47 protein-coding genes (2 of these 47 cut by a window edge) are annotated in these 57,671 nt (G+C 63.5%); 34 read left to right on the forward strand and 13 right to left on the reverse strand.

The genetic code is table 11. From position 1 onward, the window contains the following. From J5M71_RS14045 to J5M71_RS14070, 6 genes are all read left to right on the forward strand, one after another. A protein-coding gene (locus tag J5M71_RS14045) for an Rnf-Nqr domain containing protein (RefSeq protein WP_207832919.1) crosses the window boundary here: on the forward strand, positions 1-167 show its final stretch. Its footprint begins 382 nt before the window's first position; only the last 167 of its 549 coding nucleotides appear in the window; its start codon lies off the left edge, out of view; the stop codon is at positions 165-167. After that, complete coding sequence (locus J5M71_RS14050; RefSeq protein WP_207832921.1) at positions 164-1,138, forward strand: RnfABCDGE type electron transport complex subunit D; 975 nt, start codon at positions 164-166, stop codon at positions 1,136-1,138. The genes J5M71_RS14045 and J5M71_RS14050 overlap by 4 nt, the downstream gene beginning before the upstream one ends. Next, a complete protein-coding gene (locus J5M71_RS14055; RefSeq protein ID WP_207832923.1) occupies positions 1,135-1,737 on the forward strand; it encodes an RnfABCDGE type electron transport complex subunit G in 603 nt (200 codons plus the stop codon). The genes J5M71_RS14050 and J5M71_RS14055 overlap by 4 nt, the downstream gene beginning before the upstream one ends. Beyond that, the gene (locus J5M71_RS14060) at positions 1,730-2,254 is read left to right on the forward strand and encodes an Rnf-Nqr domain containing protein (RefSeq protein ID WP_207832925.1); all 525 of its coding nucleotides are present in this window, start codon (positions 1,730-1,732) and stop codon (positions 2,252-2,254) included. The genes J5M71_RS14055 and J5M71_RS14060 overlap by 8 nt, the downstream gene beginning before the upstream one ends. 4 nt (positions 2,255-2,258) lie before the next feature. Beyond that, on the forward strand, positions 2,259-2,897 hold the full coding sequence (gene nth, locus J5M71_RS14065) for an endonuclease III (RefSeq protein ID WP_013973953.1): 639 nt from the start codon (positions 2,259-2,261) through the stop codon (positions 2,895-2,897). Positions 2,898-3,001: 104 nt separating this feature from the next. After that, positions 3,002-3,178: a hypothetical protein gene (locus J5M71_RS14070; protein WP_207832927.1), complete on the forward strand. Its 177-nt coding sequence runs from the start codon at positions 3,002-3,004 to the stop codon at positions 3,176-3,178. A gap of 57 nt (positions 3,179-3,235) precedes the next feature. Here J5M71_RS14070 and J5M71_RS14075 read toward each other — a convergent pair whose 3' ends face one another. Continuing rightward, the gene (locus tag J5M71_RS14075) at positions 3,236-3,859 is read right to left on the reverse strand and encodes a response regulator transcription factor (protein WP_207832929.1); all 624 of its coding nucleotides are present in this window, start codon (positions 3,857-3,859) and stop codon (positions 3,236-3,238) included. A gap of 366 nt (positions 3,860-4,225) precedes the next feature. Between J5M71_RS14075 and J5M71_RS14080 the strand changes: the two genes are divergently transcribed. Beyond that, positions 4,226-4,708, forward strand: coding sequence for a hypothetical protein (locus J5M71_RS14080; RefSeq protein ID WP_207832931.1), 483 nt, complete (start codon positions 4,226-4,228; stop codon positions 4,706-4,708). Between the two features lie 69 nt (positions 4,709-4,777). On the opposite strand, the gene J5M71_RS14085 is transcribed toward J5M71_RS14080, so the two are convergent. Together J5M71_RS14085 and J5M71_RS14090 are read right to left on the reverse strand one after the other, a co-directional pair. Further along, positions 4,778-5,995, reverse strand: coding sequence for an argininosuccinate synthase (locus J5M71_RS14085; RefSeq protein ID WP_013973956.1), 1,218 nt, complete (start codon positions 5,993-5,995; stop codon positions 4,778-4,780). 514 nt (positions 5,996-6,509) lie between these two features. Next, positions 6,510-7,484 carry an OmpA family protein gene (locus J5M71_RS14090; RefSeq protein ID WP_207832933.1) on the reverse strand — a complete coding sequence of 325 codons (975 nt, stop codon included), beginning with the start codon at positions 7,482-7,484 and terminating at the stop codon, positions 6,510-6,512. A gap of 130 nt (positions 7,485-7,614) precedes the next feature. Here J5M71_RS14090 and pyrC point away from each other — a divergent pair, with 130 nt between their 5' ends. Both pyrC and rnt read left to right on the forward strand, forming a co-directional pair. Next, the gene (pyrC, locus tag J5M71_RS14095; protein WP_207832935.1) at positions 7,615-8,661 is read left to right on the forward strand and encodes a dihydroorotase; all 1,047 of its coding nucleotides are present in this window, start codon (positions 7,615-7,617) and stop codon (positions 8,659-8,661) included. Continuing rightward, complete coding sequence (gene rnt / locus J5M71_RS14100) at positions 8,658-9,332, forward strand: ribonuclease T (protein WP_063913139.1); 675 nt, start codon at positions 8,658-8,660, stop codon at positions 9,330-9,332. Before pyrC ends, rnt begins: the two co-directional genes overlap by 4 nt. Before the next feature lie 160 nt (positions 9,333-9,492). Here the strand turns inward: rnt and J5M71_RS14105 are convergent, their stop codons facing one another. Beyond that, a complete protein-coding gene (locus J5M71_RS14105; RefSeq protein WP_003254945.1) occupies positions 9,493-10,095 on the reverse strand; it encodes a peroxiredoxin in 603 nt (200 codons plus the stop codon). A 224-nt stretch (positions 10,096-10,319) separates the two neighbouring features. Here J5M71_RS14105 and J5M71_RS14110 point away from each other — a divergent pair, with 224 nt between their 5' ends. Beyond that, positions 10,320-10,538, forward strand: coding sequence for a bacterioferritin-associated ferredoxin (locus tag J5M71_RS14110; protein WP_003254947.1), 219 nt, complete (start codon positions 10,320-10,322; stop codon positions 10,536-10,538). Positions 10,539-10,739: 201 nt separating this feature from the next. Continuing rightward, a complete protein-coding gene (bfr, locus tag J5M71_RS14115; protein WP_063913140.1) occupies positions 10,740-11,213 on the forward strand; it encodes a bacterioferritin in 474 nt (157 codons plus the stop codon). A 57-nt stretch (positions 11,214-11,270) separates the two neighbouring features. Here the strand turns inward: bfr and grxD are convergent, their stop codons facing one another. Together grxD and J5M71_RS14125 are read right to left on the reverse strand one after the other, a co-directional pair. After that, positions 11,271-11,606 carry a Grx4 family monothiol glutaredoxin gene (gene grxD, locus J5M71_RS14120; protein ID WP_003254949.1) on the reverse strand — a complete coding sequence of 112 codons (336 nt, stop codon included), beginning with the start codon at positions 11,604-11,606 and terminating at the stop codon, positions 11,271-11,273. Between the two features lie 91 nt (positions 11,607-11,697). After that, a complete protein-coding gene (locus J5M71_RS14125; RefSeq protein ID WP_207832937.1) occupies positions 11,698-13,806 on the reverse strand; it encodes a molybdopterin-dependent oxidoreductase in 2,109 nt (702 codons plus the stop codon). Between the two features lie 398 nt (positions 13,807-14,204). Here J5M71_RS14125 and argF point away from each other — a divergent pair, with 398 nt between their 5' ends. Both argF and J5M71_RS14135 read left to right on the forward strand, forming a co-directional pair. Continuing rightward, positions 14,205-15,125 carry an ornithine carbamoyltransferase gene (argF, locus tag J5M71_RS14130; RefSeq protein ID WP_207832939.1) on the forward strand — a complete coding sequence of 307 codons (921 nt, stop codon included), beginning with the start codon at positions 14,205-14,207 and terminating at the stop codon, positions 15,123-15,125. Further along, complete coding sequence (locus J5M71_RS14135; RefSeq protein WP_207832941.1) at positions 15,122-16,231, forward strand: ABC transporter ATP-binding protein; 1,110 nt, start codon at positions 15,122-15,124, stop codon at positions 16,229-16,231. Before argF ends, J5M71_RS14135 begins: the two co-directional genes overlap by 4 nt. Positions 16,232-16,372: 141 nt before the next feature. Here the strand turns inward: J5M71_RS14135 and ybaK are convergent, their stop codons facing one another. Continuing rightward, positions 16,373-16,843 (reverse strand): Cys-tRNA(Pro) deacylase, encoded by a 471-nt coding sequence (ybaK, locus tag J5M71_RS14140; protein WP_016488787.1) that lies wholly within the window; start codon positions 16,841-16,843, stop codon positions 16,373-16,375. Between the two features lie 303 nt (positions 16,844-17,146). On the opposite strand from ybaK, the gene J5M71_RS14145 reads away from it, so the two are divergent. The 4 genes from J5M71_RS14145 to glpD all read left to right on the forward strand — a co-directional run bounded on the left by J5M71_RS14145 (position 17,147) and on the right by glpD (position 22,330). After that, complete coding sequence (locus J5M71_RS14145; RefSeq protein WP_063913144.1) at positions 17,147-17,998, forward strand: MIP/aquaporin family protein; 852 nt, start codon at positions 17,147-17,149, stop codon at positions 17,996-17,998. A 51-nt stretch (positions 17,999-18,049) separates the two neighbouring features. Beyond that, a complete protein-coding gene (gene glpK / locus J5M71_RS14150) occupies positions 18,050-19,549 on the forward strand; it encodes a glycerol kinase GlpK (protein ID WP_207832943.1) in 1,500 nt (499 codons plus the stop codon). A 244-nt stretch (positions 19,550-19,793) separates the two neighbouring features. Beyond that, the gene (glpR, locus tag J5M71_RS14155; RefSeq protein WP_207832945.1) at positions 19,794-20,549 is read left to right on the forward strand and encodes a DNA-binding transcriptional repressor GlpR; all 756 of its coding nucleotides are present in this window, start codon (positions 19,794-19,796) and stop codon (positions 20,547-20,549) included. 242 nt (positions 20,550-20,791) lie between these two features. Further along, positions 20,792-22,330 carry a glycerol-3-phosphate dehydrogenase gene (glpD, locus tag J5M71_RS14160; protein WP_207833020.1) on the forward strand — a complete coding sequence of 513 codons (1,539 nt, stop codon included), beginning with the start codon at positions 20,792-20,794 and terminating at the stop codon, positions 22,328-22,330. Positions 22,331-22,373: 43 nt separating this feature from the next. On the opposite strand, the gene J5M71_RS14165 is transcribed toward glpD, so the two are convergent. Then, positions 22,374-26,399, reverse strand: coding sequence for an NEL-type E3 ubiquitin ligase domain-containing protein (locus J5M71_RS14165; protein ID WP_243434188.1), 4,026 nt, complete (start codon positions 26,397-26,399; stop codon positions 22,374-22,376). A gap of 451 nt (positions 26,400-26,850) precedes the next feature. Here J5M71_RS14165 and J5M71_RS14170 point away from each other — a divergent pair, with 451 nt between their 5' ends. The 7 genes from J5M71_RS14170 to J5M71_RS14200 all read left to right on the forward strand — a co-directional run bounded on the left by J5M71_RS14170 (position 26,851) and on the right by J5M71_RS14200 (position 33,725). Further along, complete coding sequence (locus J5M71_RS14170) at positions 26,851-27,768, forward strand: glutamate/aspartate ABC transporter substrate-binding protein (protein ID WP_025340398.1); 918 nt, start codon at positions 26,851-26,853, stop codon at positions 27,766-27,768. 142 nt (positions 27,769-27,910) lie between these two features. Next, positions 27,911-28,657: an amino acid ABC transporter permease gene (locus J5M71_RS14175; RefSeq protein ID WP_063913147.1), complete on the forward strand. Its 747-nt coding sequence runs from the start codon at positions 27,911-27,913 to the stop codon at positions 28,655-28,657. Beyond that, positions 28,658-29,329: an ABC transporter permease subunit gene (locus J5M71_RS14180; RefSeq protein WP_047595781.1), complete on the forward strand. Its 672-nt coding sequence runs from the start codon at positions 28,658-28,660 to the stop codon at positions 29,327-29,329. Beyond that, positions 29,326-30,060, forward strand: a complete 735-nt coding sequence (locus tag J5M71_RS14185; protein WP_003258023.1) for an amino acid ABC transporter ATP-binding protein — start codon at positions 29,326-29,328, stop codon at positions 30,058-30,060. Before J5M71_RS14180 ends, J5M71_RS14185 begins: the two co-directional genes overlap by 4 nt. 73 nt (positions 30,061-30,133) lie before the next feature. After that, a complete protein-coding gene (locus J5M71_RS14190) occupies positions 30,134-32,038 on the forward strand; it encodes an ATP-binding protein (RefSeq protein WP_207832950.1) in 1,905 nt (634 codons plus the stop codon). Continuing rightward, complete coding sequence (locus J5M71_RS14195; protein ID WP_013973972.1) at positions 32,035-33,363, forward strand: sigma-54 dependent transcriptional regulator; 1,329 nt, start codon at positions 32,035-32,037, stop codon at positions 33,361-33,363. Before J5M71_RS14190 ends, J5M71_RS14195 begins: the two co-directional genes overlap by 4 nt. 26 nt (positions 33,364-33,389) lie before the next feature. Then, on the forward strand, positions 33,390-33,725 hold the full coding sequence (locus J5M71_RS14200; RefSeq protein WP_025754578.1) for a GlpM family protein: 336 nt from the start codon (positions 33,390-33,392) through the stop codon (positions 33,723-33,725). Between the two features lie 99 nt (positions 33,726-33,824). On the opposite strand, the gene J5M71_RS14205 is transcribed toward J5M71_RS14200, so the two are convergent. Then, positions 33,825-34,820, reverse strand: coding sequence for an alpha/beta hydrolase (locus J5M71_RS14205; protein WP_063913150.1), 996 nt, complete (start codon positions 34,818-34,820; stop codon positions 33,825-33,827). Between the two features lie 196 nt (positions 34,821-35,016). Here J5M71_RS14205 and metR point away from each other — a divergent pair, with 196 nt between their 5' ends. Further along, a complete protein-coding gene (gene metR / locus J5M71_RS14210; protein ID WP_207832952.1) occupies positions 35,017-35,934 on the forward strand; it encodes a transcriptional regulator MetR in 918 nt (305 codons plus the stop codon). Here the strand turns inward: metR and J5M71_RS14215 are convergent. Continuing rightward, positions 35,918-36,331: an NUDIX domain-containing protein gene (locus tag J5M71_RS14215; protein WP_207832953.1), complete on the reverse strand. Its 414-nt coding sequence runs from the start codon at positions 36,329-36,331 to the stop codon at positions 35,918-35,920. The two genes, metR and J5M71_RS14215, sit on opposite strands and share 17 nt — an antisense overlap. A 228-nt stretch (positions 36,332-36,559) precedes the next feature. Here J5M71_RS14215 and J5M71_RS14220 point away from each other — a divergent pair, with 228 nt between their 5' ends. Both J5M71_RS14220 and J5M71_RS14225 read left to right on the forward strand, forming a co-directional pair. Continuing rightward, positions 36,560-40,828 (forward strand): DEAD/DEAH box helicase, encoded by a 4,269-nt coding sequence (locus tag J5M71_RS14220; protein WP_207832955.1) that lies wholly within the window; start codon positions 36,560-36,562, stop codon positions 40,826-40,828. Positions 40,829-41,010: 182 nt separating this feature from the next. Beyond that, entirely contained in the window at positions 41,011-42,630 is a 1,620-nt protein-coding gene (locus tag J5M71_RS14225) for an FMN-binding glutamate synthase family protein (RefSeq protein WP_207832957.1), read from the forward strand. Positions 42,631-42,753: 123 nt separating this feature from the next. Here the strand turns inward: J5M71_RS14225 and J5M71_RS14230 are convergent, their stop codons facing one another. Next, positions 42,754-44,172 (reverse strand): amino acid permease, encoded by a 1,419-nt coding sequence (locus J5M71_RS14230; protein WP_207832959.1) that lies wholly within the window; start codon positions 44,170-44,172, stop codon positions 42,754-42,756. 420 nt (positions 44,173-44,592) lie between these two features. On the opposite strand from J5M71_RS14230, the gene J5M71_RS14235 reads away from it, so the two are divergent. The 3 genes from J5M71_RS14235 (at position 44,593) to J5M71_RS14245 (ending at position 49,131) form a co-directional block, all read left to right on the forward strand. Beyond that, entirely contained in the window at positions 44,593-47,742 is a 3,150-nt protein-coding gene (locus tag J5M71_RS14235) for a transglycosylase domain-containing protein (RefSeq protein WP_207832962.1), read from the forward strand. Positions 47,743-47,831: 89 nt separating this feature from the next. Beyond that, positions 47,832-48,377, forward strand: coding sequence for a PadR family transcriptional regulator (locus J5M71_RS14240; protein WP_207832965.1), 546 nt, complete (start codon positions 47,832-47,834; stop codon positions 48,375-48,377). Then, positions 48,370-49,131, forward strand: a complete 762-nt coding sequence (locus J5M71_RS14245) for a siderophore-interacting protein (RefSeq protein WP_207832967.1) — start codon at positions 48,370-48,372, stop codon at positions 49,129-49,131. The genes J5M71_RS14240 and J5M71_RS14245 overlap by 8 nt, the downstream gene beginning before the upstream one ends. A gap of 46 nt (positions 49,132-49,177) precedes the next feature. On the opposite strand, the gene J5M71_RS14250 is transcribed toward J5M71_RS14245, so the two are convergent. Continuing rightward, positions 49,178-49,813 carry a Pr6Pr family membrane protein gene (locus J5M71_RS14250; protein WP_063913158.1) on the reverse strand — a complete coding sequence of 212 codons (636 nt, stop codon included), beginning with the start codon at positions 49,811-49,813 and terminating at the stop codon, positions 49,178-49,180. A gap of 1 nt (position 49,814) precedes the next feature. Beyond that, a complete protein-coding gene (locus J5M71_RS14255) occupies positions 49,815-50,036 on the reverse strand; it encodes a VF530 family protein (protein ID WP_003252112.1) in 222 nt (73 codons plus the stop codon). A 165-nt stretch (positions 50,037-50,201) separates the two neighbouring features. Here J5M71_RS14255 and J5M71_RS14260 point away from each other — a divergent pair, with 165 nt between their 5' ends. The 4 genes from J5M71_RS14260 to lon form a co-directional block, all read left to right on the forward strand. After that, entirely contained in the window at positions 50,202-52,247 is a 2,046-nt protein-coding gene (locus J5M71_RS14260) for a TonB-dependent receptor (RefSeq protein WP_207832970.1), read from the forward strand. A gap of 302 nt (positions 52,248-52,549) precedes the next feature. Further along, positions 52,550-53,884: a carbohydrate porin gene (locus J5M71_RS14265; RefSeq protein ID WP_207832973.1), complete on the forward strand. Its 1,335-nt coding sequence runs from the start codon at positions 52,550-52,552 to the stop codon at positions 53,882-53,884. Positions 53,885-53,916: 32 nt separating this feature from the next. Continuing rightward, positions 53,917-56,328, forward strand: a complete 2,412-nt coding sequence (locus tag J5M71_RS14270; RefSeq protein ID WP_063913161.1) for a glucose/quinate/shikimate family membrane-bound PQQ-dependent dehydrogenase — start codon at positions 53,917-53,919, stop codon at positions 56,326-56,328. Between the two features lie 217 nt (positions 56,329-56,545). Further along, positions 56,546-57,671, forward strand: partial view of an endopeptidase La gene (lon, locus tag J5M71_RS14275; protein ID WP_207832975.1) — the start only. It continues 1,295 nt past the right edge of the window; 1,126 of the gene's 2,421 nt are visible here — the first part of the coding sequence; its start codon is at positions 56,546-56,548; its stop codon lies off the right edge, out of view.

Here is a 57,671-nt window from a genome sequence, read left to right on the forward strand (position 1 = left end):
TGGCCGGCGGTGGCTTCTGGCTGGCGTTGGTCTTGTTCGCCGACCTGCGCCAACGCAGCGCCCATGTCGACGTCCCCGGGGCGCTGCGCGGCCTGCCCATCGAACTGCTCGGTGCCGGGGTGATGGCCATGGCGTTTTCCGGCTTCAACGGGCTGTTCGCCCAATGACCGCCAAACCCGACCCGCGGCTACGCACCAGCATGGGCCTGGTGTTGCTGGCCTGCCTGCCTGGCTTGCTGACGCTGTTCTGGCTGCATGGCTGGAGTTTGCTACTGAACCTGTTGCTGTGCGCGAGTGCCGCGCTGCTGTGCGAGGCGTTGCTGCTCACTTTGCGAGCACAACCGCTGCGCATGGCGCTGAACGACGGCAGCGCGCTGGTGACCGCCGTGCTGCTGACCGCCGCCCTGCCCACCCTGGCGCCGTGGTGGTTGCCGGTGGTGGCTGCCAGTGTTGCCATCGGCATCGGCAAACAGGCCTTTGGCGGGGTCGGGCGCAATCTGTTCAACCCGGCCATGGTCGGCTACGCCTTCGCGCTGCTGAGCTTCCCGCTGCAGATGAACCATTGGCCAGGGCCGGCGCCAGGCCTGCTCGACAGCCTGCAGCAGGTGTTCACCGGCAGCGCGCAGATCGATGCCTGGGCCCGGCCGACACTGCTCGACGGCCTGCGCCACAACCGCAGCCTGACCATCGAAGAGCTGTTCGCCAGCCACCCGGGCTTCGGCAGCATCGGTGGGCGGGGCAGCGAATGGGTCAACCTGGCGTTCCTGCTGGGCGGCCTGTTCCTGCTGCAACGCAAGGTGATCACCTGGCATGCACCGGTTGGTTTGCTGGCAGGGTTGCTCCTGTTCAGCCTGCTGGGCTGGAATGGCTCGGGTTCGGACTCAAACGGCTCACCCCTGCTGCACCTGTTCTCCGGCTCGACCATGATGGCGGCGTTCTTCATTGCCACCGAACCGGTGTCCGGCCCCCGGCAGGAGTGGGCGAAGCTAGGGTTCGGCCTGGGAGCGGGCCTGCTGATCTACCTGATCCGCACCTGGGGCAGCTACCCGGACGGTACCGCGTTTGCCATCCTGCTGATGAACCTCATGACGCCAAGCCTCGAACGCCTGGCCGTGCAGCGCCAGCAGGTTGCCCGATGAAGCGCCTGGTACGTGATGTGGGCCTGCTGCTGCTGACCGCGGCACTGGCGCTGTCGGCCACCCTGGCCTGGCGGCACTGGACCAGCACGGCCATCGCCGACGCCGAGAAACAACTGAATAGCCGCCAGCGGCTGGCGGTGCTGCCAGAAGGCAGTTACGACAACCAGCCACTCGACAATCCGCTGCCCAGGCCCGCCGCACAGCGGCCAAACAGCCGTATCCTGGCAGCTTACCGGGCCACCCTGGCGGGCAAACCGGCCGCCATCATCCTGGTCACCCAGGCCCAGGGCTATGCCGGGCCGATCGTGCTGAGCGTGGCCATTGCCGCGGACGGCCGACTGATCGGCAGCCAGCTGGTCGAGCAACAGGAAAGCCCCGGGCTGGGCGCACGCCTGGGTGATCCGCAGGTGAACTGGTTGGGGCAATTTGCCAACCGTCAGTTGGGCGATCACTGGGCGCTGAAGCGCGACCAGGGCGACTTTGACCAGTTGGCCGGGGCAACCGTTACCTCACGGGCAGTGATCGGCGCACTACAGGAAGCGCTGAGTTACTTCGATCAGCAGCGCAGCGTGCTGCTGGAGGGCCCCACGCATGAATAGGTTCTACCTGCTGGGCGCAAGCCTTGTGCCCCTGCTGGGCGCCACCCGGACACTGAGCGAAGGCGCCACCATCGGCGTGTGCGCGGTGCTGATGAGCAGCCTTCACCAACTGTTGCTGGCCCCCCTTCGCCAGCGGCTCACCACCTGGCCCCGTGTGCTGGCCAGCCTGCTGCTGCTGGCGGCCCTGGCCAGTTGCCTGCAACTGGCCCTGCGTGCCTGGCTGCTGCCAACGGCTCTCGCCCTCGGCCACTATCCCGCACTGCTATGCCTGCAATGCCTGGCCACTGACCACCTGCTGCCCGATCAAGGGCGCTGGCGCCTGCTCACCAGTCACCTGTGCACGCTGTTTGCCAGCTGCCTGCTGCTCGGTGCCAGCCGCCAATGGCTGACCGACGGTGCCAGCCTGCATCTGGCCAGCCTGGCCCCCGGCGCCTTGCTACTGCTCGGACTGCTGTTGGCCTTGTACAATCGCCTGCGTCCGGGCCCTGCCCAACCACGTCGTCAAGGAAAGCGCTGATTTCATGAATGCCGCCAAACGCCTGGAGATCTTTCGCAGGCTGCACGAAGACAATCCCGACCCGAAGACCGAACTGGCCTACACCACGCCGTTCGAACTGCTGGTTGCCGTGACACTGTCCGCGCAGTCCACCGATGTCGGCGTCAACAAGGCCACCGCCCGCCTGTTCCCGGTCGCCAACACCCCCGAGGCCATCTATGCCCTGGGCGTCGAAGGCCTGAGCGAGTACATCAAGACCATTGGTTTGTACAACAGCAAGGCCAAGAACGTCATCGAAGCCTGCCGGCTGCTGATCGAACGCCATGACAGCCAGGTACCGCAAACCCGCGAAGCCCTGGAGGCGCTGCCCGGCGTGGGCCGCAAGACCGCCAACGTAGTGCTCAACACAGCGTTCCGCCAGCCGACCATGGCGGTGGATACCCATATCTTCCGGGTCAGCAACCGCACAGGCATTGCGCCAGGCAAGACGGTGCTGGAAGTGGAGAAGAAGCTGATCAAGTTCGTACCAAAAGATTACCTGCTCGACGCCCACCACTGGCTGATCCTGCACGGGCGCTATGTGTGCCAGGCACGCAAGCCACGGTGCGGCAGTTGCCGGATCGAAGACCTGTGCGAGTACAAGCACAAGACCTCCGACGATTGAGTCGATAGCTGGAAACCACCTGTGACGATTGAAAAAATCTTTTTTACCAGCGTCTGCTTTCTGGTTATAAGGACGGCCAATGGCCCCTTGGCTTGGAGCGACTCATGAGTAGCGATAAAGACGACCTGTCGATCGAAGATGATTTTGTTGCCGCAGAGGATGATGTGGAACCCCAGGTGGAAACCGCAAAAACCAACCTGAGCAAACGCCGCACTATCGACAATATGCTGGAAGAAAGGCGCCTGCAGAAGCAGCTGGCCGACTTCGACTACGATCTGTAGCCCGGGACCAGCAGCCTTGGCAAAGCCTCCAGGCAGGAGGCTTTACGGCCTTGGCGGTCAGTTCAACCCTTGCCGTTGCGCCAGCTCGATCAGGTCGACCAGCGACCGCGCGTTGAGCTTGAGCAACAGACGCGACTTGTAGGTACTGACCGTCTTGTTGCTGAGGAACATGCTGTCGGCAATCTCCTTGTTCGAACGCCCTCGTGCCAGTTGCTGCAACACTGTCATCTCGCGCGCCGAGAGGCGGTTGACCATATCTGTCTCACTCCCGCCTCCCCTGCCACGTGACGGATGCAGAGCCTGGTTGGGGAAGTAGCTGTAGCCCGACAATACGGCCTTGATGGCGCTCAGCAGCTCGGTGAGTTCCTGTTGCTTGCACACATAGCCCGCCGCCCCCGCCTGCATGCAGCGCATCGAGAAGTTGCCTGGGGGCTGCGATGTCAGCACCAGCACCTTGCTGCCCGGGCTGAAGGTCGCCATACGGGCGATCACCTCCAGGCCATCCAGTTTGGGAATACCGATATCGAGCACCACGATATCCGGCAGGTGTTGCCGTGTCAGCTGCAATGCAGCCACCCCGTTGTCGGTCTCCGCCACGACGTCATACCCATGCCGCTCCATCAGCATGCGTACGGCCAAGCGTATGACCGGATGATCATCTACGATAAGCACTTTATTCATGCGATATCCATTCATTGTTTTTGCTTTGGTCCGCCAAGATAACCGACAGAACGCTTGCTGGCGCGGTGATTTACCGGCGAAATACATGAGCAGATAAAACCTACAGCACTTACAGAAATTTCCTACACACAACTACCGTAGTTGTAACAATCAAATTCCTTATTACCGAAATGAACGGTATCACCCACCTGCAAAAGTGCCCAGTTGAAAACTGGCCATTACCTGAGGAATTATCCAATGCGAACACGCTGAACAAACAAGGCTGTCAGGATTTCGGCCGATTATTCCTCACCCGGGAAACAATCCAGTCTTTAGTTGAGCGTTGCTGTAGGGTAATGATGGGCAAAATCGCTGGAGACGGCCCATATGCCCCAAGCACAACCTGTCGCCCCGCTGACGATCATTGCCATCTTCGCGGGGATTATCGAAGCCTCTGCCCTTGCCACACTGCCGTTTCTCAGCGAGTCCAGCCAAAATCTCTATACTTGGTTCCTGGTGGGCTTCCCGTTCTTTCTGACGGCCCTGTTCTTCCTCACGCTCAACTTCAATTACAAGTCCTTCTACAGCCCGTCACCAAACAGAACGGCAAACGACAACACGCCGACATTGAACGCCCAGGCCAAACCTGCAATGCCCAGTGATGCCAGCGAAGCGCTACAGGGCGAGCCCGTCACGTTCATGTTTTCCGGCCCCGATGCCAATCGCATGATGGAGCAACAAGTGCTGCTCACCCTTGCCCAACCGCCTCTGCCAGCGCGCACCTGGCGCTTTTGCAACCTGGATAAACGCCAATGCGCACAACTGTCGATCAGCGTGCTTGAGGGTCAGATGGCAAACGATGGCCATTGATGCCCAAGGCTTTCCACAGGCAAAAAAAACCCCGGCCTGGGCCGGGGTTTTTACTGCACATGCCAGCGATCAGAGCAGCGAGCGGCCCTTGTTGGCAGCAATGCGCATACGCAGGGCGTTGAGCTTGATGAAGCCGGCAGCGTCCGCCTGGTTGTAGGCGCCGCCATCTTCCTCGAAGGTGGCGATATTGGCATCGAACAGCGAATCGTCCGACTTGCGGCCAACCACGGTGACGTTGCCCTTGTACAGTTTCAGGCGTACCACGCCGTTCACGTTGACCTGCGAAGCGTCGATCATCTGCTGCAGCATCAGACGCTCCGGGCTCCACCAGTAGCCGGTGTAGATCAGGCTGGCATACTTCGGCATCAGCTCATCCTTCAGGTGAGCGACTTCGCGGTCCAGGGTGATCGACTCGATGGCACGGTGGGCCTTGAGCATGATGGTGCCACCAGGGGTCTCGTAGCAACCACGCGACTTCATGCCGACGTAACGGTTCTCGACGATATCCAGACGGCCGATGCCGTTGGCACCACCGATACGGTTCAGGTCGGCCAGGACGGTGGCCGGGGTCTTCTCGACGCCGTCGATGGCAACGATGTCACCGTTGCGGTAGGTCAGCTCGATGTAGGTAGCCTGGTCCGGGGCGTTCTCGGGCGAGACGCTCCAGCGCCACATGTCTTCTTCGTGCTCGGTCCAGGTATCTTCCAGGACACCGCCTTCGTAGGAGATGTGCAGCAGGTTGGCGTCCATCGAGTACGGCGACTTCTTCTTGCCGTGGCGCTCGATCGGGATGCCGTGCTTCTCGGCGTAGTCCATCAGCTTCTCGCGGGACAGCAGGTCCCACTCACGCCATGGGGCGATGACCTTGACGCCTGGTTTCAGGGCGTAAGCGCCCAGTTCGAAACGCACCTGGTCGTTGCCTTTGCCGGTGGCGCCATGGGAAATGGCGTCAGCGCCGGTTTCGTTGGCGATTTCGATCAGGCGCTTGGCGATCAGCGGACGGGCGATGGAGGTACCCAGCAGGTACTCGCCCTCGTAGACGGTGTTGGCGCGGAACATCGGGAACACGAAATCACGTACGAATTCTTCGCGCAGGTCGTCGATGTAGATCTCTTTAACGCCCATTGCCTGGGCCTTGGCACGGGCCGGCTCGACCTCTTCGCCCTGACCCAGGTCAGCGGTGAAGGTCACCACTTCGCAGTTGTAGGTATCCTGCAGCCACTTGAGAATCACCGAAGTATCAAGGCCGCCGGAATACGCCAGTACGACCTTTTTTACGTCCGCCATGCCATCACTCCACGGGGTTGTACGGAAAGGGATCGATTCTAACGACGTTGCAGATAAATTTACAGTGGGGCGACAGCTTCTGACGACAAAGCGACAGGAACTTTCGGAAGGGCGACGGGAGGCGGAGGGGGATTTGATCAGGGGTGCCAGATGCATGCCTCGCCATCTTCAGCGCCTGTGAGATCGAGCGCCGCCCGCGCGGCGCTTCGCGGGACAAGCCCGCTCCCACATCTGTTTCGGGCCAGTCACTCCTGCGAGGGCACCTCTGCCCGCCTTGTTTGTTCCCTTCGATATCGAAGGGGTCAAAGCTGCTCTTCATCCATTTCCAGCCATGCACCAAGACTGCCACCCATCTGGCACAGGAATAATTGGCCCGAAACAGATGTGGGAGCGGGCTTGTCCCGCGAAGCGCCGCGCGGGCGGCGCTCGATCTCACAGGCGCTGACAATGCTGTGGCGAACACCTGGTGGCCCCGATGCAATCCCCAGCCATGCCCACGATGGCCAACCCGACCTCAGGGCGCCTTCGCCCCCAGCGCGCCCGAGGCCGGAGCGGCAGCAGGCGGACTGGCTGGCGCTGCCGCCGGAGCAGCAGGCGCTGCCTGCTCAACCGGCTTCTCCACCGGTTTCTCAACCACCGCCACCCGATCCAGTTCGATATTCACCCGCCGGTTACGCGCCCGATTGGCCGCACTGTTGTTCTTCGCCAACGGGTAACGTTCACCATGGAAGCGCACGGTAATCTGCTCTTCCGGCACGCCATGAGCCTTGAGGTAGTCGGCCACGGCCAGTGCCCGGCGGCGAGACGTGTCGCGATTGGTCAGGCGGTTGCCGCTGTTGTCGGAGTGGCCGTTGAGCTCGACATGGTTCACCGTCGGGTCGGCTTTCATGTAGTCGAGGATCACATCCAGCCGCGCCTTGGCCGCGCCATCCAGCTCGATACCTCCGCCGGGGAAACCCACCTGGGTCTGGCGCACCTGGTCGTAGTTCATCGGCAGCAGCTTGCCGGCACAGGCTTGGTAGTCGCTGTAGGCCTTGGCGAAACTGACCGGCAGCACACGCACTTCCATCGGCCTGCCCGCCTCGCCGGCGTAATTGCGCACCACCGTGCTGCGCCCGTCGAGCAGGCCGTTGATCAGGCGGCTGGCCTGGCCCTGGGACGAACTGAACAACACCCCGGTGCGAGCCAGGCGCACGCTGCCCAGGCTGATGTCGCTGCGCCCGGGTTGCCACGGCGCAGCGGCTGCCAGCAAAGTGGCCGTGCCCGCACCCAGTACGTTGCTGTCCGAGCGCAGCTGGAACACCGGCTGTTCGCCCGCGCGGCGTACGAACTCACCACTGCCAAAACCGTCGATCGGCTGGATCAGCCGGCATTCGAACTGGTCCCCCTCGACCTTCCAGGCAATGTTCTCCATGCGCGTCTGGAAAGTCAGTGCGCCGGCCGGCAGGCTGGCGAACAGGGTCAACAGGGCTAGGTAACGCTGGCGCACGGGCGGCTCCACAAATTCTGACGGCTTACCTGCAGGCTATCGGGCGCCTGCCGGAAAACTTGATAGCCGTGCTCCACCCAGGGTTTTCCGGTAGCATTGGGGCTTGAGTTCGACCCGCCTGGAATCCCCAATGTCCGATCGCCTGACCCTCCTGCGTCCCGACGACTGGCACATCCATCTGCGCGATGGTGCCGTCCTGCCCCACACCGTTGGCGACGTGGCGCGTACTTTCGCCCGTGCCATCATCATGCCCAACCTGGTTCCGCCGGTGCGCAATGCCGCCGAGGCTGGCGCCTACCGTGAGCGCATCCTGGCCGCCCGTCCGGCCGGCAGCCGCTTCGAACCGCTGATGGTGCTTTACCTCACCGACCGCACCAGCCCCGAGGACATCCGCGCGGCCAAGGCCAGCGGCTTCGTGTACGCCGCCAAGCTGTACCCGGCCGGCGCCACCACCAACTCCGATTCGGGCGTGACCAGCATCGACAACATCTTCCCGGCCATCGAAGCGCTGGCGGAAGTTGGCATGCCACTACTGGTGCATGGCGAAGTGACCCGCAGCGAAATCGATGTGTTCGACCGCGAGAAGCGCTTCATCGACGAGCACATGCGCCGTGTGGTCGAGCGCTTCCCCACGCTGAAAGTGGTGTTCGAGCACATCACCACCAGCGACGCCGCGCAGTTCGTCACCGAGGCCCCGGCCAACGTTGGCGCGACCATCACTGCCCAGCACCTGCTGTACAACCGCAACCACATGCTGGTTGGCGGCATTCGCCCGCACTTCTACTGCCTGCCGATCCTCAAGCGCAATACCCACCAGGTGGCGCTGCTGGACGCTGCCACCAGCGGCAGCCCGAAGTTCTTCCTGGGTACCGACTCGGCTCCCCACGCCCGTCACGCCAAGGAAGCTGCCTGCGGTTGCGCCGGTTGCTACACCGCCTACGCGGCCATCGAGATGTACGCCGAAGCATTCGAACAGCGTAACGCGCTGGACAAGCTGGAAGGCTTCGCCAGCCTGCACGGCCCGGCCTTCTATGGCCTGCCGGCGAACACCGACACCATTACCCTGGTCCGCGAAGAATGGACCGCCCCGGACAGCCTGCCGTTTGGCGAGCAGACCGTGGTCCCGCTGCGTGCCGGCGAAAAACTGCGCTGGCGCCTGCTGGAGGAAAACGCGTGAGCGAAGACCTCTACGAAGATGACCTGGACACCCAGGGCAGCAGCGGCTCGCGCCACCCGATGGCCGAGCGCTTCCGCGGCTACCTGCCGGTGGTGGTGGATGTGGAGACCGGTGGTTTCAACAGCGCCACCGATGCCCTGCTGGAAATTGCCGCGGTCACCATCGGCATGGACGAAAAGGGCTTCCTGTTCCCCGAGCACACCTACTTCCACCGGGTGGAGCCGTTCGAAGGCGCCAACATCGAGCCGGCAGCGCTGGAGTTCACCGGGATCAAGCTGGACCACCCACTGCGCATGGCGGTAAGCGAGGAAAGCGCGCTGACCGACATCTTCCGGGGCGTACGCAAGGCGCTCAAGGCCAATGGCTGCAAGCGGGCGATCCTGGTCGGCCACAACAGCAGCTTCGACCTGGGTTTCCTCAATGCGGCGGTGACGCGCAATGACCTGAAGCGCAACCCGTTCCACCCGTTCTCCAGCTTCGACACCGCTACCCTGGCGGGCCTGGCCTATGGCCAGACCGTGCTGGCGCGGGCCTGCCAGAGCGCCGACATCGACTTCGACGGGCGTGAGGCGCACTCGGCGCGTTACGACACCGAGAAGACGGCCGAGCTGTTCTGCGGCATCGTCAACCGCTGGAAAGAGATGGGCGGCTGGCGCGACTTCAACGACTGAGTCGAAAAAGCATTCGCGGGCATGCCCGCTCCCACAGGGATCGCACCATGGCTGAGGCCTGTGGGGCACCTGTGGGAGCGGGTTTACCCGCGAAGAGGCCGGCACAGGACGGCACAAAAAAAACCGGCCACCAGGGCCGGTTTTTTCATGCAGGCGGCAATTACAGCTTGCCAGCGTTCTCGCTCAGGTAGGCAGCAACACCTTCTGGCGAAGCGTTCATGCCTTTGTCGCCTTTTTTCCAGTTGGCAGGGCAGACTTCGCCGTGCTCTTCGTGGAATTGCAGGGCGTCGACCAGGCGCAGCAGCTCGTCCATGTTGCGGCCCAGTGGCAGGTCGTTGACGATCTGCGAACGGACAACACCGTTGGTGTCGATCAGGAAGGCGCCACGGAAGGCCACGCCACCTTCGGACTCGACGTCGTAGGCCTTGCAGATTTCGTGGGTCATGTCGGCAGCCAGGGTGTACTTGACCTGGCCGATACCGCCGTTGTTGACCGGGGTGTTACGCCAGGCGTTGTGGGTGAAGTGCGAGTCGATCGACACGCCGATCACTTCCACGTTGCGCGCCTGGAAGTCAGGGATGCGGTTGTCCAGGGCGATCAGCTCGGACGGGCAGACGAAGGTGAAGTCCAGCGGGTAGAAGAACACCAGGCCGTACTTGCCCTTGATGGCCGAAGCCAGGTTGAAGCTGTCGACGATCTCGCCATTGCCCAGCACGGCCGGAACGGTGAAATCGGGGGCTTTCTTACCAACGAGTACGCTCATTGTAATCTCCTGATGAGGGTGAAAAACCGTTTGCCGGGCCAGACGGGCTTGCCCGACATCCAACAAAGGCCGACCATCATACACGGCTTCTGATGACAGGCCGACTCCAACGACAAAGCAACCGCCGGTCGCTCAAGCACGGCCCTTCCAGAAACTCCTTTGACAAGCATTCTCATTAACATTAAGCTCCACCCCATCGAGCCCACCAACGATGGTCAGCCTTTATGTATGTGTGTCTTTGTGTCGGCGTTACCGACGGACAGATCCGCGATGCGATCTATGAAGGATGCTGCAGCTACAAGGAAGTGCGAGCCGCGACCAACGTCGCCAGCCAGTGTGGTAAATGTGCCTGCGTGGCCAAGCAGGTGGTCCGCGAGACCCTGACCGAGCTCCAGGTCAGCCAGGCAGCCCTGCCCTACCCTGTGGAATTTACCGCGGCCTGAAAACCCAGAATTCAAAGAACCGGACCTGGCGTCCGGTTTTTTTATGCCCGCAATTCAATAAGTTAGCGCTCCAACGCGGTTCACAAACATTCTTATTTCCATTAATTTTCACTTATTATTCAAGAACTTAGGTTTGACACACCTAAGTATCGGGCTCAAACTTCCCTGCATTGGCACACTTCTACAGGGCAGGAACCCGACATGAAAGGCGACGTAAGCGTCATCCAGCATCTCAACAAGATCCTCGGAAACGAGCTGGTCGCGATCAACCAGTACTTCCTGCACGCACGCATGTACGAAGATTGGGGCCTGAACAAACTCGGCAAGCACGAGTACAAGGAATCCATCGACGAGATGAAGCACGCTGACAAACTGATCAAGCGTATTCTCTTCCTCGAAGGCATCCCCAACGTCCAGGACCTGGGCAAGCTGCTGATTGGCGAGCACACCAAAGAGATGCTCGAATGCGACCTGAAGATCGAACAGAAAGGCCTGGCCGACCTGAAAGCAGCCATCGCTCATTGCGAAACCGCTGGCGACTTCGGCTCGCGTGACATGCTCGAAGATATCCTCGAGTCCGAGGAAGAACACATCGACTGGCTGGAAACCCAGCTGGGGCTGATCGACAAGATCGGTATCGAGAACTACCTGCAGTCGCAGATGGGCGAAGAATAAATATTCGCCCCATGAAAAAACCCGCGATCAGCGGGTTTTTTCATGCTTGCCGGAAAATCAGGCCTCGGAAGCCTTGGCCTTGGCAGCCGCTTCCTTGATCAGGGTTTGCAGCTCACCCTTCTCGAACATTTCCAGCATGATGTCGCTGCCGCCGACCAGTTCACCGGCTACCCACAGCTGCGGGAAGGTCGGCCAGTTGGCGTATTTTGGCAGGTTCGCGCGGATTTCCGGGTTCTGCAGGATGTCGACGTAGGCGAACTTCTCGCCACAACCCATCACGGCCTGCGATGCACGCGCAGAGAAGCCACACTGCGGGGCATTCGGCGAGCCTTTCATGTAAAGCAGAATGGTGTTGTTGGCAATCTGCTCTTTGATCGTTTCGATGATATCCATGTAGCACCTCGGCTGAACTTTCCGACGCGGTCGTCGGCACGGTGACGCATTGTAACGGAAAGCCGAGCAGCATGCTCGGCCTTACCGTTCCTTACGCGGCCTCTACCTGCACGGGTACGCCATTGAGGGCGGCATTGCCGGAAACCTGGTCACGCAGGCGCTCATCGGTGAGGTCGTTGGCACTCACGCCAGGTTGCGCCTGGGCGATCTGCATGTGCACGCCCTGGCGAGAATGACCGAAGCCATGGGGCAGGCTGACCACACCCGGCATCATGTCCTCGCAGGCCTGCACCTCGACTTCAAGGTCCCCGGTACGCGAGCGGATACGAACCCGCTGGCCGTCCTGCAACTGCCGCTGCTGCAGGTCTTGCGGGTGCATCAACAACTGATGTCGCGGTTTGCCTTTCACCAGACGATGGCAGTTGTGCATCCACGAGTTGTTGCTGCGGACATGGCGGCGGCCGATCAGCAGCAGTTCGCCCGGCATCGGGGGGGCTTGTTGGGCCAGCCGGCGCAGGTCGTCCAGCAACACCTGGGGCGCCGCTTCGACAGCCTTGCTGGCAGTCGTCAGCCGTGCGGCGAGGTTGGCGCGCAGTGGCCCCAGGTCAAGGCCATGCGGGTGCTCGTCCAGCACTGCCAGCGACAATTGCCAGGGCGTCGCCTCACCATAGCGCCCCTTGCGCAGAGCCAGGTCGATCATCTGCGCTGGCGCCCAGGTCGGTTTCAACTCCAGCCCGGCGCGCCTGGCGAACGCTTGTGCCAGCCCAACGAAAATCTCCCAGTCATGCAGTGCCCCTTCGGGCTTGGCCAGGATCGCCCGGTTGAAGCGCGTCACGTTGCGCACGGCCAGCAGGTTGAACGTGCTGTCGTAATGGTCGTTTTCCAGCGCCCAGGTGGAAGGCAGGATCAGGTCGGCATGGCGGGTAGTCTCGTTGATGTACAGGTCGATGCTGAGCATGAATTCCAACCCCTCCAGCGCCGTATCCAGCTGGCGGCCATTGGGTGTGGACAGCACCGGGTTGCCGGCCACCGTCACCAGGGCACGCACCTGCCCTTCGCCGGGTGTCAGCACTTCTTCGGCCAACGCCGCCACGGGCAGTTCACCGCCGTACTCGGGCAACCCCGACACCCGGCTCTGCCAGGCGTTGAAATGGCCACCCGAGGTGGTCGCCACCAGATCGACGGCAGGCTCGGTGCACAACGCGCCGCCTTCACGGTCAAGGTTGCCGGTCACCAGGTTGATCAGTTGCACCAGCCAATGGCAAAGGGTGCCGAAGGCCTGGGTCGAAACCCCCATGCGGCCATAGCACACAGCCTTGTCGGCCGCGGCGAAGTCCCGTGCCAGCTGGCGAATGTCTGTCGCGGCAATGCCACAGTGCGCGCTCATGGCCTCTGCGCTGAACGGCGCGATTGCTTCGCGCACCTGCTGCAGGCCGGTGACCGGCAAGTGCGAGCCACGCGCCAGGCCTTCAGCGAACAGGGTGTTGAGCAAGCCACACAACAAGGCCGCATCCCCTCCCGGGCGGATGAACAGGTGACTGTCGGCCATGGCCGCCGTTTCGCTGCGCCGCGGGTCCACCACCACCAGGCGCCCGCCCCGGGCGCGCAGGGCCTTCAGGCGCTTTTCCACGTCCGGCACGGTCATGATGCTGCCATTGGAGGCCAGCGGGTTGCCGCCAAGGATCAGCATGAAACCGGTCTGGTCGATGTCCGGGATCGGCAGCAGCAGGCCATGGCCGTACATCAAGTGGCTGACCAGGTGCTGCGGCAACTGGTCCACCGAGGTGGCAGAAAAGCGGTTGCGGGTTTTCAGCAGGCCCAGGAAGTAGTTGCTGTGGGTCATCAAACCGTAGTTGTGCACGCTCGGGTTGCCTTGGTACACCGCCACGGCATTGCGCCCATGGGCCTGCTGGATCGCCCACAGCCTGTCGGCGGCCAGGGCAAAAGCCTCATCCCAGCCGATGGCCTGCCAGTGCTCGCCCACCCGCTTGTGCGGCTGGCGCAGGCGGTCAGGGTCGTTCTGGATGTCCTGCAGGGCCACGGCCTTTGGGCAGACATGACCACGGCTGAACGGGTCCTGGGGGTCGCCCTTGATCGAACTGATCAGCGCCCGCCCATCGTCGTCATGGCTGACTTCGATATTCAGCCCACAGATCGCTTCGCACAGGTGACAGGCACGGTGATGCAGGGTCTTGGTCATGGCCGCCTCTGCCTTGTTGTCGTGGAGGTAGTTGTGAAGAGTTGTCGAACATCGACTATGCACCCAGCCCCCACCACCGGCCAGCGCGCTTCGCGGCGTGAATCCACCGACATCAGGCACACGATTTGCGACAGCCATTTGCCAAATTGCCAGCAAGCCGTGTACAACCCTCTGTAGCAAATAAAAAACAGCACAGCCCGTCGGATAAAGACACCCTTTGCAACACCCTTTGGTATTGGGCAGCTGTTTCCCCTCTTGGCTTCAGGCGACATTTACTTATAGTATTGCGCCTTTCCCTATTTCGTCCGCCCCCGTGCGGCTTACGCCGCAGGTCACTCCCGTTGTCAAAAAAAACCATACGGTCGACCTGCATACCGTTGCAGATAAGGTAGTCAATCATGAGCGCTAGGCACTTTCTCTCCCTGCTGGACTTCACCACCGACGAATTGCTCGGTGTGATCCGCCGCGGCATCGAGCTGAAGGACCTGCGCAAGCGAAGCGTGTTGTTCGAGCCCCTGAAGAACCGCGTGCTGGGCATGATCTTCGAGAAGTCCTCGACCCGTACCCGCGTGTCGTTCGAGGCCGGCATGATCCAGCTCGGCGGCCAGGCCATCTTCCTGTCCCCGCGCGACACCCAGCTGGGCCGTGGCGAGCCGATCGGCGACAGCGCCATCGTGCTGTCGAGCATGCTCGACGTGGTGATGATCCGTACCCACGCCCACAGCACCCTGACCGAATTCGCCGCCAACTCGCGTGTGCCGGTGATCAACGCCCTGTCCGACGAGTCGCACCCGTGCCAGCTGCTGGCCGACATGCAGACCTTCCTCGAACACCGCGGCTCGATCCAGGGCAAGACCGTGGCCTGGATCGGCGACGGCTTCAACATGTGCAACTCGTACATCGAGGCGGCCAGGCAGTTCGACTTCCAGCTGCGCATCGCCTGCCCCGAAGGCTACGAACCGGACCCACGCTTCATGGCCATTGGCGGCGACCACGTGCAGATCGTGCGCGACCCGAAGGAAGCCGTGCGCGGCGCCCACCTGGTGACCACGGATGTCTGGACTTCCATGGGCCAGGAGGAGGAAACTGCACGGCGCCTGGCGCATTTCGCGCCTTACCAGGTCACCCGCGCACTGCTCGACCTGGCGGCACCCGACGCCCTGTTCATGCACTGCCTGCCAGCCCACCGTGGTGAGGAAATCAGCCATGACCTGCTCGACGACCCTCGTTCGGTCGCCTGGGACCAGGCTGAAAACCGCCTGCATGCACAGAAGGCCCTTCTCGAATTCCTTGTAGAACCGGCTTACCACCACGCATGAGTCAACCCCTACTGCTCAACCTGCGCAACCTCGCCTGCGGCTATGGCGACCAGCGCATCGTCCAGAACCTCAATCTGCACCTGAACGCAGGCGACATCGGTTGCCTGCTGGGTTCATCCGGTTGCGGCAAGACCACCACCCTGCGCGCCATCGCCGGTTTCGAGCCGGTGCACGACGGCGAGATCCAGCTGGCGGGCGAGGTCATTTCCCGCGCCGGTTTCACCCTGGCCCCGGAAAAACGCCGCATCGGCATGGTGTTCCAGGACTATGCGCTGTTCCCGCACCTGACCGTGGCGCAGAACGTTGCCTTCGGCATCGCCAAGCACCCGCGCCAGGCCGAGGTCATCGAAGAGATGCTCGAGCTGGTCAAGCTGGGCGGCCTGGGCGGGCGCTACCCGCACGAACTGTCCGGCGGCCAACAGCAACGGGTCGCCCTGGCCCGTGCGCTGGCACCGGAGCCGCAACTGCTGCTGCTCGACGAGCCATTCTCCAACCTCGACGTGGAGCTGCGCCGGCGCCTGAGCCATGAGGTGCGCGACATCCTCAAGAGCCGTGGCACCAGCGCCATCCTGGTGACCCATGACCAGGAAGAAGCCTTTGCCGTCAGCGACCAGGTCGGCGTGTTCAAGGAAGGCCGTCTGGAGCAGTGGGACACGCCCTACAACCTTTACCACGAGCCGCAGACGCCGTTCGTGGCCAGCTTCATCGGCCAGGGGTATTTCATCCGTGGGCAGATGAGCAGCCACGAGGCAGTCAATACCGAGCTGGGTGAACTGCGCGGCAACCGTGCCTACATCATGGCGCCGGGCAGCTCGGTGGATGTGCTGCTGCGCCCTGACGATATCGTCCACGCACCGGGCAGCGCGCTGCAAGCGAACATCGTCGGCAAAAGCTTCCTTGGTGCATCGACCTTGTACCGCCTGCAGTTGCCGACCGGCAGCCAGCTGGAGGCGATCTTCCCTAGCCATGACGACCATCAGGTCGGTGAGGATGTGGGGATTGCGGTAAAGGCCGATCACCTGGTGCTGTTCCCCGTGCCGGGTAGCGTGGCGGCGCAGTTGCCGCGGCAGGAAAACGGCGTGCGTCGATACAGTTCGGCGACCTGATTCAAAATCCTGAGGCCGCTTTGCGGCCCTTTCGCGACTCAAGGCCGCTCCCACAGGTACAGCGCACCATTCACGGGCGGCGTTGTACCTGTGGGAGCGGCCTTGAGTCGCGAAAGGGCTGCAAAGCAGCCCCGAAAATTCTCAGCCCCGCCCGATCCCGGCAAACTTGCCCTGGGTATGCTCGGCCAATACCGCTGCCGCCAACTCCACCTCCAGCCCACGCCGCCCGGCGCTGACATGGATGGTTGCAAAGTTCTGTGCCGAGTCATCGATAAAGGTGCGCAGGCGCTTCTTCTGCCCCAACGGGCTGATCCCTCCCACCAGGTACCCCGTGGCCCGCTGCGCCGCCGCCGGGTCGGCCATCTCGCACTTTTTCACCCCGGCAGCATGGGCCAGGGCCTTGAGGTCCAGCGTGCCCACCACAGGCACCACCGCCACCAGCAACTCCCCCTTCTCGCTGCTCGCCAGCAAGGTCTTGAACACCTGCTGCGGGTCGAGACCGAGCTTTTCCGCAGCCTCAAGACCATATGACGCCGACTTGGGGTCATGTTCGTAACTGTGCACACGATGCTCGGCGCGGTGCTTCTTCAACAGGTCTAGGGCGGGGGTCATGCAGGGGCTCCGGTCGGGGACGGCTCGGTGGCTACTTTAGGATAATTCCCACATCGCAGCCAGCGCACAGCAAGCGCACCCCTCTAGTACGCGGATCCGCACCGGAAATCAGCAGCCAGCTCGTGACCGACCGTTCACTTTCGACCTTTGACATCAGCGTTTCTTGTCTATATTTTTTCGTTTCTGAATAAATGGTGCACTTTTAAGGTGCATTTCCTACATCTGCCTGGGGTCAATGGGGATAGACTCCAGGCTTTGCTGTCGAGCGCCACGCGCCTCACAACAAAAAAAACGAGGTCATACATGACGACTGCTCTACGCCAACCCACGCTGTCCAGCCAATGCCTGGCCGAGTTCCTCGGTACTGCACTGCTCATCTTCTTCGGTACCGGCTGCGTCGCCGCGCTCAAGGTCGCGGGCGCCAGCTTCGGCCTGTGGGAAATCAGTATCATCTGGGGCGTGGGCGTCAGCATGGCGATCTACCTCACCGCCGGCATTTCCGGCGCGCACCTGAACCCGGCGGTGAGCATCGCCCTCACCCTGTTCGCCGGTTTCGACAAGCGCAAGCTGCCCTTCTACATGCTGGCCCAGGTATGCGGCGCGTTCTGTGGCGCAGCGTTGGTCTACACCCTGTACAGCAACCTGTTCTTCGATTTCGAACAGGCCCACGCCATGTTGCGCGGTAGCGAAGCCAGCCTGGAGCTGGCCTCGGTGTTCTCCACCTATCCGCACCCGTCGCTGTCCACCGGCCAGGCGTTCCTGGTCGAAGTGGTCATCACCGCCATCCTGATGGCCGTGATCATGGCCCTGACCGACGACAACAACGGCCTGCCGCGCGGCGCCATGGCCCCGCTGCTGATCGGCCTGTTGATCGCCGTGATCGGCAGCGCAATGGGCCCGTTGACCGGCTTTGCCATGAACCCGGCCCGCGATTTCGGGCCAAAACTCATGACCTTCCTGGCCGGTTGGGGCGAAATCGCCTTCACTGGCGGTCGGGACATGCCTTATTTCCTGGTTCCGGTGTTCGCACCGATCCTTGGCGCCTGCCTGGGGGCCGCGACCTATCGCGGCCTGATCGCCCGCAACCTGCCAATGGCAGCCGCCGTGAACCCTGAGACAAATGACAATCGCCAGGGCGATACTCAAGTCAATTGACGCCGGCATCAAGCCCAGCCCTGAACCCCTATTTTCGCAAGGCCTACGACCATGACAGACACCCAGGATAAGAACTACATCATCGCCCTGGACCAGGGCACCACCAGTTCGCGGGCCATCATTTTCGACCGCGACGCCAATGTGGTGGGTACCTCCCAGCGCGAGTTCGCCCAGCACTACCCGCAGGCAGGCTGGGTCGAGCATGACCCGATGGAAATCTTCGCCACACAGAGCGCGACCATGGTCGAGGCCTTGGCCCAGGCGGGTATCAGCCACGCCCAGGTCGCCGCGCTGGGTATCACCAACCAGCGTGAAACCACCGTGGTGTGGGACAAGGAAACCGGTCGCCCGGTGTACAACGCCATCGTCTGGCAGTGCCGCCGCAGCACCGAGATCTGCGCCCAGCTCAAGCGCGACGGCCATGAAGACTACATTCGCGAAACCACCGGCCTGGTCACCGACCCGTACTTCTCCGGCACCAAGCTGAAATGGATCCTCGACAACGTCGAGGGCGCCCGCGAACGCGCCGAGCGCGGCGAGCTGCTGTTCGGCACCATCGATACCTGGCTGATCTGGAAGTTCTCCGGAGGCAAGGTGCATGTCACCGATTACACCAACGCCTCGCGCACGCTGATGTTCAACATCCACAGCCTGCAGTGGGACGACAAGCTCCTGGAAATCCTCGGCATCCCACGGCAGATGCTGCCCGAGGTACGCCCTTCCTCCGAGGTCTACGGCCACACCAAGAGCGGCATCGCCATTGCCGGTATCGCCGGCGACCAGCAGTCGGCGCTGTTTGGCCAGATGTGCGTGGAGCCAGGCCAGGCCAAGAACACCTACGGCACCGGTTGCTTCCTGCTGATGAACACCGGCGACCAGGCGGTGAAGTCATCCCATGGCCTGCTCACCACCATCGCTTGCGGTCCGCGGGGCGAAGTGGCCTATGCCCTGGAGGGCGCTGTGTTCAACGGTGGCTCTACCGTGCAGTGGCTGCGTGACGAGCTGAAGATCGTCAACGACGCCCTGGATACCGAATACTTCGCCAGCAAGGTCAAGGACAGCAACGGCGTATACCTGGTGCCCGCCTTCACCGGCCTGGGCGCTCCGTACTGGGACCCGTATGCCCGCGGCGCGCTGTTCGGCCTGACCCGTGGCGTTAAGGTGGACCACATTATCCGCGCGGCACTGGAGTCGATCGCCTACCAGACCCGGGATGTGCTCGACGCCATGCAGCAGGACTGCGGCCAGCGCCTGTCCGAGCTGCGTGTGGACGGCGGTGCGGTGGCCAACAACTTCCTCATGCAGTTCCAGGCCGACATCCTCGGCACCTGCGTGGAGCGGCCGAAGATGCGCGAGACCACGGCATTGGGCGCGGCCTATCTGGCGGGCCTTGCCTGTGGCTTCTGGAGCGGTCTGGACGAGCTGCGCGACAAGGCGATCATCGAACGCGAATTCAGCCCACAGCTGGACGAAGCGCAGAAAGAGAAGTTGTATGCCGGCTGGAAAAAAGCGGTCGAGCGTACCCGTGACTGGGAAGATCACGAGGCCTGATCCCCGGCGCGAAAGCATGCCCAAATCCTGTGGGAGCGGCGTTACCCGTGAAGATGGCACCGGCTGCGCCGGTGTTCGCGGCTAAAGCCGTTCCCACAGGGACCAGTGCAAGCTTCCGGGTTTTGTGGATGGCGGGCGCCGCGGCAGGGACCGCGTGAAACAGCAGGCCCGTTAGTCTACTGGCCGTAGTCCGCGTCCTACGGCATCATTGCAGCATTTGTCCGGCAGCCCCAAAGGACCGCCCATGAATCTGCCCCCTCGCCAACAACAAATCCTCGAACTGGTGCGTGAACGCGGTTACGTCAGTATCGAAGAAATGGCGCAGCTGTTCGTCGTCACGCCACAGACTATCCGCCGTGATATCAACCAACTGGCCGAGCTCAACCTGTTGCGCCGTTACCACGGTGGCGCCGCCTACGACTCGAGCATCGAGAACACCGCCTACGCCATGCGTGCCGACCAGATGCGCGACGAAAAGCAACGCATCGCCGAAGCCGTAGCCCAGCAGATTCCCGACCATGCTTCGGTGTTCATCAACATTGGCACGACCACCGAGTCCATTGCCCGGGCGCTGCTCAACCATAATCACCTGAAGGTCATCACCAATAACCTGCACGTGGCCGCAATCCTTGCCGCCAAGGACGATTTCGAAGTGCTGGTGGCGGGAGGCACGGTGCGTCGTGATGGCGGCGTGGTCGGCCAGGCCAGTGTCGACTTCATCAACCAGTTCAAGGTCGACTTCGCCCTGGTGGGCATCAGTGGCATCGACGAAGACGGTAGCCTGCTCGATTTCGACTATCAGGAAGTACGGGTATCCCAGGCGATCATCGCCAATGCCAGGCAAGTGATCCTTGCCGCCGACTCCAGCAAATTCGGGCGCAACGCCATGGTGCGCATGGGCTCGATCAGCATGGTCGACTGCCTTGTGACCGACCAGGCGCCAGCCCCCGCCCTCACCCAGTTGCTCAACCAGTACAAGATTCGGCTTGAGGTGGTGTGAGGGCTGACAGGCGCATGCCACAGGTTTTGTAGCGCCTGCGAGATCGCGCGGCGCTCGATCTCACAGGCGCCTCACCTTTCACACCGATCACCCGAAATTTTCGTATATGTTCACTTCATTGTCATCTGATCAGTTTTTTCTATAAAGACTGGCTGGCGACCGGCTTTCTGTTGCGCTAATATTTTCGAAAACGAACATCAATGTTCATAATCGATATGAACAGCTACCAGGAGGCCTTGCCCGTGTCCAAGCCCGTTTCGTCCCAGCCCCCACTCGCTGACTGCTATGACCTCGCTGTGATCGGCGGCGGCATCAATGGCGTGGGCATCGCTGCCGATGCGGCCGGCCGCGGCCTCAAAGTGTTCCTGTGCGAAAAGGATGACCTCGCCCAGCACACCTCGTCGGCCAGCAGCAAGTTGATCCACGGCGGCCTGCGCTACCTGGAGCACTACGAGTTCCGCCTGGTGCGTGAAGCGCTGGCCGAGCGCGAAGTGTTGCTGGCCAAAGCCCCGCACATCGTCAAGCCCATGCGCTTCGTGCTACCGCACCGCCCGCACCTGCGCCCGGCCTGGATGATTCGCGCCGGCCTGTTCCTGTATGACCACCTGGGCAAACGCAAACGCCTGGGCGCCTCGCGCAGCCTGCGCTTTGGCGCCGGCTACCCGCTCAAGCCAGAGATCACCCGTGGTTTCGAATATGCCGACTGCGCGGTGGACGATGCGCGCCTTGTCATACTCAATGCCATGGCCGCCCGTGAAAACGGCGCGCACATCCGCACCCGCACTCGTTGCTTGCGCGCAGAGCGCAGCGAAGGGGTCTGGCAAGTCGAGCTGCAGCACGCCGATGGCAGCCTGCAGACCATCCGCGCTCGCGCCCTGGTCAATGCGGCCGGCCCGTGGGTAGCCAGTTTCATCAAGGATGACCTCAAGCTCGATGCGCCCTATGGCATCCGCCTGATCCAGGGCAGCCACTTGATCGTGCCGCGCCTGTACGAGGGGGAACACGCCTACATCCTGCAGAACGAAGACCAGCGCATCGTCTTCTGCATTCCCTACCTCGACCGCTTCACCCTGATCGGCACGACCGACCGCGAATACACCGGCGACCCAGCCAAGGTGGCGATCACCGACCAGGAAACCGACTACCTGTTGAAAGTGGTCAACGCGCATTTCAACCATCAACTGGGCCGCAGCGATATCCTGCACACCTATTCGGGCGTCCGCCCGCTGTGCAACGACGAATCCGACAACCCATCGGCAGTAACTCGCGACTACACCCTGGCGTTGTCCGCCGGGGAAGGCCAGGCACCGTTGCTCTCGGTGTTCGGCGGCAAGCTGACCACCTACCGCAAGCTGGCCGAGTCAGCCATGGCCGAGCTCAAGCCGCACTTCCCGCAAATGCGCGGCAGCTGGACAGCCAGCTCGCCACTGCCGGGCGGCGAACGGATGACCACCGTGCAAGCCTTGGTCGATGCCGTGCTGGCCCGTTGCGGATGGCTGCCGGTCGATATCGCCAAGCGCTGGGCTCTGACTTACGGCAGCCGCGTATGGCAGTTGCTCGAGGGTGTGCAAGGGCCGCAGGACCTGGGGCAGTCCATCGGTGGCGGGTTGTTCGCTCATGAAGTGGACTACCTCATGCGGGAAGAATGGGCCATGAGCGCGGACGACATCCTCTGGCGTCGCACCAAGCTCGGCCTGTTCACCAGCGTCACGGAGCAAGAAGCGCTGATTGAGTACCTTCGCCACAAGCAGGCAACCCAGGCCGCAACTCGCGCGGCCTGACATGCCAGGGTAGCCAGCCCGCAACGCGGATGGCCACCCTGCCTCACTCGGCAAAGCGCCTCCACGCCTCCTCGGCCAGTGCCCGCAGCAACTCACGCTCGGCCGCTTCCAGCTCATGCATCAGCTCGTCGGCTTTTTGCAGGTAGAGCTGCTCGCTGGCGCTTGCAGCTTGCGCCTCATACTCGGCCAGGCGCTGGTGGTAAGGCTCCGCAAGCTGCTCGAACCGTTCGGCGTACCGCCGCCTTGTGTAGTCCACCCAGAACGGCCTCTGCGCCAGGGCCTGCTGAATGGCCTGAGGCGTCTCGGTTTCCAGTACCTCCAGTCGAGCTTCGACCAGTTCGGCGTCCGTTATATTGGCATATGACGCGTAATGCATGTCCTCGACATGGATCGGCAATTCAAGCGCCTGCGCCAGCTGGTTACGGAACAACAGCCTGACCTCGATTTCATCGACCCGGTCAATGGCACCTGCGCGCATGCGCTGCACATGCCGGGCTGCGATCGCGTCCACCAGATCCAGCCGGTAAAGCTGGCGCCCCAGCCGTACCAGGCTTTGTTCCATCATGGCCGGTGGTACACCGGTGACACCCTGCTGTACCAGCACACCGACTTCCAGCTGATTCAATATCAACAGCAAACGGTCTTCACAACTGCGCGGCCCCCCGACCTCGCGGAACAACTGCTCGCGCACCACTTCGCTCTGCTCACAGGCATCCAGGATGCGCCATATGCGCCGACGGTAGTGGCCCGGGTGTTCCGTAAAATCGTCCCCCTGGCTCAGATCAGCCAGAAACCGGAACAGGTCGCGCGACCCGACCTCCTGCTGCAACCGATCCCAGGTCGCCTCGCGCTGCCTGCGCAGCGCCGGGTCACGGGTTTGCGTCCACAGCCCGCGGACCTCCACACTGGCTTCACGATGCTTGTAGGAGGTACTTCCTCGGGTGCCCGGGATTGTGCCGACATGCGCACGGTCGAGCTGCTCATGGCTGGCCCGGCTCAACGGGTTGTCATGCAGCTCGATTCGCGCCAGTCGCAAGTTCAGCCCTTGCATTTCCCGCTGCAGTTCGCGAATCCGGTTTTCTCGTGCGTCAATCAACGCTCTCCAGGAGGCGCGTGCCAGCAACTCCTCCAAATCCACCAACTCGGTCGCACGCAGATGCAGTTGCCGCACATGACGCAAACCTGACAGGTCCGGCGCCTGGCGTAGCGGATTGAAACTCAGCTCGATCGTATCCAGCAACGTTAGCTGGGCAAAGCGATGATTGGCTTCGGCGTTGATCACGATCTGGTTACGTGCAAGGTTCAGGCGGCGCAGGTGTACCAGCCTTTCTATTCCCGGCGGCACCTGAGTGAGGCGGTTTTCGCTCAGGTCCAGTTCGACCAGGTTGGGGAAGCGGTGGAGAAAATCCGCTTCGATGCTCGCCAGGTTCATATTGCGCAGGACCAACCGTTGCACATGCGCAAATTCGAGCCCCGCAGGCAGCGTCGGCAGCTCACCGACATGCTCGCCATCGATTACCAGCTCGTATTCGTCATTGGCATCCACCAGCTTGCGCCGCCAGCTGCGACGCAAGGTTTCGGCGACCCGACGGCGCCTCACGGCATCGGCAGGTGTTCGCCATTGGCCTTGCCATTCGCTCAAGGCCTGCCGCAGCTCCGCAAGCTGGCGTTGCAGCAGCTGGTAGTGATCCCAGAGACTATGGCCTTGCGCCCGCACAGCGTTCAGATAAGCCTGCAGCTGCAACTCGCTGAGCGTCGGAAAGATCTGGTGAATCCCGCGCCTGATCGCTTGCTGGCTGCTCTCCCCACCGCCGCTGAGCCTGTAGCCCAGGCGTCCGTCGCCAAAGCGCCTGGGCAGATGGATGCCTTCACCCGATGGCGCCAAGCCAATCAGCCGGCCAGCCAGTTCGCGATCGGCACTGGCTGCTTCCATCAACCAGTCACGTAGTTGCCTGGCATCGAGGCTACTGGAGCCCAGTGCGACCTTCTGCTCTTCGTCCAGGCATTGCACCACCACCTTCAGCAACGACTGGCCAGCACCCTCCGTGTTCGCACCATCGCCCTTGTCGAGGCGGTAACCTGCCCCGCTCCTCACGATGACCCTGGCCTGGGCTTTCGACTCGGGATGACTGGCAAACTGCACGCGACCATTGCGGCTGCCCGAGCGCAGCTCCACAGGGTGCGAAGAGGGCCATGGCGCCTTCTTCGCAACCAGCCCCATCACCAACTGCTCGCTGTCTGCGTTGATCATGCCATGCAAGCGCATGCCGAGGCAGGCCTTGTCCAGACGGCTGTCCCGAGCATACCGGCGCGCCCGTTCAGCCATGCTCAGCGGCAGGCGCCCGGTGGTACGGAAGCTTTCCAGCTGAGCAGTGCTGGTGTGCCTGATGATTTCCGCAGCCCCATGAGGCGTCAGGCCCTTGAACGCCTGCATCAGAATCACCTGGTCTGAATCAAGGGGTTCGCTCAGGGCGGTGAACGCCTCTTCGAACAATGGGCCTTCAAGCCCGGCTGAACTGCGATGCAGGCCTATGCGCTCATGCATGTCCTGGATCCGTGCCGGGACCGGCGCCAGCTCTACGCACAGGCGCCGCAGCTCATCGGTGCCGTAGCCGGTGACAGCCACAAGCGTGCGCGCATCATCCTCCAGCACACTGCCGAGCGTTTGTGGGGCGAGAGCTTGCAATAGCGCTGCAGGACTTTGCTCCACGTGCGCATGCGTGCTGCCGTGCCTGAGCTTCACCTTGCCCCCTGCGGCCAGTCCAGGTTCCAGCGCATCGACAAACGGAATGCGCGGCAATACATGCATGGTCCCGGAAACCGCCCCGGCCAGTGCCAGGTTCTCGGCAACGCTGAACAGGTGAGCCAGCGCTGCTTGGCGATCCCCTAATCGCCAGGCCTCATAGCCTTCGTAGACCTCGTCCAGCAACTGTGCGGCGTTGATCACCAGCAGCACCTCGCCCAGCGTGGGTATGAAAAAAGCCGCCATCCCCAACAGGTCCAGCCCTGCGGACAGCATCTGCTGCAACCGCTGCTGCCTGCTCTGGCGATCTTCATCATCCGTGGGCACGGCAATGAAACGCGCATCGTCGAAGATCCTGGCCATCTGCTGCGCCTGGACGTGGGCGAACACATCACCCGTGACGGGCAGGTTTCGGCCGTCGAGCTGCAGCGGCGAACCAGGGGCGGATGCTGCAAGCAGACTGGTCAACGCCTGGGTGAATCCGTTGCAGTCGCGTGCCTTGATGAACCGCTCGAAAAACCGGCGGAACGAGGGCGCACGCAAGCGCATGCCCATGTCCTGGTAGGCATCCTGCCAACTATCGTAGTGACGGATGGCTTTTTCAGGGTCATCAGGCACCCACAGGATGATTTCGTCGATCACATCGCTGCCGGCCACTCGCCATTCGAAGGCGATTACACCGATGATGCACTTGCCAAGCAAATAGAGCTGACGCGCAATCAGAGTGCCGTTGGCACCATCCTTTCCACTCTGCGAGGTGAAACATGACAGCAATCGCCGCAGGTCCGCTTCGTCCATATGCCCCTTGATCCTGGCCTCGTACAGCGAAGCTTCCAGGCGGGTGCGCTGGCAGTCCTGGAAAAGCTGCTCGATTTCCTTGCGCGCCTGATCCCTGGGTTGACCACGGCCCGACTTGGGCTGCAGCACATTCTTCAGCAGTGCCTGATAGCCCGCACCAACATCCAGGCTGCGGCACAACGCGGCAAAATGCTCGAACGAAAGGGGCAAGGCTACGCCTTGGGCGCCGACCAGCTTTGCCTTGCGCAACAGCCAAGGCCGGGTTTCCTGGTCCTGGAAGTTGTGCAAAGCCGCCGCCAGCAAACTGTGCTGTGACTTGTAGGTTACCGTGGGTTGATACAGTTTCTCGGCGGCCGAAGGCAGTTTGAACTGCTCTTCGATCAAGACGAACGCCTGCCGAGGATCGACCTGCTCCAGCCCCGCGTCGCGCAAGGCCGTTTCCAGCCGCGCCAGGGCAAACGTCTCGATCGAAGGAACAGGCTGCATTACCTGGCGCAAACGCTCGGCGCAGGCCTGCTGGGCTGACAAGGCCTGGCGAAAGGCCCGCGCATGCGCAACCTCGGCATTGACGAGCCATGAAGGTAGTTGTCGCGCTATCAAGTGATCGACAGAGGTTTGGGCGAAGGAATGAATGGCAGCCACAGAGGAATCTCCAGTCTGGAAAGCCCGGATGTGAGCACGTGCGTTGATCCACCCCGCGGTAAATATGTCGAGCTTGATACAGCTCGCCGATCAGCCATTCGGGTTTCCGAACGCCATCCCGGCATTCGTTCGGAAACCCGTCACGACACAGCGAGCCTGCAGCATGAAAAATCGCTTGTATCCCTCGGAATATGCGACGTTATGATCGATATCAGGGCTTGGCACGACTCATGCTCTACACTTGGTAGCCGAATGCACTCGCTTCTTGCGGTATTCGTTGAACGAAAGAGTCCGCCAACGGCTCCATAAAAAAAACAAACACGTCGAGGAAAATTTGATGCGTATCGTTCGTCAATTGCTGGGCGCCGCCATCGCGGCCGCTGTGATCGCTTCGCCGGCCATGGCCGAAGAACTGACCGGCACCCTGAAGAAGATCAAGGATTCGGGCACCATCACCCTGGGCCACCGCGACTCCTCCATCCCGTTTTCCTACCTGGCCGGCAAGCCCGAGCCCGTGGGCTACTCGCATGACATCCAGCTGGCTGTCGTCGACGCCCTGAAGAAGCAACTGGGTACGGACATCAAGGTCCGCTACAACCTGGTCACTTCCCAGACCCGCATCCCGCTGGTGCAGAACGGCACCGTGGACCTCGAGTGCGGCTCCACCACCAACAACGTCGAGCGCCAGCAGCAGGTCGGTTTCTCGGTCGGCATCTTCGAAGTCGGTACCCGCCTGCTGACCAAGGTCAAGGACGGTCAGCCAGCATACAAGGACTTCCCGGACCTGGCCGGCAAGAACGTGGTGACCACCGCCGGTACCACCTCCGAGCGCATCCTCAAGGCGATGAACGCCGACAAGCAGATGAAGATGAACGTGATTTCCGCCAAGGACCACGGTGAAGCCTTCAACATGCTCGAAAGCGGCCGCGCCGTGGCCTTCATGATGGACGACGCCCTGCTCGCCGGCGAAATGGCCAAGGCGCGCAAGCCATCGGACTGGGTCATCACCGGTACCCCACAGTCGTACGAAATCTACGGCTGCATGGTGCGCAAGGATGACGCTGCCTTCAAGAAAGCGGTCGATGACGCCATCGTCGGTTACTTCAAGTCGGGCGAAGTCAACAAGAGCTACGACAAGTGGTTCCAGCAACCAATCCCGCCAAAGGGCCTGAACCTGCAGTTCCCGATGAGCGACGAGCTGAAGAAACTGATCGCCGAGCCGACCGACAAGGCCGCGGACGAGAAGAAGTCCTGATCCCCAGCCAGTGGCCTGCTGCGCTGCAACGCGCGAATTAAACCTGCAGGCCACCTGTTAGTGTCTAACCTTTCATCCGAGGGCATTACGCCCTCGGATGCTGGAAGGTGCCCGTGAAACAACCGTCTGAGGGGAAATCCCGATGAATTACAACTGGGACTGGGGCGTGTTCTTCAAGTCCACCGGCGTGGGCAGCGAAACCTATCTGGACTGGTACGTCACCGGTCTGGGCTGGACCATCGCCATCGCCATCACCGCCTGGATCATCGCCTTGCTGCTGGGTTCGCTCCTCGGCGTCATGCGCACCGTGCCGAACCGTGTGGTAGCAGGTATCGCCACTGCCTACGTGGAGCTGTTCCGCAACGTGCCGCTGCTGGTGCAGCTGTTCATCTGGTACTTCCTGGTGCCGGACCTGCTGCCAGAAGGCCTGCAGGAATGGTTCAAGCAGGACCTCAACCCGACCACCTCGGCGCTGATCAGCGTGGTCATCTGCCTGGGCCTGTTCACCGCCGCCCGCGTGTGCGAACAGGTGCGTACCGGCATCCAGGCGCTGCCCCGCGGCCAGGAAGCCGCCGCCCGCGCCATGGGCTTCAGCCTGTCGCAGATCTACACCAACGTGCTGCTGCCGCAAGCCTACCGGATCATCATTCCGCCGCTCACTTCGGAATTCCTGAACGTGTTCAAGAACTCGTCGGTGGCGTCGCTGATCGGCCTGATGGAACTGCTGGCGCAGACCAAGCAGACCGCCGAATTCTCGGCCAACCTGTTCGAGGCCTTCACCCTGGCCACGCTGATCTACTTCACCCTGAACATGGGCCTGATGCTGCTGATGCGCATGGTCGAGAAGAAAGTCTCGGTGCCCGGCCTGATTTCCGTAGGGGGCAAATAAATGGACATGGATTTCAGCGAAATCATCCCGGCCCTGCCTGCCCTGTGGGAAGGCATGGTCATGACCCTGCAGCTGATGGTCATGGGCGTGGTCGGCGGCATCGTCCTGGGGACCATCCTGGCTTTGATGCGCCTGTCGTCGAGCAAGCTGCTGTCGAACGTGGCCGGTGCCTACGTCAACTACTTCCGCTCGATCCCGCTGCTGCTGGTAATCACCTGGTTCTACCTGGCGGTACCGTTCGTGCTGCGCTGGATCACCGGCGAGGACACCCCGGTGGGTGCCTTCACCTCCTGCGTGGTGGCATTCATGATGTTCGAGGCCGCGTACTTCTGCGAAATCGTCCGCGCCGGCGTGCAGTCGATCTCCAAGGGCCAGATGGGCGCCGCCCAGGCCCTGGGCATGACCTACGGCCAGACCATGCGCCTGATCATCCTGCCCCAGGCCTTCCGCAAGATGACCCCGCTGCTGCTGCAGCAGAGCATCATCCTGTTCCAGGACACCTCGCTGGTATACACCGTGGGCCTGGTGGACTTCCTCAACTCGGCACGCTCCAACGGCGACATCATCGGGCGCTCCCATGAGTTCCTGATCTTCGCCGGTGTCGTGTACTTCCTCATCAGCTTCTCCGCTTCGTGGCTGGTCAAGCGTCTGCAAAAAAGGATCGCCGTATGATTTCCATCAAGAACGTCAACAAGTGGTACGGGGACTTCCAGGTACTGACCGACTGCAGCACCGAGGTCAAGAAGGGTGAAGTGGTGGTGGTATGTGGCCCGTCGGGCTCGGGCAAGTCCACCCTGATCAAGTGTGTCAACGCCCTGGAGCCGTTCCAGAAAGGTGACATCGTGGTCGACGGCACCTCGATTGCCGACCCCAAGACCAACCTGCCCAAGCTGCGTTCGCGCGTTGGCATGGTGTTCCAGCACTTCGAGCTGTTCCCGCACCTGTCCATCACCGAGAACCTGACCATTGCCCAGCGCAAGGTGCTCGGCCGCAGCGAAGCGGAAGCGACCAAGAAGGGCCTGGCCCTGCTCGACCGCGTCGGCCTCGGTGCCCATGCCAAGAAGCACCCCGGCCAGCTTTCCGGCGGCCAGCAGCAGCGCGTGGCCATCGCCCGCGCCCTGTCGATGGATCCGATCGTCATGCTGTTCGACGAACCGACCTCGGCGCTGGACCCGGAAATGGTCAACGAAGTACTGGACGTGATGGTCGAGCTGGCCCACGAGGGCATGACCATGATGTGCGTGACCCATGAAATGGGCTTCGCCCGCAAGGTGGCCAACCGCGTGATCTTCATGGACAAGGGCAACATCATCGAGGATTGCCAGAAGGAAGACTTCTTCGGCAACCCGAGCGCCCGCCACGAACGTACCCAGCACTTCCTCAGCAAGATCCTGCAGCACTGATTTTGCTTCACTGAAGCGGTCGGCGCCGCTGCCCTTTCGGGCAGCAGGCGCTGGTCGTGACAAGGCCACTGTGATGAAATGCGATCCTTCGCTTCTTCTCCCTGCCAAGCCTGCCGTGAAATCCCGCCTCCTCCGCCAATTGCTGTTGCCGCCACTGATCATCCTGCTGATGGTCGGCCTGGGCATGGCTGGCTACCTGATCAGCGAGAGCAACGGCATCCGCACCCTCAGCGAAAACGGCGAGCGCCAGCTGGAGCTGCACGCGCGCACGGTCGAGAGCGAAATCAGCAAGTACACCTACCTGCCGAGCCTGCTGGAGCTGGAAGACAGCGTCTCGCACCTGCTCACCGACCCTGACGGCGGCTCGCGGCAGACCGTCAACGAATACCTCGAAGGCCTGAACCGGCGCAGTCGCAGCCGGGCCATCTTCGTCCTCGACACCAACGGCCGGGTCCAGGCCACCAGCAACTGGCGCGATGCCGACTCGTTCCTCGGCGAGGACCTGTCGTTCCGGGCCTACTTCCAGACCGCCGTGCGCGGCGAGCCCGGGCGTTTCTACGGTATCGGCAGCACCACCGGCGAGGCCGGCTATTACCTGGCCCATGGCCTGGAAGAGCACGGCAAGATCATTGGCGTGGCGGTGATCAAAGTGCGCCTGGACACCCTCGAGGAGCGCTGGCAGCGTGCCCGCCTGGAGGCGTTCGTCAGCGACGAGAACGGCATCATCATCCTCTCCAGCGACCCGGCCCGGCGCCTGAAGTCGGTACGCCCGCTGACCCCGCAAATCAAGGAGCGCCTGGCCCGAAGCCTGCAGTACTACTGGTGGCCGCTGAACGAGCTGCAACCCCTGGCCCGGGAAACCCTGGCCGATGGCGTGGAAAAGCTGACCTTCCCGGCCAACAGCGAAACCGCACAGGGCAAGGCCCACGAAGTGGCCTACCTGGCCCAGACCCGGCGCCTGGCCGATACACCCTGGCACTTCACCCTGCTGACCCCGCTGCAGGACCTGCGCCGCGAATCCATGGTGCAAGGCATCCTGGTGGGCGTGGCCTTCGCCTTGTTGGCGATCCTCGGCATCGCCTGGAACGAACGGCGCAAGGTCATCGCCACCCGCCTGGCAGCCCGCGAGGCCCTGCAGGAAGCCAACAGTCAGCTGGAGCGACGGATCGCCGAACGCACGGCCGACCTGCGCGCCAGCAACGAACGCCTGAAGGGCCAGATTCGCGAGCGCCGGCATGCCGAGCAAACCCTGCGCCACGCCCAGGATGAGCTGGTACAGGCCGGCAAGCTGGCCGCCATCGGGCAGATGTCGACCAGCATCGCCCACGAACTGAACCAGCCGCTGGCCGCGCTGCGCACCCTGTCCGGCAATACCGTGCGCTTCCTCGAACGCGGGGCGCTGGAAACCGCCAGCACCAACCTGCGCACCATGAACGACCTGATTGACCGCATGGGCCGTATCACCGCCAGCCTGCGCTCGTTCGCCCGGCGCGCTGACGACAGCGGCCAGGCCTCGCTGGCCAAGGCGGTGGACGCAACCCTGCAGGTGCTGGCCAACCGCATCAGCGCCTGCCACCTGCAGTTGCACAATCAGTTCGAGGACCAGCAACTGGCCATCGACCAGACCCGCCTGGAGCAGATCCTGGTCAACCTGATCGGCAACGCCCTGGATGCCATGGCCGCCCAGCCACTGCCGCAGCTGTGGCTGGAAGGCGAGCTGCAGGGCGACAAGTACCGTTTGCAGGTGCGCGACAATGGCCACGGCATCGACGCCGAGGCGCGCAAGCACCTGTTCGAACCTTTCTTCACCACCAAACCGGGCGAACACGGCCTGGGCCTGGGCCTGACCCTGTCGGCGAGCCTTGCCGCCGCCGCCAAGGGCAGCCTCAACGTCGAGCACCCCGCCAGCGGCGGCACGGCCTTCGTCCTGGCCCTGCCGCTGGTATCCCCCCCTAGCGAATCGGCAGAGCACCCATGAACCAAGCGCCTCTTACCGTCCTGATCGTCGAAGACGACCCGCATGTGCTGCTCGGCTGCCAGCAGGCGCTGGCCCTGGAAGACATCGCCTGTGAAGGCGTGGGCAGCGCCGAGCAAGCGCTGGAACGCATCGGCGACGACTTCGCCGGCATCGTCGTCAGCGATATCCGCCTGCCGGGCATCGATGGCCTGGAGCTGCTCAACCGCCTCAAGGCCCGCGACCGCAGCCTGCCGGTGGTGCTGATCACCGGCCACGGCGATATCGACATGGCGGTCGGCGCCATGCGCAATGGCGCCTACGACTTCATGGAAAAGCCCTTCTCCCCGGAGCGCCTGGTCGACGTGGTGCGCCGCGCCCTTGAACAGCGCGGGCTGTCGCGCGAAGTGGTGGCCCTGCGCCGCCAGTTGGCCGAGCAAAGCAGCCTGGAGGGGCGCATCATTGGCCGCTCGCCAGCCATGGAGCACCTGCGCGAACTGATCGCCAACGTTGCCGATACCTCGGCCAACGTGTTGATCGAAGGCGAGACCGGTACCGGCAAGGAACTGGTCGCCCGCTGCCTGCACGACTTCAGCCGCCGCCAGGGCCAGCCGTTCGTGGCGCTGAACTGTGGCGGCCTGCCGGAAAACCTGTTCGAAAGCGAGATTTTCGGCCACGAAGCCAACGCCTTCACCGGCGCCGGCAAACGCCGCATCGGCAAGATCGAACACGCCAACGGCGGCACGCTGTTCCTCGACGAAGTGGAGAGCATGCCGATCAACCTGCAGATCAAGCTGTTGCGCGTGCTGCAGGAGCGCACCCTGGAGCGGCTGGGCTCGAACCAGAGCATTCCGGTGGACTGCCGGGTCATCGCCGCCACCAAGTCCGACCTGGATGCCATGGGCCAGAGCGGCCAGTTCCGCAGCGACCTGTATTACCGGCTGAACGTGGTAACCCTGGAGCTGCCGCCGCTGCGCGAGCGCCGCGAAGACATCCTGCAGCTGTTCGAACACTTCCTGCAGCAGTCTGCCCTGCGCTTCGACCGTGAAACACCTGCCCTGGACAGCCAGACCCTGTCGCGCCTGATGGCCCACGACTGGCCGGGCAACGTGCGTGAGCTGCGCAACGTCGCCGAACGCTATGCCCTCGGCCTGCCGGCGTTCAAGAAAGGCCCCAGCGGTGGTGCCAGCCAAGGTCTGGGCTTTGCCGAGGCGGTGGAAGCGTTCGAGCGCAACCTGCTCAGCGACGCCCTGCAACGCACTGGCGGCAACCTGAGCCAGGCCAGCCAGGAGCTGGGCATGGCCAAGACCACGCTGTTCGACAAAGTGAAAAAATACGGCCTCGGCTGACCTCAAACCCAACCTGGAAAGACAACGTGGACCTGGTATTCAAAGCGGCCCTTGGCGCTGGCGTGGTGCTGCTGCTGGCGGTGCTGTCGAAGACGCGCAATTACTACATCGCCGGGCTGGTGCCGCTGTTCCCTACCTTCGCCCTGATTGCCCATTACATCGTCGGCAAAGGGCGCAGCATTGCCGACCTGAAGACCACCATCCTGTTCGGCATGTGGTCGATCATTCCGTACTTCGTGTACCTGGCGACCTTGTATGTGCTGGTCGACCGCCTGCGCCTGGAGGCATCGCTGGCACTGGCCACGGTGGCCTGGCTGATGGCCGCGACCGTGCTGGTGACCTTGTGGGTGCGGATGCACTGATCGGAATCGGCGCTGGCCTCTTCGCGGGTAAACCCGCTCCCACAGGTTCCTCACATTGCCTGAGGTCTGTGCCGTACCCGTGAAGAGGCCAACGCGGATTCAGAGCCCTGCGATATGCGTGACATCCTGCCGATGCGCCTGCAGGTAGGGCAACACAGCCCCCAGCAGCGGCGCCTTGAACGGCTCCTGGAAGCGGTGCGCCAACCCCGGTATCAAACGCAACTGGCTACCTTGAATATGTGCCGCAAGGTGCACGCCATGCATTACCGGCAGCAATGGGTCGGCCGTACCATGCACCACCAATGTCGGCACCCTCAACCGGTTCAATAGCTCGACGCGGCTCGGCTCGGCCAGGATTGCCATGATCTGGCGCTTGGCCCCGTCAGGGTTGAACGCCCGGTCGTAGGCCACGGCCGCCTGCTGCAGCAAGGCTGCACGGTCGTCATGCACCTCGGGGCTGCCCAGCGCCGCCAGCAGGTCGGCCTGCTGTTCGATGGCCACTTCGCGGTTCGGCGCGCTGCGCCGGGCCAGCAGTTGCACCAGCGCCGGATCCGGCGCCGGCAACCCCGCCGCCCCTGAACTGGACATGACCAGCGTCAGGCTGCGCACGCGCTCGGGCGCCATGGCCGCCAGGTGCTGGGCAATCATGCCGCCCATGCTCACCCCCAGCACGTGGAACTGGCGCACGCCCAACGCATCCATCAGGCGCAGACCATCGTCCGCCATGTCGGTCAGCGTATAAGGCGCAACCACCGGCAGGCCCAGTTTGTAGCGCAGCAATTCGACCGTCAGGTTGGCCGACGGTGGCAACTGGCTCCAGCGTGACAGGCCGACATCGCGGTTGTCATAGCGGATCACCCGAAAGCCCTGGCGGCACAACGCCTCGACCACATCGTCCGGCCAGTGGATCAGCTGCCCGCCCAGGCCCATCACCAGCAGCAAGGCAGGGTCGCGTGGCGCACCGACACTCTGGTACACCAGGCTGACCGCCCCCAGCTCGGCCCGCTGCACCGGCACCTGGGCGTCACAACGCTGTTCAGCGAAACTCGCAGGTACGCCGAATACACAGAAAAGAAAAAGCCAAAAAGCCCGCATGAAAGAAACACCAGAATGCAGATCCCCAGTAGAGCGCGAGTCTGATGAATTCTGTTCGGGCGCGCTGCCACAGTTCAGTGACAGTTTGATGACTCCCGCCAGGCGGTGCGACCGAACGCCCAGTCGACAGGCGCGGCAACATGAGGGAAACTCAACTCATTCCCTGTTTCCTCAAATCCACACCCCGGAGTCAGCTGTGCTGGAGATCCGTCACCTGAAAACCCTTCATGCCCTGCGCGAGGCCGACAGCCTGGTGGAGGCTGCCGAGCGCCTGCACCTGACCCAGTCGGCGCTGTCGCACCAGTTCAAGGAGCTGGAAGAGCGCCTGGGCCTGCCGCTGTTCGTACGCAAGACCAAGCCGATCCGCTTCACCAGCGCCGGGCTACGCCTGCTGCAACTGGCCGATGCCACCCTGCCGCTGCTGCGCAGCGCCGAACGAGACATCGCGCGCCTGGCCGGTGGCACCGCCGGGCGCCTGCACATGGCCATCGAATGCCACAGCTGCTTCCAGTGGCTGATGCCGACCATCGACCAGTTCCGCGATGCCTGGCCGGAAGTGGAGCTGGACCTGGCCTCAGGCTTTGCCTTTGCCCCGCTGCCGGCCCTGGCCCGCGGCGACCTCGACCTGGTGGTGACCTCCGACCCGCTGGACCTGGCGGGCATCACCTACGTGCCGCTGTTCACCTATGAGGCGATGCTGGCGGTGGCCAACCAGCATCCGTTGGCCAGCAAACCCTACATCGTGCCGCAGGACCTGCTCGACCAGACCCTGATCACCTACCCGGTGGAGCGCGATCGCCTGGACATCTTCACCCGCTTCCTGGAGCCGGCCGACATCGAGCCGGCCGCCGTGCGCACGTCGGAGCTGACGGTGATGATGATGCAACTGGTGGCCAGCGGCCGTGGCGTTTGCGGCATGCCGCACTGGGCGCTGCACGAGTACAGCTCGCGCGGGTATGTGAAGGGCAAGCGCCTGGGCGAGAAAGGCCTGTTCGCCACGCTTTACGCCGCCGTGCGCACCGACATGCTCGATGCGCCGTACATGCGCGACTTCTTGCTGACAGCCAAGGACACCTCGTTCGCCACCCTCGATGGTGTCAGCGCGGTGCGCTGACGGCCTGGCGGTACAGCGGCAGGATCAGGTCGCGGGTCAGGGGAGCCAGGTGCATGGCGGGTACCTGGTCAGCGGCCAGCCAAACCACCTCTTCGATCTCCGCGGCCGGGCGCACGGCGGCGGCGCTGTCGACACGGAACAGTTCGGCCTGTACCTCGAAGCCCGGCTCGTTGGCGGCCGGGGCGCTGAACTGGCCCAGGTGCACGGCCTGGGCCGGGTCGAGGTGCAGGCCCAGTTCCTCATGCAGCTCGCGCACCAGCGCCTCCAGCGGGGATTCGCCAGCATCGATCTTGCCGCCAGGTTGCATGAAGGCCTGGGTGCCGCGCTTGCGAACCAGCAAGGTGCGGCCCTGGGGGTCGATCAGCAGGGCGGCGGCGATGCGGATGGTCTTGGGCATGGGCTGGGCTCGCTTGAAACAATGGCCGGGGAGGATCCCATGGGGGTCCTGGCCTGACAAGGCCAGTGTTTCCTGTGCCGGCCCTTTCGCGGGCACGCCCGCTCCCACAAGTCCTGCGCAGCACCTGTGGGAGCGGGCATGCCCGCGAAAGGGCCGCCACAGGATATAGCCGACCTGCCAGACGAACGGCCCCTTGCCAACCCGTCCCACACCCGCCATAACCAACACATGAACCTGCCCGCCAAACACCACCCGGTGCTCGAGCTGTTTCACCCTGCTGTGCGCACCTGGTTCCGTCGCCATTTCGCCACGGTCACCGATGCCCAGGCCAAGGCCTGGCCGTTGATCCACGCGGGCAATTCGATGCTGCTGGCCGCGCCGACCGGCTCGGGCAAGACCCTCAGCGCGTTCCTGGCCGTGCTCGACGAACTGTTCCGCCAGGGCCTGGAGCACCAGGGCGAGCTGCCTGCGCAAACCCAGGTAGTCTACGTTTCGCCACTCAAGGCGCTGTCCAACGATATCCGCCTGAACCTGCAAGCCCCGCTCGAAGGCATTAGCCAGGCCCTTGCGGACCAGGGCCTGAACGCCCCACGCATCACTACGGCCGTACGTACCGGCGACACTCCGCAGAAGGAGCGTGCCGCCATGCGCAAGCTGGCGCCGCACATCCTGGTGACCACACCCGAATCGCTGTACGTGCTGATGGGCTCGGCGTCGGGCCGTGAAGGCCTGGCCAGCGTGCACACGGTGATCGTCGACGAAATCCATGCCCTGGCCGGCAACAAGCGCGGCGCCCACCTGGCATTGACCCTGGAGCGCCTGCAAGCCCTGTGCAACCAGCCACTGCGGCGTATCGGCCTGTCAGCCACGCAACGCCCGGTCGAGCGGGTGGCGCAATTCCTGGTCGGCAACGGCCGCACCTGCGCCATCGTCGATGTCGGCCATGCCCGGCAGCGCGACCTGGCCATCGAGGTGCCGCCAGTGCCGCTGGGTGCAGTGATGGCCACCGATGTCTGGGGCCTGGTCTACGACCGCCTGGCTACCCTGGCGCGCGAACACCGCACCACCTTGGTGTTCGTCAACACCCGGCGCCTGGCCGAGCGCATCACCCGTCACCTCAGCGACCGCCTGGGAAAAGAGGCGGTTGCCGCGCACCATGGCAGCCTGGCCAAGGAGCTGCGCCTGGAGGCGGAACAACGCCTGAAACACGGCCAGCTGCAGGTGCTGGTGGCCACTGCATCGCTGGAACTGGGCATCGATATCGGCGACATCGAACTGGTCTGCCAGATCGCTTCGCCAGGCTCGATCGCGGCCTTGCTGCAGCGGGTTGGACGCGCCGGCCACCAGGTCGATGGCGTGCCCAAGGGGCGCTTGTTCCCGACCTCGCGCGATGACCTGATCGAATGCGTGGCCCTGCTCGACTGCATACGCCGGGGCGAGCTGGACGAACTGCACCTTCCCCGGGCGCCGCTGGATGTGCTGGCCCAGCAGATCGTTGCCGAAGCCAGCAACCAGCCCTGGCACGAACAGGCGCTGTTCGACTGCCTGCGCCAGGCCACGCCCTACGCAGAACTCGACCGGCAACACTTTCAGGCCCTGCTGCGCATGCTCGCCGAGGGCTTCAACGGTCGCCAGGGCGTGCGCAGTGCCTACCTGCACCGCGATGCGGTGAGCGGCACGCTGCGTGGCCGCCGTGGCAGCCAGCTGACCGCTCTGACCAGCGGCGGCACCATCCCCGACAACGCCGACTACGCCGTGCTGCTCGAACCGCAGGCGCTGAACATCGGCAGCGTCAACGAAGACTTTGCGGTGGAAAGCATCGCCGGCGACATCTTCCAGCTGGGCAACGCCTCCTATCGCATCCTGCGCGTCGAGCCGGGCCGGGTGCGGGTGGAGGATGCCCATGGCCTGCCGCCGACCATTCCATTCTGGCTGGGCGAGGCGCCGGGGCGCAGCAACGAGCTGTCTGCCGCGGTGGCCCGGCTGCAGGCACAGATCGACCAACAGCTGGCGAGCGCCAACCAGGCCGAGGTGCTGGCCTGGTTGCAGGACACCTTCGACCTGGGCGAAGCCGCCGCCGGCCAGTTGCTCGACTACCTGGCCCGCACCCGCGAAGTGCTCGGCGCCCTGCCCTCGCAGGACACGCTGGTGATGGAGCGCTTCTTCGATGAGTCCGGCGGGACCCAGCTGATCATCCATTCGCCCTACGGCAGCCGCATCAACCGCGCCTGGGGCCTGGCCCTGCGCAAGCGCTTCTGCCGCACCTTCAACTTCGAGTTGCAGGCGGCAGCCAGCGAGGACGCCATCGTGCTGTCGCTGTCCACCAGCCACAGTTTCGAACTGGACGATGTGTGGCGTTACCTGAATAGCCGCAGCGCCGAGCCGATTCTTGTCCAGGCGCTGCTCGATGCGCCGCTGTTTGGCGTGCGCTGGCGCTGGAACGCCAGCGTGGCCCTGGCCCTGCCGCGCTTTGTCGGTGGGCGCAAGGTGGCGCCACAGATCCAGCGGATGAAGAGCGAAGACCTGATTGCCGCCGTGTTCCCCGACCAGATCGCCTGCCTGGAGAATATCGTCGGCGAACGGCAGATTCCTGATCATCCGCTGGTCGAGCAAACCCTCGACGACTGTCTGCACGAGGCGATGGACTGCGAAGGCTGGCTGGCGCTTTTGCGGCGCATGGAAAGCGGCACGGTGCGCCTGCTGTGCCGCGACCTGCCCGCCCCTTCGCCGCTGGCTTCGGCCATCCTCAATGCCCGTCCCTATGCCTTTCTGGATGATGCGCCGCTGGAAGAACGGCGCACTCAGGCGGTGCTCAACCGGCGCTGGAACGAGTTGCACAGCGGCGACGCCCTGGGCGCACTGGACGCCGATGCCATTGCCGCCGTTGCTGCCGAGGCCTGGCCGCAGCCGGGCAATGCCGATGAAATGCATGAGGCGTTGATGGGCCTGGGTGCCATCAGCCAGGACGAAGTGCAGGACAATGCCAGTTGGGAGCTGCTGCTCAGGCAGTTGGCCCAAGCCGGCCGGGCCTTGCGCCTGGTGGATGAAAAGCTGTGGCTGGCGCGCGAGCGGTTGAGCCTGCTGCAGGTGCTGTATCCCGGCTCCCGGCTGGAACCTGCGTTGCAGGTACTGCCAGGCTTCGATCAGGCCATCGAGCCGGACATTGCGCTGGTCGAACTGCTGCGAGCCCGCCTGAGCGGCCATGGCCCGCTGACCCGTGCGCAGATTGCGGCAGCACTTGGCAAACCGCTGCCGGCCATCGAACAGGCACTGGCCCGCCTGGAAACCGAAGGCTATGTGCTGCGTGGGCATTTCAGCCCCGGGGCAAGCGAACTGCAGTGGTGCGAGCGCCATTTGCTGGCGCGTATCCACCGCTACACGGTCAAACGCCTGCGGCGGGAGATCGAGCCGGTCAGCCTGCAGGACTTCATGCGCTTTCTGTTCGACTGGCAGCACCTGGCCAACGACACACGCCTGCGCGGCCCGCAAGCGGTGGCCGAGGTACTGGGCCAATTGCAAGGCTTCCCGAGTGCCGCTGGCGCCTGGGAGGCCGAACTGCTGCCGGCACGCATCAAGGACTACAGCCCGCACTGGCTCGACGATGCCTGCCGTAGCGGGCAGTTCGCCTGGAGCCGGCTGGCGGCGACCGTGTCGAGCAACACCTTGTCGAGCACACCGCTGGTGCTGCTGCCGCGCGAGCACCTTGGCCTGTGGCGCAGCCTTGCCCCCGTGCCAGCCCTGGATAGCCTCGGCGCACGGGCGCAACGCGTCCACGAGGTGCTGCATGCACATGGCGCGCTGTTCTTCGACGAGCTGACACAGGATGCCCACCTGCTGCCCAGCGAACTGGAGACGGTCTTGCAGGAGCTGGTAGGTGCAGGCCTGGTTGGGGCCGACAGTTTCACCGGCCTGCGCAGCCTGATCACCCCGGCGGCGAAACGCGCTTCACGCAACAGCCGACGCGGCCACCCGCCGCTGTCCAGCAGCATGTCCCATGCCGGGCGCTGGGCCTTGTTGCGCACGGGCGCGGTAGACGACAGCCAGCGTCTGGAGCACATCGCCCGTGCCTTGCTACGGCGCTATGGCGTGGTGTGCTGGCGGCTGCTGGAGCGCGAAAGCGATGTGCTGCCGCCGTGGCGCGAGCTGCTGCGCTGCTATCACCGGCTGGAAGCGCGTGGCGAGATTCGTGGCGGGCGCTTCATTGCCGGGCTGGCCGGTGAACAATTCGCCTTGCCAGAGGCGGTGGGGCTGCTGCGGCAGGTGCGGCGGCGTGAGCTGGACGGGGCACTGGTAGTGGTGAGCGCCAGTGACCCGCTGAACCTGGTCGGGTCGTTGCTACCGGGGGCGAAAGTGCCGGCGGTCAGTGGCAACCGCCTGTTGTATCGCGACGGGGTACCAGTGGCGGTGCGGGTGGCCGGGCACTATTCGTACCTGGTCGAAGCGCCGGCACAAGAGCAGGAAAGCTGGCGGCAGAAGCTGCTGCGCGACACCATCTGAATGTTTTTTGCTGTACGGGCCCTATCGCCGGCAAGCCGGCGATAGGGCCCGTATAGCCTGCACAAGGCTTGGCGAGAATGATTTTCGCTACCCCGATTTTAATTTGCACAGCCGTGCAACTTGGCTATGGTCGGGGTTTGCCCCAGGCCCTGAGCCTGACCGCGCCATCGCAAGGACCCTGTATGAGCCTGTCACTTCTCAGCCGCTATGCCTTCTTCGCCGCCTGTGTGCTGTTCACCCTGGCGAGCCTGCCCTTCACCCACCACGAATGGTTGTGGCCGTTCACCCTGACCACTGCCATCCTCAGCCTGATCGGCCTGTTCGACCTGCTGCAGCAACGCCACGCAGTACGCCGCAACTACCCGATCCTGGGCAACATCCGCTACCTGGTCGAGGCCATTCGCCCGGAAATCCGCCAGTACCTGCTGGAGGCCGACAGCGACGCCCTGCCGTTCTCCCGCGCCCAGCGCTCGCTGGTGTACGCGCGGGCGAAGAACGAAGCCTCGGACAAACCCTTCGGCACCCTGATCGACGTGTACGAGTCTGGCTTCGAGTTCATCGGCCACTCCATGCGTCCGGCGCCATTGGCCGACCCGGCCAGCTTCCGGGTCGTCGTCGGCGGGCCGCAGTGCAGCCAGCCCTACTCGGCGTCGATCTTCAACATATCGGCGATGAGCTTTGGCTCGCTCAGCGCCAATGCCATCCGTGCCCTCAACCAGGGCGCCAAGCTGGGCAATTTCCACCATGATACTGGCGAAGGCAGCATCAGCCCCTATCACCGCGAGCACGGCGGCGACCTGGTCTGGGAACTGGGCAGCGGCTACTTCGGGTGCCGCACGCCGGATGGGCGCTTCGACCCCGAACGCTTCGCCGCCCAGGCGCGCAGCCCGCAGGTGCGGATGATCGAGATCAAGATGAGCCAGGGCGCCAAGCCCGGCCATGGCGGTATCCTGCCCAAGCACAAGGTAACCCGGGAAATTGCCGAAACCCGTGGCGTGCTGATGGGCGAAGACTGCATCTCGCCGTCGCGCCACAGCGCCTTCTCCACCCCCATCGAGATGATGCAGTTCATTGCCCGGTTGCGTGAGCTGTCTGGCGGCAAACCGGTGGGCTTCAAATTCTGCCTGGGCCACCCGTGGGAGTTCATGGGCATCGCCAAGGCCATGCTGGAAACCGGCATCCTGCCCGACTTCATCGTCGTCGACGGCAAGGAAGGCGGCACCGGCGCGGCGCCAGTGGAGTTCACCGACCACATTGGCGTACCGCTGCGCGAAGGGCTGCTGTTCGTGCACAACACCCTGGTCGGCCTGAACCTGCGCGACAAGATCAAGCTGGGCGCCAGCGGCAAGATCGTCAGCGCCTTCGACATTGCCAGCGTGCTGGCCATTGGCGCCGACTGGGCCAACTCGGCACGCGGCTTCATGTTCGCCATCGGCTGTATCCAGTCGCAGAGCTGCCACACCAACAAGTGCCCGACCGGTGTGGCCACGCAAGACCCGCTGCGCCAGCGGGCGCTGGTGGTGCCGGATAAAGCCCAGCGGGTGGTGAACTTCCACCACAACACCTTGCGGGCCCTGGCCGAAATGCTTGCGGCAGCGGGCCTGGAGCACCCTGCGCAACTGGAAGCCAAGCACCTGGTGCGGCGCATCTCGGCCACCGAGATCAAGCTGTTCTCGCAGATGCATGTGTTCCTGAAGCCGGGTGAACTGCTGACTGGCGAGGTGAACGGGCAGTTCTATTCGCGCATGTGGCAACTGGCGCGGGCGGACAGCTTCGAGCCGCACAGCGAGGTGGCGGCCTGATTGAACCTGGGGCTGCTACCCAGCCCACCGCGACACAAGGCCGCTCCCACAGGAGTACGCGATCTCCTGTGGGAGCGGCCTTGTGTCGCGAAAGGGCCGCAAAGCGGCCCCAGCCATTTCAGATCAGGAAGCAGTACTGGCCACACCCTGCGCGTCTTTCGGCGCCAGGCGCAAGGCGTAGTACAGCACCGTCAGCAGCACCAGGAACGCCGGGCCGATGTACAGGGCCACGCGGGTATCCTCGAAGTAAGCCATCAGGCCGACCACCAGCACCAGGAAGGCCAGCGCCAGGTACGAGCTCAGCGGCCACAGCCACATGCGGTACTTCAGTGCCTTGCGCTCGGCAGTGGTGAGGCCGGCGCGGAACTTCAGCTGCGCCAGCAGGATCATCACCCAGGTCCAGATCGCGCCGAAGGTGGCGATGGAAGTAACCCAGACGAAGACCTTCTCCGGCACCAGGTAGTTGGCCAGCACGCCCAGCAGCAGCGCACCGATCGACAGCAGCAGCGCATTGCGCGGTACGCCGTTCTTCGAGGTGCGAGCGAAGGTCGCCGGGGCCTGGCCGTTCTGCGCCAGGCTGTAGAGCATGCGCCCGGTGCTGAAGATGCCGCCGTTGCACGACGACAGCGCTGCAGTGATGACCACGAAGTTGATGATGCCGGCGGCGGTCTTGATGCCGAGGCGCTCGAAGGTCATGACGAACGGGCTACCCTGGCTGCCGATCTCGTTCCACGGGTAGATCGACAGGATCACGAACAGCGCACCGACATAGAACAGCAGGATGCGCCAGAACACCGAGCCGATGGCCTGCGGAATGGTCTTTTGCGGGTTGCGTGCTTCACCGGCGGTCAGGCCGATCATTTCCACGCCCAGGTAGGCGAACATCACCATCTGCAGCGACATCAGCACGCCGGTCACGCCGTTGGGCATGAAGCCGCCATTGCTCCACAGGTTGGAGATACCCATTGCCACGCCGTCATTGCCGAAGCCAAAGGCAATGATGCCGATGCCGCCAAGGACCATGGCGATGATGGTGACAATCTTGATCAGGGCGAACCAGAACTCGAATTCACCAAAGGCCTTCACTGCCACCAGGTTGACCGCACCCATGCTGCCCAGCGCCGCCAGGGCCCAGATCCAGCGCGGTACGTCGGGGAACCAGATGCCCATGTAGATGGCCACCGCGGTGATTTCGGCAACGCAGGTCACCAGCCACAGGAACCAGTAGTTCCAACCGGTAAGGAAGCCCGCCAGCGGGCCAAGGTAGTCCTGGGCATAGCGGCTGAACGAACCGGCGACAGGGTTGTGCACGGCCATTTCGCCAAGGGCGCGCATGATCACCAGAATGGCCAGGCCGCCGATGATGTAGGACAGCATGATGGCGGGGCCGGCCATTTCGATGGCCTTGGCCGAACCGAGGAAGAGACCGACACCGATACAGGCGCCCAGCGCCATCAGGCGGATGTGCCGTTCGCCCAGTTCACGTTTGAGCGGGCCGCCTTCAGTGGCCTGGCCGTGGGCAGGGTGGTTGCCGACTGGCATAGCAATACAACCTCATTTTGTTATTGGATTTGACCTTCGTGCAGCACCGGCCAGGCCGATAGGCGTGGCGTTGGCTTGCCGGGCTGGCCTCGTGGGCCGGCCCGTGTACCGGAATAGAGCGGCCGGCAGGGCGAAGGGGGCAAGCAGTATAGGAAGACCGTTGTAGGAGTTTTCACTATAAATATGCAGAAATTTGGCAAGAAGTCGGGCTCTGTGGGAGCTGGCTTGCCTGCGATCAGGCGCAAAGCGCCCGCAAAATTTCCTGCGGCACCATAGCAACATCGCCGTATGAAGAAACCCACACCAAAGCCGCATAGCCCTACACCACTTTTCTCCACCTCTTACAAAATTTTCACCTCACCCGCTCAACGTCTAAGCTTCAGACAAGCAAGACGAAAATACCTGGCCGGATAGAAGACTATGGGCGCACTGTGGCAATCGGAACCAAGCAGAACGGAAGCACCCGAGATACCTCCGGCCGAGACGCCACAACCCGAATCCCCCCGTCAGCGTCGGCTATGGTGGCGGCTGATCATCCTCATCCTGCTGGTGGCGCTGGTGGCCATCGGCTTCGCTGCGTATGACGAATTCCGCACCTCCAACCTGCAGTCGCGGGAATTCAGCAAACTGGCCAGCACCCTCACCTATTCGCTGCAGCCAGGCCCCAGCGATGCCATCGTCTACCCCGGTGAGGGGCCGTTCGACAAACGCCTTGGCTACAGCGCCCTGGGCGAGTTCCTGCCGCGCCTGCTCAAGCGCGACTACCTGATCAGCGAGCAGGTGAGGTTCTCGCCGGCGTTGATGAACTACGTCGATCATGGGCTGTTCGCCCCCTATATCGAGAAAATCCAGGCGGGCCTGTCGATCACCGACTGCCGCGGCGACATGCTGTACCAGTACAACTACCCGCAACACCTGTACCCGGACTTTGCGGCGATCCCGCCGGTGATCGTCAACAGCCTGCTGTTCATCGAGAACCGCGACCTGCTCGACACCAAGGACCCGCGTAACAACCCGGCCGTGGACTGGCCGCGCTTCGCCAAGGCCGCCTACAGCCAGGTGGCCAAGTACCTGGCCTTGCCCGGCCAGTCCGCTGGCGGCAGTACCTTGGCCACGCAGCTGGAAAAGTACCGCCATTCACCGGACGGCCTGACCGTGTCCGGCGCCGAGAAGATCCGCCAGATGATTTCCGCCAGCGTGCGCGCCTACCAGGGCGGCCCGGACACTACCGAGGCGCGCCAGCGCATCGTGCGTGACTACCTCAACAGCGTGCCGCTGTCGGCAGTGCCTGGGCATGGCGAAGTGCATGGCATGGCCGAAGGCCTGCGGGTGTGGTATGGCGCCGACTTCGACCAGGTCAACCAGGCCCTGAGTTCCACCGCCAGCGACCCCGAGAGCATGGCCGCGCGCGGCCTGGCCCTGCGCCAGGTGCTGTCACTGATGATTGCCCAGCGTCGGCCCTCGCACTACCTGTCCAAGGGCCGGGTCGAGCTGGCCGAACTGACCGACGCGCACATCCGCGTACTGGCCGCCAACAAGGTCATCGAGCAGCCACTGGCCGACGCAGCACTGGCCAGCAAGGCGGTATACCGCGACTGGGTGGCGCAACCGACCATCGTGCCGATCGTCACCAACAAGGGCATCAGCCTGGCACGCAATCGCCTGGCGGCCATGCTCAACCGCCCGCTGTACGACCTCGACCGGCTCGACGTGTCGGCCACCAGTACCCTGCAGTCCGACCTGCAGTTGCAGGTCAGTCAGTACCTTAAAAACCTTGCCGACCCCGAATTCGCGGCGCAGATCGGCCTGATCGGCGAACGCCTGCTCACTGCCAAGACCACCGACCAGGTGAGCTACAGCTTCACCTTGTTCGAGCGCACCGCCGACGGCTCGCGGGTGCGGGTGCAGACCGACAGCACCGACCAGCCCTTCGACATCAACGAAGGCAGCAAGCTGGAGCTGGGCTCCACCGCCAAGTTGCGGGTGCTCACCACCTACCTGGAGATCATCGCCGAGCTGCACGACAAGTACGCCGGCAAGCCTGCCGCGGAGTTGAAGAAAGTCGAAGTCGCCGAACTCGACCGCATCAGCCAGTGGTCGCTGGAATGGCTGGCGCAGAACAGCAAGAACCAGAGCCTGGACGCCATGCTCGATGCCGCTCTGGAACGCAAGTATTCGGCCAACACCGGCGAAGCCTTCTTCACCGGCGGCGGCATGCATGTGTTCAACAACTTCCGCAAGGAAGACAACAGCCGCAACCCGACCCTCAAGGATGCGTTGCGCGAATCGATCAACCTGCCGTTCATCCGCCTGATGCGCGACCTGGTGCGCTACGTGACCTACCAGCAGCCGTATAACCGTGTGCCGCTGCTCAAGGACGACTCCGACCCGCGCCGACAGGAATACCTGGCCCGTTTCGCCGACAAGGAAGGCACCAACTACCTGATGCGCTTCTGGAAGAAATACCAGCGCAAGACCTCGCAGCAGCGCCTGGACACCTTCCTCGACAGCATGCGCGTGACCCCGCAACGGTTGGCGGCCGTGCACCGCTACCTGTTCCCCGAGGCTGGCCAGGAAACCTTCAACGCCTTCGTCCGCGCCCACCTCAAGGGCGACAAGATCGTCCTGGGCAAACTGACCGATGGCCGTCTGTCGGAGATGTACGACGCCTATGGCCCGGGCAAGTACGACCTGCCCGACCAGGGCTATATCGCCAAGGTCCACCCGCTGGACTTGTGGCTGCTCGGTTACCTGCTGAAGAACCCCGGCTCGACCTTGACCGAAATGGTCAATGCCAGCCGCTTCGAGCGCCAGGAGGTCTACGGCTGGCTGTTCAAGAGCCGCCATCAGGGCGCCCGTGACAGCCGTATTCGCACCATGGTCGAGATCGAAGCGTTCCTCGACATTCACCAGCGCTGGAAGCGCGTGGGCTATCCGTTTGACCACCTGGTGCCTTCGCTGGCCACCGCCATCGGCAGCTCGGGCGACCGCCCTGCCGCCCTCTCCGAACTGGTTGGCATCATCCAGAACGACGGCGTGCGCCTGCCGACCTTGCGTATCGACACCCTGCACTTTGCGGCCAACACGCCTTACGAGACCAAGCTGGTCACCGACCCGGACCGGGGCGTACGGATTCTGCCGGTCGAAGTGGCGCGCGCCCTCAAAGGCGCCATGTCGCAGGTGGTGGATGCGGGCACCGCGCGGCGTATTTCCGGCAGCTTCAAGCTGCAGGACGGCACGCCATTGGTAATGGGCGGCAAGACCGGTACCGGTGACAACCGCATCGAAAGCTTTGGTGCTGGCGGCCGGCTGATCGGCTCGCGCTCGCTGAACCGTACCGCCACCTTCGTGTTCTTCCTGGGTGACAACCACTTCGGCACCTTGACCGCATTCGTGCCGGGGCGCTCGGCAGAGGCCTTCAAGTTCACCTCGGCGCTGCCGGTGCAGGTACTCAAGGGCATGGCGCCGATTCTCATGCCATACCTGCAACCGGGCAATCCGAATGAGTGCAAACCGCCGCAGGTGGCCACGCACACAGCCACGCCACAAGGGGATGCATCGAACAACTAGATGATAATCATCTGCAATTAAGGGCTTGTCTTTAGATATATCTTGAGTAATATCTTACGATATATCGCAAACGACGGAGCCCTTTCCCCATGCGCGAACCTACCCCCCATGACCCCTTCGAGCGGCGCCCCGGCCGTGGCGAACGCGGCCCTCGCGTCTTCGCCCCCGGCGACCTCAAGCTGCTGATGCTGGCCCTGCTCGCCGAGCAGCCAGGCCACGGCTACGACCTGATCCGCCAGATCGAGAACCTGTTCGACGGCAGCTACAGCCCAAGTCCCGGGGTGATCTACCCCACCCTCAACTTCCTTGAGGAGGCCGAGCTGATCAGCGGCCAGGTGCAGGGCAGCAAACGCCTCTATGCCATCACTGAAGCCGGCCGCACCGCCCTGGCCGAACAGGCCGTTGCCCTGGACGGCGTGCGCATGCGCATCGAAGTCAGCAAACGCGCCCTGCGCGGCCACGACCGCCCGCCAGAGATTCATGAAGCGGTCGGCAACCTGCGCCACGCACTGCACATGCACAGCGGCCGCTGGACACCGGAAGAAATCGAGCGGGTCCGCGACCTGCTCAACCACACCGCCAAGGCCATCGCCTCCGGGCCGGCCGAACCTGTCAGGGAGACACCCCATGAGTGACACCATTCACCGCGTCAACCACGAGATCCGCCAACGCCGCCTGCAGGTGCTGCGGGTCACCGAACTGACCCCGCGCATGCGCCGCATCACCCTCGGTGGTGCCGAGCTGCAAGGCTTCACCAGCGTGGGCAGCGACGACCATATCAAGCTGCTGTTCGCCGAAACGCCGGAGCAACAGCAAGCCATCGAGGCCCGTAATCTGGGCCGAGAAGGTGGCGCACGGCCCACCATGCGCGAATACACGCCGCGGCGCATCGACCTGGTGGCCAATGAGCTGGATATCGACTTCGTGCTGCACGGCGATGGCCCTGCCTCCACCTGGGCCGCCCAGGCCGCACCCGGGCAAACCCTGGACATCGCCGGGCCGCGGGCTTCGATGGTGGTGCCGGACATCTTCGACAGCTATCTGCTGATCGGCGACGAAACCGCCATTCCGGCCATTGGCCGCCGGTTGGAGGAATTGCCGGCAGGCCGCCAGGTGCTGGCGGTTATCCAGATCGAAGACGAGCAGGAACGCCAGCCACTGCCGAGCAAGGCACAGGTGGAGGTGATCTGGGTACGTCGCCAACAGGAAGACTTGCTGGCACTGGTGAAGAACCTGACCTTGCCAAAAGGCCGGTTGTACGGCTGGGTGGCGCTGGAAAAAGCCCTGACCCGCCAGGCCAAGGCGCTGTTGCTGGAGAAAGGCCTGCCTGAGGATGCGCTGAAGGCTGTGGCCTACTGGCGTGCCGACGGGACTGCGGACGACGAATGATTGTTTATTGCCTGCACTGGCTTGCCGGCGAGAGGGCCAGTGCAGCTCAAGCCAATCTGTGCAGCCCCCGCCACCGATCCAGCCCCAGCAACACCAGCCCAATCCCCCAGAACCCCGCCAGCACTCCCAGGGCATTGAGCATCACCTGCCCATACCCCAGGCTCGCCACATCGATGAACGGGTAGGCATATACGCCAATCTCGCTCCCTCGCCACAGCGCGTAGGCAAAATACACCGCCGGGTACACCGCCCAGACCAGCAAGTGCCATAGCCGCAACCTGCCCTTGGGCACTTCGCACCACCAGTACAAGGCATAGAGCACGGGCATCACATCGTGCAGCAACTCGTCCGCCAGCCATTGCCAGCCCTGCGGTTGCCACAAGTGACGCAACAGCACGCTGTAGGCCAATGCCACCAGCACGATGCTGGCGGCCACCGCGGAACCCACCGAAGGCGACAGGAAAAAACGCTTGGCACGGCCTTCCCGGCCGAACGCCGCATAACTGAGCACCGTTGCCACCAGGGTATTGGTCAATACGGTGAAATACCCGAACACATTGATCAGGCCGCCAACCAGGCTGGCCTGTTCCTGCCAACGCGCCAGCAGCACCAGGTACACCTGCACGGTCAAACCGAACCAGCCCAGCACGGCCATGCCGGTCAGCCAGGTACGACGCGGCATGTCAGGCCTGGCGCTGCAGTTTCACGTACAACTGCTCGACCTTTTCCCGTGCCCACGGTGTCTTGCGCAGGAAGGTCAGGCTCGACTTGATGGTCGGGTTGCTCTTGAAGCAGCGTACATCGATGCGCTCGGCCAGGCCCTGCCATTGGTAGTGCGCCACCAGCTCGGTGAGGATCTGTTCGAGGGTCTTGCCGTGCAGCGCGTTGTGTTGGGCCGTGCTCATGCCAGTGCTCCATAGGAAAGATGCGCACCTTACACGAGTGTAGTGGTGGGTGGGATCAGGCGAGTCGACAGAAAAACCGCTGGCCAGGCGCAAAACCTCTGTGCTGAAATAGAGATGTTATATTGTAACAATACAAAAGCATCTGCCAAGGAACGCCCCATCCCCATGCTGTACACACCGCTTCGCCTCTCTCCCCTCGCCGTCGCGCTGTGGCTGGCCGCAGCACCCGGCCACGCAGTGGAACTCGAACCCCAGGTCATCACCGCCAACCCTTTGGGCAACCGCCAGCTGGCCGCCCCCAGCAGCGTGCTCGAAGGCGACAACCTGCTGCAACAGCAGCACGGCAGCCTCGGTGAAACCCTGAACAAGCAGCCCGGGGTCGCCTCCACCTGGTTCGGCCCTGGCGCCAGTCGCCCGGTAATTCGTGGCCTGGATGGCGACCGCATTCGCATCCTGCGCAATGGCGTCGGCGCCCTGGATGCTTCGTCGCTGTCCTACGACCACGCCGTGCCGCTGGACCCGGTCACCGTCGACCGCGTCGAGATCGTCCGTGGCCCGGCTGCCCTGCTCTACGGCGGCAACGCCATTGGTGGTGTGGTCAACACCTTCGACAACCGCATCCCGGACACCCCCATCGAGGGCATCCACGGTGCCGGTGAACTGCGCTACGGCGGCGCCGACACCACCCGCAGCAGCGCTGGCAAGCTGGAGGCCGGCAACGGTGCCTTCGCCCTGCACCTGGATGCCAACAGCCGCCAGTTCAACGACCTGCGCATCCCCGGTTACGCGCGCAGTTCCAAGGTGCGTGATGCCGACGAGCCCGGTAGCAAACACCGCCTGGAAAACAGCGACGGCCGCCAGGACGGTGGCGCCGTGGGCGGCGCCTACCATTGGGACCAAGGTTACGCCGGCCTGTCGTACAGCCACTACGACAGCAACTATGGCTCGGTGGCCGAACCAGGTGTGCGCCTGGACATGAAGCAGGACCACTACGCCTTCGCCTCCGAGCTGCGTGACCTGGACGGCCCGTTCACTTCGCTCAAGGTCGATGCCGGCTATACCGACTACGAGCACCGTGAAATCGAAGAAGGCGAAGTCCACACCACCTTCAGGAACAAGGGCTATGAAACACGCATCGAAGCCCGCCACCAACCGTTCGGGCCGGTGGAAGGCGTGATCGGCGCCCAGGTCAGCCGCAATGAATTCTCCGCCCTGGGCGAGGAAGCCTTCGTGCCGCACACCGACACCGACAGCCTGGCGCTGTTCATGCTGGAACAGTGGCAAGCCACCGAGCGCCTGAACCTGAGCCTGGGCGCTCGCATGGAGCACACACGGGTCGACCCGGATGCCAAAGGCAACGAGAACTTCGTCGATGCCGACAGCGCCAGCAGCTTCAACGCCTTCAGCCTGTCTTCCGGGGCGGTGTACCAGCTCGACCCGATCTGGTCGCTGGCCGCCAACCTCGGCTACACCGAGCGCGCCCCGACCTTCTACGAGTTGTATGCCAATGGTGCCCACGTGGCCACCGGGGCCTTTGAAGTCGGCGATGCCAGCCTGAACAAGGAAAAAGCCATTTCCGCCGACCTGGCGCTGCGGTTCGACAACGGCACCCACAAGGGCAGTGTCGGGGTGTTCTACAGCCACTTCCGCAACTACATCGGCCTGATCGGCACCGGCAACATCCGCGAGGGGCATGACCACGACCATGATGAGGATGACCACGATCACGATCACGACCATGATGGCTTCCCGGAATACCAGTATCAGGGCGTGCGGGCGCGCTTCTATGGCATCGAGGCCCAGGACCGCTGGCAACTGGTCGAGAACCGTTATGGCAGCTTCGCGCTGGAGCTCTCCGGTGACTACACCCGAGCGAAGAACCTCGACAGTGGCGAGCCACTGCCCCGCATCGCCCCGCTGCGTCTGAACAGCGGCCTGGTCTGGGAGCTGGAGCGCTGGCAGGCGCGGGTCGATGTGCAGCATGCTGCGTCGCAGCACCGCAAGCCGGCCAACGAAACCAGCACCGATGGCTACACCACGCTGGGGGCCAGCGTTGGTTACCGCTTTGACGTTGGCCAGAGCCAGTGGCTGGCGTTTGTACGCGGCGAGAACCTGACCGACCAGACCGTACGCTATGCCAGCTCGATCCTGCGCGATATCGCCCCGGCGCCGGGGCGTAGTGTGGAAGTGGGCCTGCGTACCACCTTCTGATTGCAAATGAGTATCTGTGGGAGCGGGCATGCCCGCGAAGAATCCAACGCGGTGGATGGCACCGGCTTCGCCGGTGTTCGCGGGCACGCCCGCTCCCACAAGATCTCGCAAGCTTTGGACTGTTGCCAGATCGGCAACAATCCACTGCGACAATTTGTCTTTTTTTCTTACAACTTCCCCTATATCCTCCCCGCCGCAAGCTGAATCGCTTCATCGAAACCATCTTGTCGCCATATCCATTGGAGGGCCCGCCCTTCGATGCGCTTGCCGTTTGTTCAACAATCAAAAGATAGCGCTATCTCATGCTCCAACTGCCCAAAACCTGTTACATCGGCCTTGCCTTCAGTGCCCTGGCGACCTCCACCAGTGCCAGCGAGATGTTCGCCAGCGACTCCCCATGGATGCTCGGCGACTGGGGCGGCACCCGCAGCGAACTGCTGGAAAAAGGCTACGACTTCACCCTCGGCTACACCGGCGAGATGGGCAGCAACCTGCACGGTGGCTACGACCACGACCGCACCGCGCGCTACAGCGACCAGTTCACCTTCGGCAGCCACCTGGACCTGGAGAAGATCCTTGGCTGGCACGACACCGAATTCCAGCTGACCATCACCGAGCGCCACGGCGACAACATCAGCAACGACCGCATCAACGACCCGCGAGTCGGCGGCTTCACCTCGGCCCAGGAAGTGTGGGGCCGTGGCGAAACCTGGCGGCTGACGCAAATGTGGATCAAGCATAAGTACTTCGATGGCGCACTGGACGTGAAATTCGGCCGTTTCGGCGAAGGCGAGGACTTCAACAGCTTCCCCTGCGATTTCCAGAACCTGGCCTTCTGCGGCTCGCAGGTAGGCAACTGGGTGGGCGGCATCTGGTACAACTGGCCGGTCAGCCAGTGGGCCCTGCGCGTGCGCTACAACCTCAGCGACGCGCTTTACGCCCAGGTCGGCGTGTTCGAGCAGAACCCCTCCAACCTGGAGTCGGGCAACGGCTTCAAGCTCAGCGGCAGCGGCACCCAAGGCGCGGTAATGCCGATAGAACTGGTATGGAGCCCACAGGTCAATGGTCTGAAAGGGGAATATCGCGCCGGCTACTACTACAGTAATGCCAAGGCACAGGATGTTCTCAAGGACAGCAACGGCCAGCCGGCAGCCCTCAGCGGCGCCGCCTACCGCAGCAGTTCGAGCAAGCACGGCTTGTGGCTCGGCGCCCAGCAGCAGGTGACTTCGCTGGCGTCCGACCAGTCGCGTGGTCTGAGCCTGTTCGCCAATGCCACGGTACACGACAAGAAAACCAATGCCATCGACAACTATGTGCAGGCAGGACTGGTGTACAAAGGGCCCTTCGACGCCCGCGCCAAGGACGACATCGGTTTCGCCCTGGCCCGCGTGCACGTCAACCCTGCCTATCGCAAGAACGCGCGCCTGGCCAACCAGGCCGCCGGCCTCGACGACTACGACAACCCCGGTTACCTGCCAGTGCAGGACACCGAGTACAGCGCCGAGCTGTACTACGGCATCCACCTGGCCGACTGGCTCACGGTCCGCCCCAACCTGCAGTACATCCGCCACCCGGGTGGGGTGTCGCAGGTCGATGGCGCCCTGATCGGCGGCCTGAAGATCCAGAGCAGTTTCTAACCCCCCCTTTTTGACCTGACGGAGAACCTACGATGAGCACTGAAGGTGCCAACAATGGAAGCCGCTGGCTACCGCGCCTGATCGGCGCGCTGCTGTTGCTGATGGGCCTGGCTCTGCTGGCCGGCGGCATCAAGCTGAGCCAGCTGGGCGGATCGCTGTACTACCTGATCGCCGGTATCGGCTTTGCCCTGTCGGGCATCCTGCTGCTGGCCCAGCGCCGCATCGCCCTGGGCCTGTACGGTCTGGTACTGTTGGGCAGTACCGTGTGGGCCCTGCTCGAAGTGGGCCTGGACTGGTGGCAACTGGTACCGCGCCTGGCCATCTGGTTCGCCATCGGCGTGGTCCTGCTGCTGCCCTGGGCGCGTCGCCCGCTGAGCGGCCCGGCCAGCAAGGCCAACACTGCGCTGCTCAGCGTTGCAGTGATCGCTTCGGGCGCTTGCGCCGTGGGCAGCCAGTTCACCCACCCCGGTGAAGTGTTCGGCGAACTGGGCCGCGACAGCAGCGAAATGGCCAGCGCCGCCCCGGCCATGCCCGACGGTGAATGGCAGGCCTACGGTCGCACCGAACACGGCGACCGCTATTCGCCGCTGCGCCAGATCACCCCGCAGAACGCCTACCGCCTGGAAGAGGCCTGGCGCATCCGCACCGGTGACCTGCCGACCGAAAACGACCCGGTGGAGCTGACCAACCAGAACACCCCGCTGAAGGTCAACGGCATGCTCTATGCCTGCACCGCGCACAGCCGCTTGCTGGCCCTGGACCCGGACACCGGCGCGGAAATCTGGCGCTATGACCCACAGGTCAAGAGCCCGGTCGGTACCTTCAAAGGCTTTGCCCACATGACCTGCCGTGGCGTTTCGTACTATGACGAAAACCGCTATGTCAGCCGCGACGGCAGCCCGGCACCGAAAATTACCGACGCAGGCCAGGCCGTGGCCCAGGCTTGCCCGCGCCGCCTCTACCTGCCGACTGCGGACGCCCGCCTGATTGCCATCAACGCCGACAACGGCAAGGTCTGCGAAGGCTTCGCCAACCAGGGCGTGATCGACCTTACCACCGGCATCGGCCCGTTCACCGCTGGTGGCTACTACTCCACCTCGCCTGCTGCGGTCACCCGTGACCTGGTAATCATCGGTGGCCACGTCACCGACAACGAGTCGACCAACGAGCCGTCCGGCGTGATCCGCGCGTATGACGTGCACGATGGCCACCTGGTGTGGAACTGGGACAGCAACAACCCGGACGACACCCAGCCACTGGCTCCCGGCAAGATGTACAGCCGCAACTCGGCCAACATGTGGTCGATCGCCAGCGTCGACGAAGACCTCGGCATGATCTACCTGCCGCTGGGCAACCAGACGCCCGACCAGTGGGGCGCCGACCGTACCCCGGGCGCCGAGAAGTACAGCGCCGGCGTGGTCGCCCTGGACCTTGCCACCGGCAAGGCCCGCTGGAACTACCAGTTCACCCACCACGACCTGTGGGACATGGATGTGGGTAGCCAGCCGACTCTGGTCCACCTGAAGACCGACGACGGCGTGAAGCCGGCAATCATCGTGCCGACCAAGCAAGGCAGCCTGTATGTGCTCGACCGCCGCGACGGTACGCCGATCGTGCCGATCCGCGAAATCCCCACCCCGCAAGGTGCGGTGAAGGGCGATCACACCTCGCCGACCCAGGCCCGCTCCGACCTCAACCTGCTCGGCCCCGAGCTGACCGAACAGGCCATGTGGGGCGCCACGCCGTTCGACCAGATGCTGTGCCGCATCCAGTTCCGCGAGCTGCGTTACGAAGGCCAGTACACCCCGCCGTCCGAGCAAGGCTCGCTGGTGTACCCGGGTAACGTCGGTGTGTTCAACTGGGGTAGCGTGTCGGTCGACCCGGTGCGCCAACTGCTGTTCACCTCGCCCAACTACATGGCCTTCGTGTCGAAGATGATCCCGCGTGAGCAGGTGGCCGAAGGCAGCAAGCGCGAAAGCGAAACCAGCGGCGTGCAGCCGAACACCGGCGCGCCGTACGCCGTGACCATGCACCCGTTCATGTCGCCACTGGGCGTACCGTGCCAGGCCCCGGCCTGGGGCTATGTCGCCGCCATCGACCTGTTCACCAACAAAGTGGTGTGGAAGCACAAGAACGGCACTACCCGCGACAGCACCCCGGTGCCGATCGGCTTGCCGGTTGGCGTGCCGAGCATGGGCGGCTCGATCGTCACCGCCGGTGGCGTCGGCTTCCTCAGCGGCACCCTGGACCAGTACCTGCGCGCCTATGACGTGAACAACGGCAAGGAACTGTGGAAAGCCCGCCTGCCAGCGGGTGGCCAGGCCACGCCGATGAGCTACAGCGGCAAGGATGGCAAGCAGTACGTGCTGGTGACTGCCGGCGGGCATGGCTCGCTGGGCACCAGGATGGGCGACTACATCATCGCCTACAAGCTGGCTGAGTAATCCAGAGATGCGGCAGTGAACCTGCTGCCGCATTTGCGGGTAAACCCGCTCCCACAGGTACGGCGCTGTTCCCAAGCTCGGCGCCATACCTGTGGGAGCGGGTTTACCCGCGAAGAGGCCGGTCCAGGCATCACTCCTCTCTACACCCATCATCTACCATTGAAACCCATCCCCCCGCGCCCCATCTAAGCACCATAGTCATTCACGCAGGTGCCCCATGAGCGACCAGCAGGATTTCCCGGAACATCCCGACGAACACAGCGAAGTCGAGCACACTCCCCACCAGGCCGAAGCCGGCCACGCCCTCGCCCTGCCCGGCCAGCAGCTGCCGGACAAGGTCTACGTGATCCCCATCCACAACCGTCCGTTCTTCCCGGCCCAGGTGCTGCCGGTCATCGTCAATGAAGAGCCTTGGGCAGAAACCCTCGACCTGGTCGCCAAGTCACCAGACCACTGCCTGGCCCTGTTCTTCATGGACACCCCGCCAGAAGACCACCGTCACTTCGACACCTCGGCGCTGCCGGAGTACGGCACGCTGGTGAAGGTGCACCACGCCAGCCGCGAAAACGGCAAGCTGCAGTTCGTTGCCCAGGGCCTGACCCGGGTACGCATCCGCACCTGGCTCAAGCACCACCGCCCGCCGTACCTGGTCGAGGTCGAATACCCGCGTCAGCCCGCCGAGCCGACTGACGAGGTCAAGGCCTATGGCATGGCGCTGATCAACGCAATCAAGGAGCTGCTGCCGCTCAACCCGCTTTACAGCGAGGAGCTGAAGAACTACCTCAACCGCTTCAGCCCCAACGACCCGTCGCCGCTCACCGACTTCGCCGCCGCCCTCACCTCGGCCACCGGCAGCCAGTTGCAGGAAGTGCTCGACTGCGTGCCCATGCTCAAGCGCATGGAAAAGGTCCTGCCGATGCTGCGCAAAGAGGTGGAAGTCGCGCGCCTGCAGAACGAGATCTCGGCCGAGGTCAACCGGCAGATCGGTGAGCACCAGCGCGAGTTCTTCCTCAAGGAACAGCTCAAGGTCATCCAGCAGGAGCTGGGCCTGACCAAGGACGACCGCAGCGCCGACCTCGAACAGTTCGAGCAGCGCCTCGAAGGCAAAACCCTGCCGGAGCAGGCGCGCAAGCGTATCGATGAAGAGATGGGCAAGCTGGCCATCCTCGAAACCGGCTCGCCCGAATACGCCGTCACCCGCAACTACCTGGACTGGGCCACCGCCCTGCCCTGGGGCGTGTACGGCAAGGACAAGCTCGACCTCAAGCACGCGCGCAAAGTCCTCGACCAGCACCACGCCGGTCTCGACGACATCAAGGAGCGCATTCTCGAATTCCTCGCCG

Origin of the sequence: Pseudomonas sp. 43(2021), from assembly GCF_017490805.1 — a bacterium.
In the GTDB taxonomy this organism is placed as follows: Bacteria; Pseudomonadota; Gammaproteobacteria; order Pseudomonadales; family Pseudomonadaceae; genus Aquipseudomonas.

Excerpts from the sequence above, each read along its gene's own strand:
- glpR (WP_207832945.1), top strand. The coding sequence starts at position 19,794 with ATGAATCTGCCCCCTCGCCAACAACAAATCCTCGAACTGGTGCGTGAA.
- J5M71_RS14055 (WP_207832923.1), top strand. The coding sequence starts at position 1,135 with ATGAAGCGCCTGGTACGTGATGTGGGCCTGCTGCTGCTGACCGCGGCA.
- J5M71_RS14265 (WP_207832973.1), top strand. The coding sequence starts at position 52,550 with ATGCTCCAACTGCCCAAAACCTGTTACATCGGCCTTGCCTTCAGTGCC.
- J5M71_RS14225 (WP_207832957.1), top strand. The coding sequence starts at position 41,011 with ATGAGCCTGTCACTTCTCAGCCGCTATGCCTTCTTCGCCGCCTGTGTG.
- J5M71_RS14185 (WP_003258023.1), top strand. The coding sequence starts at position 29,326 with ATGATTTCCATCAAGAACGTCAACAAGTGGTACGGGGACTTCCAGGTA.
- J5M71_RS14085 (WP_013973956.1), bottom strand. The coding sequence starts at position 5,995 with ATGGCGGACGTAAAAAAGGTCGTACTGGCGTATTCCGGCGGCCTTGAT.
- J5M71_RS14230 (WP_207832959.1), bottom strand. The coding sequence starts at position 44,172 with ATGCCAGTCGGCAACCACCCTGCCCACGGCCAGGCCACTGAAGGCGGC.
- J5M71_RS14105 (WP_003254945.1), bottom strand. The coding sequence starts at position 10,095 with ATGAGCGTACTCGTTGGTAAGAAAGCCCCCGATTTCACCGTTCCGGCC.
- J5M71_RS14135 (WP_207832941.1), top strand. The coding sequence starts at position 15,122 with ATGAGTCAACCCCTACTGCTCAACCTGCGCAACCTCGCCTGCGGCTAT.
- J5M71_RS14220 (WP_207832955.1), top strand. The coding sequence starts at position 36,560 with ATGAACCTGCCCGCCAAACACCACCCGGTGCTCGAGCTGTTTCACCCT.
- J5M71_RS14270 (WP_063913161.1), top strand. The coding sequence starts at position 53,917 with ATGAGCACTGAAGGTGCCAACAATGGAAGCCGCTGGCTACCGCGCCTG.
- J5M71_RS14240 (WP_207832965.1), top strand. The coding sequence starts at position 47,832 with ATGCGCGAACCTACCCCCCATGACCCCTTCGAGCGGCGCCCCGGCCGT.
- J5M71_RS14145 (WP_063913144.1), top strand. The coding sequence starts at position 17,147 with ATGACGACTGCTCTACGCCAACCCACGCTGTCCAGCCAATGCCTGGCC.
- J5M71_RS14215 (WP_207832953.1), bottom strand. The coding sequence starts at position 36,331 with ATGCCCAAGACCATCCGCATCGCCGCCGCCCTGCTGATCGACCCCCAG.
- J5M71_RS14110 (WP_003254947.1), top strand. The coding sequence starts at position 10,320 with ATGTATGTGTGTCTTTGTGTCGGCGTTACCGACGGACAGATCCGCGAT.
- J5M71_RS14125 (WP_207832937.1), bottom strand. The coding sequence starts at position 13,806 with ATGACCAAGACCCTGCATCACCGTGCCTGTCACCTGTGCGAAGCGATC.
- J5M71_RS14245 (WP_207832967.1), top strand. The coding sequence starts at position 48,370 with ATGAGTGACACCATTCACCGCGTCAACCACGAGATCCGCCAACGCCGC.
- bfr (WP_063913140.1), top strand. The coding sequence starts at position 10,740 with ATGAAAGGCGACGTAAGCGTCATCCAGCATCTCAACAAGATCCTCGGA.
- J5M71_RS14080 (WP_207832931.1), top strand. The coding sequence starts at position 4,226 with ATGCCCCAAGCACAACCTGTCGCCCCGCTGACGATCATTGCCATCTTC.
- J5M71_RS14255 (WP_003252112.1), bottom strand. The coding sequence starts at position 50,036 with ATGAGCACGGCCCAACACAACGCGCTGCACGGCAAGACCCTCGAACAG.
- J5M71_RS14180 (WP_047595781.1), top strand. The coding sequence starts at position 28,658 with ATGGACATGGATTTCAGCGAAATCATCCCGGCCCTGCCTGCCCTGTGG.
- glpK (WP_207832943.1), top strand. The coding sequence starts at position 18,050 with ATGACAGACACCCAGGATAAGAACTACATCATCGCCCTGGACCAGGGC.
- J5M71_RS14060 (WP_207832925.1), top strand. The coding sequence starts at position 1,730 with ATGAATAGGTTCTACCTGCTGGGCGCAAGCCTTGTGCCCCTGCTGGGC.
- grxD (WP_003254949.1), bottom strand. The coding sequence starts at position 11,606 with ATGGATATCATCGAAACGATCAAAGAGCAGATTGCCAACAACACCATT.
- nth (WP_013973953.1), top strand. The coding sequence starts at position 2,259 with ATGAATGCCGCCAAACGCCTGGAGATCTTTCGCAGGCTGCACGAAGAC.
- J5M71_RS14070 (WP_207832927.1), top strand. The coding sequence starts at position 3,002 with ATGAGTAGCGATAAAGACGACCTGTCGATCGAAGATGATTTTGTTGCC.
- J5M71_RS14190 (WP_207832950.1), top strand. The coding sequence starts at position 30,134 with ATGAAATGCGATCCTTCGCTTCTTCTCCCTGCCAAGCCTGCCGTGAAA.
- J5M71_RS14175 (WP_063913147.1), top strand. The coding sequence starts at position 27,911 with ATGAATTACAACTGGGACTGGGGCGTGTTCTTCAAGTCCACCGGCGTG.
- J5M71_RS14205 (WP_063913150.1), bottom strand. The coding sequence starts at position 34,820 with ATGCGGGCTTTTTGGCTTTTTCTTTTCTGTGTATTCGGCGTACCTGCG.
- J5M71_RS14250 (WP_063913158.1), bottom strand. The coding sequence starts at position 49,813 with ATGCCGCGTCGTACCTGGCTGACCGGCATGGCCGTGCTGGGCTGGTTC.
- ybaK (WP_016488787.1), bottom strand. The coding sequence starts at position 16,843 with ATGACCCCCGCCCTAGACCTGTTGAAGAAGCACCGCGCCGAGCATCGT.
- J5M71_RS14170 (WP_025340398.1), top strand. The coding sequence starts at position 26,851 with ATGCGTATCGTTCGTCAATTGCTGGGCGCCGCCATCGCGGCCGCTGTG.
- J5M71_RS14050 (WP_207832921.1), top strand. The coding sequence starts at position 164 with ATGACCGCCAAACCCGACCCGCGGCTACGCACCAGCATGGGCCTGGTG.
- J5M71_RS14235 (WP_207832962.1), top strand. The coding sequence starts at position 44,593 with ATGGGCGCACTGTGGCAATCGGAACCAAGCAGAACGGAAGCACCCGAG.
- J5M71_RS14075 (WP_207832929.1), bottom strand. The coding sequence starts at position 3,859 with ATGAATAAAGTGCTTATCGTAGATGATCATCCGGTCATACGCTTGGCC.
- J5M71_RS14195 (WP_013973972.1), top strand. The coding sequence starts at position 32,035 with ATGAACCAAGCGCCTCTTACCGTCCTGATCGTCGAAGACGACCCGCAT.
- pyrC (WP_207832935.1), top strand. The coding sequence starts at position 7,615 with ATGTCCGATCGCCTGACCCTCCTGCGTCCCGACGACTGGCACATCCAT.
- J5M71_RS14260 (WP_207832970.1), top strand. The coding sequence starts at position 50,202 with ATGCTGTACACACCGCTTCGCCTCTCTCCCCTCGCCGTCGCGCTGTGG.
- argF (WP_207832939.1), top strand. The coding sequence starts at position 14,205 with ATGAGCGCTAGGCACTTTCTCTCCCTGCTGGACTTCACCACCGACGAA.